The sequence below is a fragment of the Idiomarina baltica OS145 genome (assembly GCF_000152885.1).
GTDB classification, from domain to species: Bacteria; Pseudomonadota; Gammaproteobacteria; order Enterobacterales; family Alteromonadaceae; genus Idiomarina; species Idiomarina baltica.
In genome coordinates this window covers 220,329-276,980 of record NZ_CH672405.1, presented here as the reverse complement: position 1 = coordinate 276,980, position 56,652 = coordinate 220,329, and the positions used below count along the sequence as shown (strand labels likewise).

The following is a 56,652-nucleotide window of genomic DNA, read 5'->3' as shown; positions in this document are numbered from 1 at the left end:
GGCTGATGTGAATTCGGGCCCATGGCAAGTGATCGCCGGTGCACGCTACGAGCATGAGCAGCGTGATGCGCGCGGAACCCGTTACAATGATGAGTTGAGTGAGTTCTCGCCAGAGTATGCCGAATTCAGCGATGCCCAGTGGCTACCGAGCTTAATTGGCCGCTATGAGCTGAGCGACTCGACAATTGTGCGCATGGCTTATAGCACCGGGTTGGTGCGGCCGAGCTTTGAACAAATCCGTCCGAGCTATTTTGTTGAAAATGACGACGGTGATATTAAAGCTGAATTTGGTAATCCCGCATTAGAACCCTTGACGTCGCGCAACCTCGATCTGGGGATCGAACACTACGATGAAACCTTAGGGGTTATCTCTGCCACAGCCTTTTATAAATCGATTAACAATTTTGTTTATGAGGCGGATATTGCGGGTCGTCCAGGCTATGAATCATTTGACGAGGCGGTGACTTACATTAATGGTGATGACGCTTACGTCGCTGGCTTAGAGTTTAACGTAGTGCATCAGTTTAGCGGCTTTAATAACTGGTTAGATAACTTCCTGATTAATACCAACCTGACTTTTACTGATTCTGAAGCAACGGTTGATTGGCTGGATGATGGCGAACTTATGGAGCGTGATATTCCGTTGCCGAGTCAGTCGGATACTACGGCCAATATTGCTATCGGTTATGAAACACAACAGCTGAGTCTGCGGTTGGCGGCGAACTATAAATCTAAGTACCTCGCAGAACTGGGCGATGTTGAAGACAGCCGCTATGACATTTACGAAGACGACAATCTCACTTTGGATTTCTCAAGCAAATGGCTGATCAGTGATCAGTTCAGTATTAATTTTGCCGTCAACAATATCACTGACGAAGCGTACTTTGTTTATACCGGTGACAAGCGCTACAACGCGCAGTATGAATCTTATGGTCGCAGTTACACTTTGGGTGTGCAGTGGGTCAATTGGTAAGCAACGAGATTAGAGAGATTGAAAATGAATTTATTTAAAGTAGCAGTACTCAGTGCATCCATGTTATTGGCTTTTCACACTGCCAGCGCAAAAGCTGATGAACGACACCGTGAGATTTTGCCCGACAATTCAGTTTTGAAAGTGACCAGTGAGGGCATTACTCGCGGCGAGCAACAACTGATTGCAGGCGATTTTTATCATCTGAAACATTATGCGCTAGGTGAGCGTGAGTCGATATTGGCAGCGATGGAAGGCAATACCCAAGAGCTGTTTGTATGGCGTTATCATCAGGGGCGCCTATTGCCTTTGTATAAAGGTGAGATTGAAACACGTGTGGTCGAAGATTTGTGCTTTTATGACAGCGCTGAGAACAGTCAGTTATCGCTGTTCTTGATTGGTGGCCGCGGTGGCGCTGAACAACGCTTGCTAAGACAAGACGAAACCTACTTGAAAGAGCCGGTTACGATTCGTGATTTAAATGTGCCTTACGATTCAACTGCCTGTGCGGTCGACTCGCAGCGTGAAACGCTTTACGTGGCAGAGTCTGATCAGGCAGTTTGGGCTTATAACGCTGAACCCGAAGCAGAGGAAAAACGTCATCTAAAGGCGGTGCGCGCTCCTTATGGCCAGATTCAAGATGAGATAAAAGCACTTAAAGTCTTAAAAGATGGCCGCTTACTGGCGTTAGAAGAGGCTCCTGCGCGGTTACTTAAGATTTCGACTCAAGACGATACGCTGGGCGAAACCGAGACACAGCTCGTTTCTACCACGCACGAGTACCACGATATTTCGCTGTTGCCCGGTGACCGAGTGTTGTTAACACGGGAATCAGGCACAGATGCGATCGAGGTTGAGGTAGCGCAAGGTGATGCCAAACGGCATGCCCCGATGAAACCCATTGCGCAAGTGGCAGCAACACTTGAAACCGAACCTTCACCGCGTCGCGGCGACGCCATTGATGACCCAGCCATTTGGGTATCACCCTCTGCTGCTGAGGAGAGTCTCATCTTAGCAACCGATAAACGGACTGGACTCTACGTTTATTCAATGAACGGTGAAATAGTGCAGCACTTAGCCGTCGGTCGTTTGAATAACGTGGATGTCAGAGGCAACGTGGCAGTCGCTTCGCTGCGCGACAACAACAGTCTTCAGTTCTTCGATATTAGTCAAGCTGGCGAAGTCAGCATGGCGCAACAGGTGAGTACTGATCTGGATGAGATATACGGTCTGTGTATGGGCTATGAAGAGCACACCGATAGACTATCAGTTTATGTAAACGGCAAGTCAGGTCGCATTCAACAGTTTTGGATCAAGGGCGCTGATGACGTTAAAAAGGTCCGCGAAATGTCTGTTCCTTCTCAGCCGGAAGGGTGTGTGGTTGACGATAAAACACAACGGTTGTTCGTTGGGGAAGAGGATGTTGGCATCTGGCTATTTGATGCGGCCGTTAATAGTGCTGAACAGGGCGAGTTAATCATCAAGGCCACTGATGTCGCCGAAATTGTGCCTGACATCGAAGGTTTAGCGTTTGCGCAATACAATAACGAGACGCTGCTGTTTGTGTCGAGCCAGGGCAGTGATAGCTATGTGATTTTTGATGCTGAAGCGCCTTACACGTTGCGTCATCACTTCCGAATTCGAACGAATGTTGAGTTAGGGATTGACGGCGCGTCTGAAACGGATGGGCTTGAGGTCACCACACAGTCTCTTGGGAAAGGGTTTGAGCAGGGCGCGTTAGTTGTTCAAGATGGGCGCAATCGGATGCCCGAAGCGGGACAAAACTTAAAGTTAGTCCCACTGCAGACGGTACTCGACTAGTTGTGATGTTGTGATACTTGTGCGATAGCCTGCTCTGCCGGCATTGGACGAGCAAGTAAAAAGCCTTGAATCGCCATATCACCGATATTGTTGAGGAAGTTGAGCTCTTCGACTTCCTCAACGCCTTCAGCGACGACGGACAGTTTTAGCTGTGTGGCTAACTCATAGACTGTCTTTATGATTGCGGCTTTTTGTTCATTTTCATGCAACTTAGCGACAAAACTCCGATCAATTTTGAGCGTGTCGATGGATAAACTACGTAAATAGCTTAATGATGAGTAACCGGTACCAAAATCATCCAAGGCAATTCTTACACCATTTTGGCGGAGTTTATCGAGTTGCAAGGCAGCACTTTTAAAACTCTCGACCAGCGTTGATTCGGTTACCTCGAGTTTTAATCGCTGCGGGTCGACACCTGCACCTTCAAGTTTAGCTAATACATTATCGGCGAAGTAGAGATCTTCAAGCTGTATCGCTGAGACGTTGACGGCGATATAAAACGGATGATTGCGCAGTGCGTTACTCTGCCATGTTTGAATGGTCTCGATGGTGCGGTCTAAGATTGCATAGCCCAATTCTCGCATCAGTCCCGAGTCTTCAGCGATGGGAATAAACTCCCCCGGTGATACAATGCCGAGCTCGGGGTGCCGAAATCGCGCAAGCGCCTCGAACCCAATAAGTTGTTTGGTTTTTCCTGCGTAAATTGCTTGATAATCCGGTGCCAGTGCATTTTGCATCAGGCTACGTCGCAACTCCTGCTCTACGCGAATACGGCGACTATCCTGAGTAATATGGGTCTCAGTAAAAATACACGTTTGCCCTAACTGGCGTGCGCGTCGCAGTGCTGACCAAGCATAGTTGATGAGCTGCTGCGACTGGTCAACTTTTAGCATGGAGGAAGCGACTGCACCGACCGCCACTTCAAAGCGAGCATCCTCTTTAAACGTATTGTGAGTATTGGCACAGTTATCACGTATCTGCTGACATACGTCCTCAATGGTTAAACCGCTCTGGGTCAACTCCGATTCAAAGCCCATGACAGCAAAGGTGATGGCGCTGAGTTTACTTGCTACGAGATGTACACCATTGACTTGGTTCAGTCGTTCTTGAATTACTGGATACAAGCGAGCATTACTGGCGTGCTCACTTGCATTGAGTATCGCATCGATATTTTCAACCGTTACATAAATCAAAAACAGTGGTTGTTGCTCATCAAGCGCATCTTCGACACGTTCACGTAAGTAGCGCTCATTGGGCATGCCAGACTCTTGGTCAAAGATACGCATAGCGGATATATCTGTCTGTGTTCCTGCAACGATTGAACATTGCTGCTGATTATCTTTTTGACAAACGCCCCGACACAGCATCCATCGGTATCCGTGGCGCGTTGTTTTGACGCGATATTCGACATTGAGATGTTCAGATTCGCCTTTGCGTAAGCGTCGAATAGCATTGCTGAAGCGTTCGCGATCAGCAGGATGAATTTGTTGATACCAAAACTCAGGCGATTGGGTATTAGCGTCGTGGGGGAGTTCGAGCATTGAGTACCAACGACCTGACAATGTCAGTTCATCTTTCGCGATGTCCCAAATCCACACACCATCATTTGAGCCCGCTAAAATGAGGTCAAGTAAAGAGGTACGTTCTTTCACTTTGTCTTCGAGTTGCTCATTAAGTGACTGCATATCAGTCAGCGAGCGGCGTACGTTCTCCAATAAAAAGTTGACGAGTAGCGCAAGTTTTTGACCTTCAGTATCTTGCGTATCAACGCTTACGTGAATATCGAAGTTGTTATCGATGGTGTCGCATAACTGGTCCGCTATTTGAGTAATAACTTGGCGTAACGATGGATGATGAGTATCAGCCATGAACCACCTCCTGACGTTTATTCGGCCAAGTTATTATGAACTCACAATGCACTGCGCCCTTATGCATGCAACAGGGCTCGTCGAATTCAATCTCATCGCCATACAGCGAGGCGACTTCAAACGCGAGGGCTTGATATAGACGACAGAGACCATTAGGCGATCGGTAAATCACTCTGACTTTACCGGGCTCGATGGGGGAGGCAGAAAACTTGTCATTAACATGTTGTCGTTCCTCTTGCTGCTTTAACCCCGAGGCCATGACAGCATGAATGCGTGCTTGTCTGAGCAGGAAGCCTTCCGAATCGTCTGCGATTTCGAAAAACCGTGGAAATAAAGCCTGCGCTTTTTTTAGAAAAGCAGATGCGTAAAGGGCATAGACTTCGCTTTCGGTAAAACCTGTCTCTTCGACAGACGCTGCAATTAATCGAAGACATTCGTCATCACTGTAGTTTTTGTCAATACGATAATTTACCGATGGGTCAACGTGGGCTCTTTTTAAAACACGTTGTTTAAGTTCTTCGCCACCTTTCTCTTCGAGTAGCTCGAGCAGCACTTGCTGAATGATTCCAATCATATTTATCCCTAAACGCTGGTGGCCATTACGGCATAGCGCGCCACTTTTCCCACAGACACTAACAGCAAAAATAAACCAAAATTAACCCTAGATAAACCAGCAAACAGTGTTAATGGATCACCAATAATCGGTAGCCAGGCAAAAAGTAAGGTCCAACGGCCGAATTTCCGAAAGATCGCTTCAGCCCTTATCAGATTTGCTTTATAGACTTTTAAGCGAGTCTGCATAAAGCCTTGGTGGAGTAGGTAGCCTGCGAGCATTCGAGCGCACTTAGGATAAGAAGATTTATGGCGCTTATTTTACTTGTAAACTGGCTCAATTGATATTATATATAAAAACATATTGTATATTTATGGGGTGTTACCATGAGTGTTGAAAAAGCGGTTACAGCATTTGCTGGCATCATGATTTTATTATCTGTGGCACTAACGGTATGGGTCCATTCAGGATTCGTGTGGTTGACGGTGTTTGTCGGGGCTAATTTATTACAGCAATCGTTTACCGGGTTCTGTCCTGCCGCGATCTTTTTTAACCGCGTGCTAGGACTAAAAACCGAACGAGAACTGGCAAAATTGAATCGAGAGGGTGTTTAATAACCACCCTCGACAAGCCATTTCTCAGAGGTGCGCAGTTCTATCGAGATCTGCGTTAGTAGCTTGCGCGAAGGCGGACGTGTTCCTGATTCGATTTGGGTATATTCAGGTTCGCTTACGCCCAACTTCTTAGCGAGTTGAGTCATTGGAAGCATCAGTGTCTTGCGGCGTTGTTTAACGCGACGCGCAAAATCTTTAGCGATGAAATTTGACTTAATTGATGACATCTTTACCTCTACTGCAATACAACTGAGCTATGGTTACGCGCCTGAGTCCTAAAGGATCAACAGGCGCATTACGATGGCAAAACTATTTGTCAGAGATAAGACGCTTTTTTGAAGGTTTAGTTGCGTGCGTTACGTGTCTTTTGAACGTAAAAAGAAAGCAACGATCGCACTGGTGATTAACCCTAAGCCGATTGCGCCAACAATAGACTGGAAGATATAGGCGGTGAGGGTAAAATATTCTTCTGCTCTCATATCACTCATCATGCCTGAGGCGACCGCGTGATGACGCATATTGTCAAAAAACTCGGGCGATATCGTGGTATGAAAGATTAACTGCACTAAGGGCGCTAAGATAGCCACCACGAGGGTAAGCTTAACGCCGCTGATAAAGCCGGTCAGCCAAGTCATTTTCTGCTCGGGTAAACTCTGCTTTTTATCGCGTAGGGCGAGAACGTAAATGGCGATGGCGATAATTGCGAAGATATTGGTGAGAAAGAAATGGTACTCGATATTTTGATGGTGCAAGCCAGCGAGTCGCTCAACCGTCAACCAGAGCAGCATTGCGATACTAAAAATAATACCCCATTTGAGCTCTTTCATAACTCAGTCCTTTGTTGATTTTTTGTAATTTACATCAACACTATAAGCCATTATTTGGCTTCGTGATAAGTACAAATTATGCCAAAATAGAACGATTTCTTATCGTCGGGCGTGTAGGTTTGAATAAAACACGAGTTAAACTCACTGCCATAGCCGTCAGCGCGCTGGTGCTGGTCATCGCGTTGAGTAGTTATTTGCTGTATCAGCCGTTAATGTGGTTCGATCAATCTGGGCAGTTGCAGGCACAAGTCGCGCAGGGACAAGTCGGCGAACGCCTCGGTCAGTGGCTTCGTCAGAAGGGATATAAAACAGACTCACGCGTCTTTCATGTGATGGATACCCACTGTATGTGTAATTGGCGAACAGAAGCCCACAAGCAAGTCGTTAAGCGTAAAGTGAATGACAGTAATGGCACCAATGTCGAACTGTCGCTTAACGAGTTGCCGATGCTTAGGCACTTTTTGCCCGCAACGCCTGCCGTGATCATTTTCGATGCCAACAGTGAGTTAGTTTACTTAGGACCCTACGCAGACGGCGCGTTTTGTAATACCGAAAGCAGCTTTATTGAACCGCTCATACAACGCGTTGGAGCGGCTGCTAAACCGCTCGACTCTGGTTGGGTGAATACCGTGGCTCGCGGATGTTATTGCCCATCATCCTGAAGAAACTGACGCAAGTTATTGGCACTAATGTTGATAATTGCTTGGCGTGCCTCTGGCGCTAACCACGCGGAGTGAGGCGTGACGATTAAATTAAGTGGTTCGTTAATCGCATCGAGCAGGGGATTGCCGTTGCGGGGTGGCTCCTCTGACAGTACGTCGACTGCCAAACCAGCAATGATACCGTTTCTTAAAGCCTCAACCGCATCGTGTTCATTAACGATCCCACCCCGAGCGGCGTTCACGATGAGTAGTTCCGGTTTGCAGTGCGCTAAATTGTTGCTGTTTAATAGGTCTTTCGTATCATCGGTTAATGGGCAATGAAGTGAAATGACGTCCGCTTCGGGTAGTAAACTATCGAGGCTGGGGCGTGGGTCGTTTTTTTTGCCGGGTCGAGCCGCTATCGATACTTTCATGCCAAAGGCTTTTGCTAAGGATTCCACGGCTTGCCCCAACTCACCATGACCGACTATAACCAAGTGTTTGCCGGCTAACTGAACCACCGGAAAGTCATTTAAACAGAAACGAGATGCAGTTTGCCACGCACCTGAGGCAACGAGCTGATGATATCGTTGTGCTTGTGTCGCAAGGTTAAGCATTAGAGTGAGCGTGTGTTGAGCCACACTCGCGGTTCCGTAAGCTTCAACATTAGCGACCTTAATGCCGCGTGCTTTAGCTGTGTCGTGATCGACATTGTTGGTGCCCGTGGCGAGAATGCCTATCCACTTGAGTTGAGTCGCAGAGCGTAGCGTTTCGTTATCAAGCACAACTTTATTGCTAAATACGATATCGGCCTTTTGGATACGTTCCACCACTTGCTCAGCAGTAGTTTCATTGAATACTTGCCAGTCATCCAATTGTGCTGCGATGGGTTGCCAATCGACATCATTGCCTAAGCTGGCAGCGTCGAGTACGACTCCTCTCATTTTATACTCCAGTTAGTTAGCTTGCTAAGTTGTACGTTTGGCTTTACGACTCGCCTAATAAGCCCTGCCAGACTGCGTTTTACCACATTAGATAGGAACTTGCTTTGGATCAAGCAATCTATTGAAGATAATCTTAATATTTATGATAATAGTTCTCATTCGGGAGGGCGTATGAAAACACTTTGGGAATTAAAGGCTAAGCAAGCTGCTGTCGTTGAAACAATTAACTCGCAGCTGACGGGACCGGTTATCAGCCGGTTGCAAGAAATGGGGTTCAGTGAGGGGCAGCAAGTCGTGTGCGTCCGCCGCTCGCCCTTTAAAGGTCCGTTGGTGGTACAAGTCGGTGATTGTGTTTACTCACTCGAACAAGCGGTTGCTGAAAAAATTAATCTTGCCTTGGCCAGTTAAGCCTATCATTTAAAACAACTTGGGTCGTATATGGAACGCATTGTCTTAGTGGGGAAACCCAACTGTGGTAAGAGCTTGTTGTTCAACCAATTAACCGGCTTACGACAAAAAGTCGCTAATTTCCCCGGTGTCACCGTCGAACTTAAGACGGGTCAGTTTGATCAGTTTGAAGTGGTTGACTTTCCCGGTACCTACTCATTGCATAGCCTATCAAAAGACGAAGAAATCGCTGTCGAAAAGTTAAACCTCGCTGTAGACGATGATGATACTCGACTCGTCGTATGTGTGTTAGACGCGGCGCGACTTGAGCGTAGTTTAGTCTTTGCACTTCAAGTTCAAGCTTTGGCACGTAAAAATAACAAAGCCGTTGTTTTTGTGCTGAATATGATCGATGAAGTTGAGCGTTATGGTTTGGATATTGATATCAAAGCGTTGCACAAGGAACTCGGCGCACCGGTCTATGCGCTTTCGGCAAAAACGCTAAAGGGCGTTGCCGCGTTTAAGGAGGCGTTACCGGGTTTGGCTAAACAAGCACAAGCACCGACTGAGCTAAACATTCAGCTTGGCGAGCAAAGAAAATTTATCGAACGCGCGCGTGCGATTAACGCGGAGTATGGTATTCGCTCCGATGTGGTGCTAAAAAATCAGAACCGTATTGACACCTTTCTACTGAATAATGTGCTGGGTGGTATTGCCTTCCTAGCGATTATGTTTTTCTTGTTTCAGAGTATTTTTACTTGGGCGCAGCCTCTTATGGATGGTACCGAGGCCGCAATAGGTTGGATCGCCAATACATTAACCGGAATGATAGGGCCAGGTATTGTTTCTGACTTTTTAAATGATGCTATATTCGGTGGCGTCGGCGCGTTTTTAGTGTTTGTTCCGCAAATCATGGTTTTGACGCTTATTATTGGTGTATTAGAGGATAGCGGCTATTTGGCGCGAGCCGCGCTCATATGCCATAAGCCATTGAGTTTATTTGGTTTGTCTGGGCGTAGCTTTATCCCCTATTTATCGGGGCATGCGTGTGCTATCCCTGCAATTATGGCGGCGCGTACCATTGAGTCGCCGCGCAAACGCCTGATCACGATGCTCACCATTCCTCTGATGTCGTGCTCAGCGCGATTGCCAGTGTATGCCTTACTGATAGCCGTGCTTATTCCAAAAGATGCAACGTTTTTAGGCGTGTTTGACCTGCAGGGTGCTGCCTTTTTTGGGCTGTATTTCTTCGGGATTCTGATGGCACTCGTCGTGAGTACCTTGATGAACGTGTTTACGCGCAAAAGCAAAGAACTCAAAGACATGCCGTTTATATTGGAACTGCCTTCGTATCGCTTACCGCATTGGAAACCGCTATTTCAACGCGTTATTAACAGCGGCTTGCAATTTATCAAACGCGCGGCGCCGGTTATTTTTGTTATTTCCTTATGCTTATGGACGTTGGGCTATTTCCCCCAAGGCGCGGGTCTAGAAAACTCATTATTGGGTAAAATTGGTCATTTTATTGAACCTATCTTTGAGCCTCTGGGTTTAGACTGGCGCTATGGCGTTGCCATGATCATGTCGTTTTTAGCGCGTGAGGTATTTGTTGGTGCGTTAGGCACGATGTTTGGTATGTCGGGTGCCGAGGAAAACATTGCCGGCTTAGCGGCGCAGATACAGGCTGATGGATTAACGTTAGGTGCCGGCATTGGCTTGCTGTTATTTTATGTTGTTGCATTGCAATGTGTTGCAACGGTCGCGATGTTACGTGCTGAAACAGGTAAAAGTCGAATCGCATGGGGGTTATATGCAGGCTACGGCATTTTAGCTTATCTCATTGCTGTAATCGCAGCCCACATTTTTTAATGAAATTAAAAATCAACGTAACGTGAGGGTGGGTTCGGCGGTCTGAATGCGTTCCCATCACCGTTGAAATGATAGCGAAAATACAGTTGGTAATCCTGAATTCAGATAATAACCGCAACACTCATGTAATGGGATAGGTCGGAAGGAGGTCAGCTACCCACATGTGGTAGTCTTACTTTTCGACCAAAAAAAGTGAGCTCTAACATGAGTTATCGGCAGCTGACCGAGGGACAACGATACCAGATTTCTGCGTTGCTCTCAGAAGAATTTTCACAACGAGAGATTGCAAGAAAGCTGAACATTGCGCCCTCGACCGTCCATCGAGAGTTGCGGCGTAACAACAATTTGTGTGGGTCTTATGACCCTCAAAAAGCTCAAGAGCGCATGTTAAAACGGCGCTCCAAGCCAAAGCCCAAAAGGGTTTGCGAGAATACGCGAAACGCTGTAGAGCTGATGCTCGTGATGGACTGGAGCCCGGAGCAGATATCGGCTATCTGCACGCGAATAGGCTATCCAGTCAGTCACGAGTGGATTTACAATTATGTATTGGCTGACTTTTATGGCGGAGGTGGTTTATTTACTCACCTTCGCCACCGGTTGAGACGCTATAGAAAACGCCTGCACAAGCAGCGTGGTCGCATTTTAGGCCGCCGCTCGATACACGATCGGCCTGCAATTATTGATGACCGAGAACGCTACGGCGACTGGGAAATTGATACTGTTATCGGCAAGCGCGGAACCGGAGCTATCGTTACGCTTTTAGAGCGTAAAAGCCGATTTTATCTCGTGAAAAAAGTCACAAGTAAACACGCTGATACCGTTGCTGACGCGACTATAGAAATGCTGCAGCCCTTTAAAGCTCTGGTTCACAGCATTACGGCCGACAACGGTTTAGAATTCGCGGGTCATGAACGAATTGCAAAAGAGCTCGAGACCGACGTTTATTTTGCTGACCCGTATGCTTCTTATCAGCGCGGCGCGAACGAAAATGCGAACGGCTTATTGCGTCAATACGTGCCAAAAGGTACTGATTTGAGCACTGTAACCAACGAGCTGATGGCTAAATACCAGCAGCGCTTGAATTTACGTCCCAGGAAAACACTGGGCTTTATTCAGCCAGACATAATTTTTAAAGAGCAATTGCAACACGCTAAGAGCGAGTGTTGCAGTTATTAGTTGAATCTAGGAATTGGATTGTAGGTTGCATGGATCCAAATTCGTGAACCATCTTTTGTTACCCGTTGGTAATCCGCTGTTTGATATTTGCCGTCTTTTAAACGCTGCCAAAAACTTTCGTACTCTGAACTTCGGCTATGTTCGGGAGGAACAAATATACGATGATGCTCACCAATAATTTCATCGGCGTTATAACCCATGAGGGTGAGGAAATTACTATTGGCTGATAAAATAGTGCCATCGAGTGAGAACTCTATGACCGCTTGAGCACGGTTTATGGCCTTAATCTGAGCTTGGTATTCAGCCCGTTGGGCTACTTTCTCAGTTATATCGGACGCAAACTTTATTATTTTTTTTACTCTTCCATGTTTAAAAATCGGCGTATAAGAGGCATGTATCCAAATCTCTTCTCCTGCGCGAGTGATACGGCAAAACTCACCCATTTGGACTTCGCCTTCGCGAAGTTTTTGCCAGAACAATTTATAGCGCTGGCTTGCTGCTTCACTATCCTCCACAAATAAGCGGTGGTGGCGTCCTTTTATTTCGCTTAGCGAATAGCCCATTAGCGAGAGAAAATTATCGTTAGCGGTTTCGATTTTACCGTCTAAATCAAATTGTATAACTGCTTGAGATTGGTGAATGGCTGCAATGACATCATTTGCGTCATCGTTGAACAACTTAAACATAACTCCTCCATGAGGCGAACATGCCTATGAGGTATTATCGAATAAATTGTTAAAAAGTTAAGAGATTAAACACTCAATATTTCGAATGTTTAATCTCTAAAAAAGTTTACTGTCCTTGCAAACGTTTGCCATAAGAAATCGCATAGGCGGGCGAGCGTATTTGAAGCACCGGATCTTGACTGGTAGAGATACCGTCAGTGACTTGATTCGGGTCAAAATTGATCGGTGTGCATGATTCTCCACCGGACTCGGTTATCTTTAGAGTACCGACATTGATGGTTTCTCTATCCTTTGGCCATACTTGTGACGGGTCATTGATTGGATCACCTTCTTTAGCAAGCTGCCAGTGCCATTCGTATTCGACGGGTCCGTCCTTGAGGCGCTCACTGAGTCGCTTGGCAAGGAAAGACTTGGGTAAATTTTTCTGCTCTTGCTCTGTAAGTAGCGTTTCGCCTGCCTTAGGCACTAATGTCCATCGAAATGCCTGCAATTCGCCGTTAGTCAACGTGGTATAGAATGTGTGAATACCAAAATAGTTAGCCGATGTGTATTCTGCTGCCGGTTGATGCGACTGTAACCATTCTCCCTGACGTGCGGCTTCTGGATTAGCTTCAAGATAAGCTTTGCGGTCAGCGCTAGTTGCTTCACCCTGAGCAATGGCGTAATTGATACGCAAAAGGCCGAGAAACTGTTCTGGGTTTTTACCAGCAAACATCGGTGTGGTTAATCCTGCAATCTTATGCTGCCTGTTATTGTCTAAATCAAACATCACTGCCATCCCGCGCGGTGCGTTTGCCGCCTCATCTGCATTTGGATTACCTCCGCCCATGGAAAAGCGCAAAGTAATCGGCGCTTGATCGCTGAATAAGGGGGTATCAAAGCGCGCTTGCGCAGTTGCAGACGGTTCAAATGACCCCAGCGCACAAACACCTTTGGCGTGACCTTTACGTACGCCAGGATGTTCGCCACTCAGTTGTTTGAATACTTCTATAAAATCATTTGCAGTAGCCGATTGAGGCGCTTGAATAGAAACTTGTTGTGCTGCAGCACTGAACGATAAAGCTGAAAGTAGGGCAATGTAAGTGGTTGTGGTTTGCATAGTTTACTCCCAATAAATACCGAGTTTTATTACGCGTATGGACGCAATACGGATTGCGCCATGTTTAGAAGAGTTGCCAATGAGTTAAGACTTATTAAACTCATTTAGTTTAGAAAAATAGTAAGCTAACTTATAATAACCTTAGTTACTAATTGGGGAGGCGTTATGGAACACCCTGACAGAGAGTTGATGTTCTTGCTTGCGGACGTGGCACGCATGGCTAAATGGGACTTCGATGCGCGCGCTAAATCACTCGGTTTAACGCGCGCTCAGTGGTCAATTCTGGCACGTCTTGTCCGCTGCCAAGGTATTCAACAGTCGCGGTTAGCTGAGCTACTTGAGCTCAAAGCGATTACGATTGCACGTCATATCGATCGACTGGAGCAGGGCGGTTGGGTTGAGCGTAAACCAGATCCGGATGATAGACGGGTTTGGCGGCTGTTTTTAACCGAGCAAGCAGAACCGGTGTTGAATCAGTTGCGGGAGCTCGGAGCGCAAACGCGCGCTAAAACCCTCGCTGGGATCTCTGAGGCGACCCGCCATGAAATTCTCAATGCACTGAAATCCATGAAACACAATTTAACCGAAAGCTGAAGGACGCTCTTTACTATGAACACGCGGTATAACAATCCGATTCGAATGTCGGGCGCTGTTAAGTTACGGATGATTTTATTGGTGCTAGTACCTTTAATTGTCGTATTGGTAACGGGTGGGATCTACCTCACCGGTGGTCGGTTTGTAGAAACTGAAAATGCCTACGTGCAAAATGATAAGGTGTCTATTGTACCTGAGATATCGGGTAACGTTGCGCAACTTTTTGTGTCGGAAAACGAGCCCGTAAAACAGGGTGACCTATTGTTTGATATCGTCGATGCGCCTTATGCGATTAAGGTGGCACAGGCGAAATCTCAGTTGGCACAAGTCGTTACTGAAATCGAAACGTTGAAGGCGCAATACGCAGAGCAGCAGGAGCAGCTCGTTCTCGCGCAGTCAAATGCAGCATTTGCCGAGCGTGAATTTGCGCGTCAGAAACGATTAGTAAAGTCGGACTCGGTGTCAGAATCAACCTTGGATAAGTATCGACACCAGTGGCGCGTTGCGAAGGAAAATGTGAAGTCGGTTGAGCAAGGACTGAAACGTATCGCGGCAAGTTTAGCGGGGCAACCGAATATCGATGTTAAGCAACACCCGCGTTATCTGCAAGCCAAAGCTGCGCTGGATGAAGCTGAACGAAACCTCGAACAGACGCATGTGGTTGCACCGATGTCAGGTTTTGCGAGTAAAACCCCCTCTGCAGGTCAGTACATCGATCCACGTAACCCAGCGATGGTGGTGGTCGCGACTGAGGCGCCATGGATCGAGGCTAACCTGAAGGAAACTCAGCTAACGCACGTCAAAGTGGGACAAAAAGTGGTCATTCATGTCGATGCTTATCCTGACATCGTATGGCACGGTAATGTGAAAAGTATTGCTGCGGCTTCCGGTTCTGAGTTTGCTCTTTTGCCCGCTCAAAACTCGACAGGGAACTGGGTCAAAGTGGTTCAGCGAGTTCCGGTTCGCATTGCTGTCGTGGATACAGGCGATAAGCCACCACTGAGAGCTGGTATGAGTACGGAAATCTCTATTGATACAGGCTGGCACGAGCGGGGACCTCAGTTTTTGCAGCCGCTAGCCCACTGGATGCAAGCATTAAGTAGCGATAAGCCAGCTTAAGGGTCACGTTGTTATGAATGCAAAGCAGCTCGCTAAGAACCGTGGTTTAATCACTATTTCTATCATGCTTGCAACCATTATGCAGGCGGTAGATACCACGATAGCTAACGTGGCGTTGCCTCATATGCAAGGCAGCATGTCGGCCACGTCAGAGCAAATTGCCTGGGTGTTAACGTCGTATATTGTGGCAGCAGCAGTGATGACACCGATGACCGGCTTTCTTGCTGCGAAAATCGGCCGTAAGCGATTGTTCCTGTTGTCGGTATTTGGCTTCACAGCCGCCTCGGTCTTATGTGGTGTTGCTGTTTCACTAGAACAACTGGTGTTTTTCCGGTTACTACAAGGCGTGTTTGGCGCGGGATTGGTGCCGTTGTCGCAGGCTGTTTTGCTCGATACGTATCCGAAAGAAAAGCACGGTTCTGCCATGGCTATTTGGGGCGTTGGCGTTATGGTGGGGCCCATTCTGGGTCCTACACTCGGTGGATATCTGACCGAGTATTATAACTGGCGATGGGTATTTTTTATCAACATCCCAGTGGGGTTATTGGCGTTTGCGGGAATTGTCGCCTTTGTTAAAGAAACAGAAACAGAAAAACGCCGCTTTGATCTGTTCGGATTTGCGTTACTCTCGTTATCGATAGGTGCCTTACAGTTGATGCTTGACCGTGGTCAAGGCGAGGACTGGTTTGCTTCCAGTGAAATTATTGTCGAGTGCATTGTTGCGGTTCTGTTTTTATATTTGTTTATCGCACATATGCTGACTAGCCGTAATCCGTTTATAGAACCCGCACTATTTAAAGATCGTAATCTTGTCACAGGACTTATCTTTATTTTCATTGTAGGGATTATTCTACTCGCGACGCTGGCGTTACTACCGCCGTTTCTACAAAACCTGATGGGCTTTCCCGTGATTACCACGGGCGAGATATTAGCGCCGCGAGGTATTGGAAGTATGTGTGCCATGCTGATGGTTGGCAGGCTGATTAATCGTGTCGACGTGCGCTGGCTAGTAGGACTCGGGCTATCATTGACTGCCTATTCGCTATTCGAAATGGCCGCATTTAATCTGTTTATTAGCCCGATGGATGTTGTCAGAACGGGCATTATTCAGGGGTTGGGTCTTGGCTTTGTATTTGTACCGCTCAGTACGGTGACATTTTCGACACTGGCGCCTCAGTTGCGAACCGAAGCCACGGCGATGTTCAGTTTAATGCGTAATATCGGGAGCAGTATTGGTATTTCGGTCATGGTTACGCTGGCAGCGCGCGCGACACAGACTAATCACGCTGTACTCGGCGAATCGTTGACAATGTTCCGAGCTCCGGTGAAAGAAGAGTTTATACGAATCGCGGTAGAAAACGGACCGGGTATGGCGGTTGCTCAAATGAATCAGCAATTAACTCAGCAAGCCGCCGCCATCGGTTATCTGAATGACTTTAAAGCCATGGCTTGGATGGCTTTATGTTCGTTACCGTTGTTACTATTATTTCGCACCGAATCACCGACTAAGGCGCCAGTTGCTCCGCCAAGTCAAGTTGAGGTTGATAAAGCGAAGTCTTAACATTGAAAAAGCCGAGCAATGAATGTGCTAAATAGTCATGATTAACAGGGTACTTTGCGGCCGCATCAGGACGGTCTGCCCAAGCGTTGGCAGGCCATAGAATCCAAGGTACGTGGCGTTGTTCATCGGGAGCCATCCAGTTAGGAAGCCCATGCAGATAGACACCGTTATCTCCGAGTGACTCGCCATGATCGGAAATGTACATGAGGCTTGTATCCAATTGCGGTGCCTCTTTAAGTGTATTAATCGCGCCAGTGACGAGTTTATCGGTCACAATCAAGCTATTGTCATAAGCATTCTTAATGGTGTCGACTGAGCACTGATTGAGCTCGATGGTAGTGCACTCGGGGAGAAATTTTTTAAGAGCTTGAGGCGATCGTTTGTAATAAGCAGGACCGTGGCTTCCCATTGAGTGTAAGACAATAATGCTGTCTTGCTTTGCATTGGCTAACTTGGTTTTCAGAACTTCTAGCATCCGTGTATCGAAGCATTCCTGATCGCTATCACAGTAATCTTCGGCAGTAATTTCTTCCACTCGGTCGCAGACGTTTTTACAGCCCGAGTTATTTTCAATCCACGATACATTGATACCCGCGTGATCAAGGACATCTAATACATTACTGGTTGAGCGTGCACGGTTATCGTAGTTTTCAGCCTGATAAAAACTAAACATACATGGGACTGAAATGGCTGTCGCGGTGCCACAAGATGTTGCATTTGTGAAGCTAATAAGTTCACCTTGCTGGGCGAGTTGCTCGATACCCGAAGTGGTTGGGCGCGGGTATCCATTGGAACTGAAGTGATCAGCTCGCGCCGTTTCTCCGACGATGACAACCATGACTTTAGGCGTTTTGTCATTATCTGGTTGCTGGGTGGCATCTTGACCCAGCGCGATAAAGGTTTCTGGCGTCGATAATTTGGCTTTAGCAACCGAAACACTGGCAGATATGACATTGAAGGGGATGACTCGGTATTTAACGTCACGGTGATTGCGAAATAGTGATGAATACTCACTGTATTGGGTCATCAGTACGCCCATAGCAACGGCAATAAGGATGCACCCGGCCCCTAAACTCAGCAATGTCGTACGTACCCAAGGTTGCGGTTTCACCGGCATCCAAATCAAAACTATTGCTGGTACAACGCCCCAGAGAAAGACAGACAAAATGAGTTTAACTGAAATCAGGTCGCTGGCTTCAGAAGTATCTGTTTCGAGTGCATTGATCAGCATATCAGGATCAATCACGACACCGTACTGATTCATCCAATAGGTGACCACCGCGGCGGTGGTAAATAGCACGAATATAGCGCCTTTCAGACAATGAAATGCGCGTGCAATTAAAAACAGTACAGCGTATACACAGGCGATAACAAAAAGAAAGCCCATTTGTGCGATAAGCGAAGTTTGATAATCGTTTAGCGAGGATAAAAGGGGACCGCAGTAGGCTAAGGTCAACCACAGCGTAGCGATCAGTATCAGAAGTCGACTGGATAACTTAACGGTTTTCATTAGGCTTATCTCCAATAAATATCAATGCACTGATAACCCAGCAGATAAAAGCCGTGGTGATATCGTCTGAAATGAAATGTGCGCCGCGCAACTGCTGCGCAAAACCAAGTAGTAAACCAATGAGTAGTGAACCGACTAGGGCTTTGCGGGCGATAACAGGGAAGTCTTTGCGTAGGTAAAAAAATAGCGAAAACCAAGCGTATCCGATACTTGCGTGTCCTGCTGGAAAGCAGCGACCGGGCTCGGGTTGGCTGGCGGCTAACCAAAGAGGTTGGTAGTCAAAGCGACCGCCAAACATGTTGAGATCCCAAGGACAATGCATCCCTGTGACGCCTTTCATCAGGTTCACGACAATAAAAGACAGCAATAGCGCACCGATAAATTGTGATAAGCGGACAAGCGAGGTTACACGTAGAGGTTTGAACCATTGCGATAGGTAAAAAATTAAGATACCGGCGACAATTACGATGTTAAGTGCACGAAACCCATCATGGAGCACAGACTCGGTAATTAGGTTATGTTTTAACGCCCAGGCATGACCGGAAATTGAGAAAAACCATTGGGACACATCAAATTTTATCCCGAGCCCTTCAAAAAAAATAAATAAAGCCAAGTACAAAGGTACTGAAACCAACAATAACGAACGGCTAGAACGGTCGGTTAAATTGATAAAAAAATTCCGCATAGTTGTCTTAAAAAATTAGTCACTATGCGGAATTTATAAAAACTATATTAATTAAATCTTAAATTTAAACAGATTGTTTATTCATTAATATCACTGGCTGGGCTTCGGTAGCGAATCACTTTGGCAGGTGCCGGGCATGATTTGGCTGCATCCTTGGCGCTAAAAAGCAGCCAATGCTCTCGATGTGCGATACCTAATGACTTTCCATCTGCTGGGTCAAAACACTCAAAATGCATATTATCCGGCGCCATGATATAACGATTGGGTGCTTCGTTTATCCATAGCCATGCGTTACGAAACTGTTCAGCATTGCCTGTAAAATAGCTAAAGTGAGTTAACGGAATAGGCGAAAAAAGCAAGTGTTGCTCTTTGAGATCGAGAATAGCCAATTCGCCGCCATCTACTTTGGCAGCCGCGGTAAGCATGACGTTTTGGGGAGTGCGTAAGGGCTCCGCGAGAGGATACACGAGCCAACTCACAGTAACGCATATAATAGCCACGGCTGAGCCATATTTGACCCATAAACTCTTACGCCATAGCACTACACACGCGAGACAAATGGCACCCACGATAATCGCAAAAATAATGGCGAGGCTATCTAGCAGTTGAAAACTCTGCGTGTAGTTGTCGAGTTTGTCGACAAGCTTGTCATGGTGTATCGCAGCAAAGTAAGTCAGTGCTGTGAAAACGGTGATGATTAATGTGAGCAAGGCGCGTAAAAACCATCGACTGGCACGATTAAGCGAAAGATCGGGCCAGGCGGCGGCTAACGCGATACAGAACATGGGTAATGCAGGCAGTATATAAACGCCCCGTTTGGCAGGACTTAAGCTAAAGAAGAAGATGACTAAAATAACCCAACCAAATAACACCGCAATACGGGGGTCCTGCTTAATCTGCTGTAAGACGGTTTTTAACTGCGTCAGTAATAATACACTCAGCGGTAACCAGAATGCAGGTACCACGCTACTGATAAAGTAATGCCAAGGCTTAAAGTGATGCCATGGATCCACATAGCGTTCGCCGGTTTGTTTAAACAGGATATTATCGCGGTATGCGAGATATTCTGGACTACCGTTTTGACTGACAATCAAGTACATGGGTACGAGCCAACATGCCACTACAGCGAGCATAACGATAGGGCCTAGCAATGCGCGCCAACGCCAACTGCCTGTTAAGCGTTGCTGGGTAAAGTGATAAATTGCAATCGGTAGCAGCATCAGCAGGGGCAAAAAGCCAACGCCTTTAGTTATAATACCTAATCCCATGAAGCCCCAGCCGAGGAAATACCAACGCCAATGGGGACCGCAGAAGAAGTGACGCAATAGACCATAGCAACCCAGTGTAATCCAACAGGCGACCATAGCATCGATTTGGGCAAATTTTGCCTGAATTAAAAATTGTGGCGTAATGAGTAGAAGCAGCGTTGCGTGTCTCGCAATACGCATGTCCCATATCCGTCTACTGATATCAAATACGGCCACTAAACTGACTAAGCTGCACAGCGCGTTAGGCACTAACGCGGCTATTTTTATATTGCCAATCAAATAATAGCATAGCGCGATAGCCCACATGAAAATGGGCGGCTTATCGGGATAAAATTCCTCACCACGGGCAGGAAAGAACCATTGCCCAGTGACGACCATCTCACGCGCTACATCAGCAAAACGGGGCTCGTCGGGTGGCCAAGGCGAGCGAAGCCCAAGTCCCGAAAAGATGAGTAAAGCCGCTACAACCAATAGCCAGAATAGGAACTCACCGGTGCGTTCGGATGAGAGTCGTTGCTCAAATGCGTCCAACCACTTCATGAGGGCACTCCTTCTGACAGGCTTTTTTGTGAGCGGTAGAGGTGGATACCAATAGCTGATGCGATGACAAACAATAAACCACTGATAAGTAATTTCTCAGATTGGGCGAGGCCAATACCACTGCCGACTAAAACGAATACCAGAGTTTGTGGGATATAACCGAGTATGCTTCCGACGAAAAAGCGTTTAAAGTCGACATTGGCTGCGCCCGCAAATAAGTTCGTCAAAAGATTACTGCCAACGGGCATCAGTCGAATCATCATGGTTTTTCTTGTTGTTGCTACATTAATCCACTTTACCAGTCGCTCGCTCTGGGTTTTGAAACGTTTTCTTATTAACGGCTGTAAAAACATGTGTGCAGTAAAGTAGGTGACCGCGAGTGAAAGACCGCTCACCAATAATGCGGCGACGAAGCCCCAACCGGTTCCGAGTATAAACCCCAATACGAGCGCGATGAGCTGGCGCGGACCGCCAATTGCCATAAACAAAGTGGCGGCGGTCAATACAATGGCATAGCCTTTGACGCCAGCTTGTTTGATCGTCTGCATGGCTCGTTCTGACGTCGAAATAGCATCTAACCAGCCTTGTTGAATGGCCAACGCAAGCGCAAAGAAAACACCGACAATCGCTAATAGTTTGATCGCGCGTTGCATCGGATTAGGACTCCTGACTGCGCTTTATAGCTTTAATTTGCGGCTTTCTGGAGCGGTAAATCAGCCAAAGAACACCCAAAATATCAAGTAGGCCAGCCCAAGCACGATTCCAAGCATTATATTTTGAGATGCCTTGCAACCGAGCGCGATGGTTCACAGGAACACTTTTTATTTCTCCTCCCATGCGTTTGACCAACGCGGGTACGAAACGATGCATATGGTGGAAGTAGGGGAGTTGTAAATAGGTATGACGAGGGAGGATTTTCAACCCACAGCCAGTATCCGGTGTATCGTCTTTCAATACGGCCTGTCTAAAGCGGTTGGCAACACGCGATTGAAATCGCTTCCAAGTCGTATCTTTTCGTTGTTGACGGTGCCCAATTACGCAAAAGTGGTGCGATTGCAACTCGTTTGCTACCTGCTTTAATGAAGGAATATCCGCGGGATCATTTTGACCATCGGCGTCAAGTACTACGATAAACTCACCGCAGGCGTGTTGTGCTGCTGTATAAAGCGCAGTGCTTTGACCACAACTCGACTGATGTTGAATAACCGATACTTGTCCTTGCATGATTTTAGCGGTCGCCAATGCCTGCTCTGCTGTTGCATCTGTACTACCATCATCTACCAGCACCACTTCGTATGAGCTGTCTTTTAAGGCGTCGTCAATCTCTTTTAGTAAAACACTAATATTATCGGCTTCATCTTTTGCCGGGAGTATCACTGAAAACTCAATCATGCTAATTGTCCATGTGCATTGTATTTTTTGTACCACTCTGCGAATTTTTGAATGCCAGACTCGATATCGACCTGTGGTGAATAACCCGTTATTTTACTTAACTCTGTCACGTCCGCCCAAGTTGTGCTTACATCACCATCTTGCATTGGAAGATAACGTTTTTTAACCGGTTTTTCGAACGCGCTCTCGAGTATTTCAATAAACTTAAGCAAGTTAACAGGTTCGCCGCGACCTATATTTAAGACGCGATGGCGCGCACCCTCTGACTGAGTTTGAATAGGTTTATCTAATAGGCGGTATATGCCCTCTACAATATCATCGATAAACGTAAAATCACGCGATAGGTCACCATGGTTATAGACATCGATTTGACCACCTTGCATGATTTGTTTGGCAAACTTCATCGGTGCCATATCGGGACGACCATAAGGACCATAGACGGTAAAGAAACGCAATCCAGTCGCAGGGATATTATATAAATGGCTATAGCTTTCAGCCATCAGTTCGTTAGCACGCTTCGTCGCTGCATACAAAGATACCGGTTTGTCGGCGGTCGCGTTCGTCGAAAAAGGGACACGCTCAGTATTACCGTACACCGAGCTTGATGAGGCATAAATAAAGTGGTCTACGGGGTGACTGCGAACCCACTCGAGTATGTTGAGAAATCCGATCAAGTTGCTTCGCCCATACGCTTGCGGATTATCGATTGAATAACGCACACCTGCTTGAGCGGCAAGATGAATGACATCATCAATCGTATAATCGGCTAGGCAGTCTGACAATGCGATAGGGTTATCAATATCGATCGAATGAAAGGAAAATGAGTCAAATTTCTTAAGTTGTTTTAATCGATCATACTTAAGCTGAACTGAGTAATAGTCGTTGAGGTTGTCAATTCCAACGACGTGAAACCCTTCTGAAAGTAGGCGCTTGGCCGTGTGAAACCCAATAAAACCAGCGGCTCCAGTGATTAAAATCTTACGAGACATAAAGTCGGCTTAATTAAATTAAAATTAAACCGACTTTATAACAAAGAAACCTTAAAAATACCTTAAGAATAGCTTGGGTCACCTGATTAATATTAGTTTAGTAGTATTTCTGCGCCGATTTTAAACGAGTTTAGGCGATCTGATATATCGTAGGCGTTGCAGGTCAAAATCAGCTCGTCGACCTGAGTTTGTTCAATAAACTGTGTGAGGTGACGCGCGACGGTGTCTTTTGTGCCCACCGCGGTAAAGTTCAGCGCGTGATTAACAGCCGCTAGCTCATAGGGGTCCGCTATGGCTTTAATATCCTCAACAGGGGGCTGCATGCGCCCGGGCATCCCGCGACGTAAATTAATGAACTGTTGCTGCATCGATGTCATCATGCGGCGAGCGTGACGGTCCGTGTCGGCTGCGAATAGATTCAGTGCAGCAGCAGCGTATGGTTTATCAAGATAACGCGAAGGCTTGAATTGCTTGCGATATAGTGTAAGTGCGTGACTCAGGTGATCGGGCGCAAAGTGAGATGCAAACGCGTAGGGCAGCCCGAGTCGGGCAGCTAATTGTGCGCCAAAGGTGCTCGAACCTAAGATCCAAACGGGGATGTTTTGCTGAAAGCCAGGAATGGCTTTGATGGTGTCAGTATCTTCAGCTTCGGCGAGATAGCCCAACAGCTCTTGCACATCGTTAGGAAATTGTTCAGCGTCGTTCGGTGAACGCCTTAAAGCACGCAGGGTTTGTCCATCTGTACCAGGTGCACGGCCAAGTCCCAAGTCAACCCTGTTGGGATACAGAGCATCGAGCGTGCCGAATTGTTCTGCAACAATATACGGTGGATGGTTCGGCAGCATAATACCGGCTGACCCCACACGAATGTGTTGGGTTCGACTCGCAATATGACCTAGAACAATAGCGGTTGCCGCGCTGGCGATACCCGTCATATTATGATGCTCGGCCATCCAGTAACGATGATATCCCCAACGTTCGGCTGCTTGAGCAATACTTACAGCGTTTTTTAGCGACTCAGCAACTGTGCCGCTTTCAGGCACAGGTGCTAAATCCAAAATACTGACTTGCGGCAAACTACAACTCCTGCTTGGTAGGACGAATGATCATCTCATTGACGTCAACATCACCTGGCTGTTCAATCGCAAATGTAATGGCTCGTGCGATTGAGTCAGAGCCAATTGCATCTTGATAAAGATCATCTGCCATTTCCTTCGAATCCTTATGACTGATGTGGTCAGTCAACTCAGTACTCACAGCGCCCGGTGAAATATTGGTCGCTCTGATTTCGCCATTTGATTCTTGACGAATCCCTTCACTGATTGCTTTTACAGCAAACTTTGTCGCGCAGTAAACGGTTGCACCTGGAAATACCACGTGACCTGCAACTGACGATAAGTTAATAATATGACCTGATTTTTGCTTACGCATGCTCGGCAGCACCGCTGCGACACCGTACATAACGCCCTTAATATTGACATCTATCATTTGGTCCCACTCATCGATTTTCAACTCGTCCAGTGGTGCTAATGGCATTAAGCCGGCGTTGTTGACCAACACATCAATGCGTCCGAACTGCTCAAGCGCAGCATCGGCAAGGGCTTGTACTTGCGACTTATCGGTTACATCCACCGTTTTGAAAATGGCTTCACCACCGTCATTTTTAATGCTATCGGCCAGCGCTTTTAGTCGCTCTTCACGACGCGCCCCCAAGACTAATTTGGCGCCTTTGCTGGCGAGCATTTTAGCAGTTTCTTCTCCTAAACCGCTACTCGCACCTGTGATAATAACGACTTTGTTCGCAACTTCAGACATGTTTTACTCCAATTTACTAAATGACTGTGACCTTGTGATACGTGGCACAGCTGTTTTGGATTGATCGATTCACTTTATGTGTTGCGTAAAGATCATGAAAAGCGTTAATGATTTTTTGTAAAGACATGCTAATTTTAACCAATAGGCGTGATGGGTAGAGGATTAGGTATGAATAGTCGATTGTTAATTCTAGGAATTGCAGGAGCGCTTGCTTTAACGGGGTGCTCGAATACCATGAATAACACTCAAAAAGGCGCCGCCATTGGCGCTGTTGCGGGTGCGGTAATAGGTAAAGGAACTGGCGACCATGACAAGAGTCGCTATCTTTGGGGTGCCGCCGTGGGCGCTTTGGCCGGTAGCGCGATTGGGAACTACATGGATAAGCAGGAGGAGGCGTTTCGCGACGAGCTGTCAGGCTCGGGTGTGCAAGTTATCCGTGATGGCGATAATATTCGCTTGCAACTTCCGGGAAATATTACCTTCGCTTCTGAGAGTGCCAATATTTCGCAAAACTTTTATCCGGTACTTGAGGACGTTGCCGCTGTACTCAATAAGTATAACAAGACAACGATGATGATAGAGGGACACACGGATAGCACCGGCTCAGCCGATTATAACCAGCAACTATCGTTAAACCGTGCGAATGCCGTGCGTAATTATCTAGTCGGATACGGGGTCGACTCGCGCCGCGTTACGACGCAAGGTTTTGGGGAAAGTCAGCCGATTGCCACGAATGATACCGCGCAAGGCCGACAGCAAAACCGTCGCGTCGAACTACGTATTATCCCAAATCAGCAGTAAACGAACGCCGAGGCTAGTCTTTTGCACTAGCCTCGTTACCACGAATAATGGCCTGATTGAATTGTTCGAACTGAGTCGTTGGCATGGGTACCATGATCACTTTACTGTTTGCGGTATCCAAGGCGGCTAAGGTATCAACGTAATTGGTGAACTTCAGTAGATCGATGACGTCATGAGCACTGATGTCGCTATCCTCTTTACGTACTAAGGCGATACTTTCACTTAAGCCCTCTGCAATCGCTTTGCGCTGTCCTGCGACCCCTTCACCTTGAAGGATTTTTGATTCTTTATCTGCTTCAGCTTTCTTAACAGCGAGAATTTTTTCTGCTTCCGCTTGGTGTTCTGCTGCGCGACGCTCTCTTTCCGCGGCATTGATTTTATTCATCGAATGTTTGACTTCTTCATCGGGATCGATATCGGTAACGAGCGATGCAATTATGTTGAAGCCGTAGCCTTCGATGACACTCTCTAATTCAGCTTGTACTGCATCACTGATTGCGTCTTTGTTATCAAACACTTCATCAAGTGGTTGTTTTGGAATCTGAGCCCGCACTGAGTTGAAAATATAGCTCTCCATTTGGCGCTCAGGGTCTTCGAGTTGGTAGAAAGCATTGTAAACGGCGTCTTTATTCTCGACTCGATACTGCACACTGACGCGGACGGTTACAAAGACATTATCTTGTGTTTTCGTCTCAACACTGACTTGTAACTCTCGCGTTCGCATTGACTGCTTGTGAGCTACGCGTTCGATAATCGGAATAATAAAGTTTAAGCCAGGAGTTAGCATACGGCGATATTTGCCAAATAACTCAATAACATAAACTTGCTGTTGGGGAACGATTCGAACAGATAGCACTAATAAAATGATGATCGCTAAAATGATCAACAGCGTGGGTAAGGGCGATTGAAATGCTGACATTTGATTTCCTCAAATTGATTTTACCTGAGCATATAGTGACACCTGGCTAAAAACAAATACACACGTTGCTTATGCCTTTTAGTGATGTCAATATGTGTAAATGTAATGTAAAATTGACGTCATATTTATTTACATAAAATATACATGTGTTAATGATTAATGGCTGGCTTTTTTGCCAGTATTCTTCAAATAACAAAAAAGGTTAACCATGTATAAACATATAAGTTTTAAGAAAAATCAAAGACTTGCCGTGTGGGTGAGTGCTGCACTTTCGACTGTAGCGGTCCCCTCAGCTGTCGCGGTTAACCAATCATTTCAGCCACCCAAGGCTTCAGTCGGTCTTCCGACACAGACCGTTACTCCTAATCAATCCTTAACCACAGGCTTCATAGTTACCTTTAAAGAACGTTCACAAGTAATGAACGAGGTGGCGAATCAAGCAGCACAACGAGGTCTGAGTCGTGCAGCCGCAGTAGCCAATGCAGCGAGTCGTGTCGCACGCGATTTCTCTGCCCAGACCGGGGGTTCAATTAAGTTTGAGCGTGAAATGGGTCTGGCTAACCATTTTGTGTTTGATCTTGATAAGAAAATTCCGCCCGGACAGGCGAAAAAGATGATGGCGCAAATTGCCAAGCACCCTGAGGTGGCGAGTGTTGAAGAAAACAAATTATTACGTCACTTTGCGACTCCCAACGATCCGGATTACAACGATCAGTGGCACTATTACGAGTCCACTGGCGGACTCAATGTAGAAAATGCGTGGAATAGCGTGACGGGGGCGGGAACCGTGGTCGCGGTTTTAGATACGGGGTATCGTCCTCACGCGGATCTCGTCAGCAATATTTTGCCCGGGTACGACATGATTTCTAATAGTTTCATTGGTAATGATGGGAATGGTCGTGACTCTGATCCGCGTGACCCGGGTGACTGGGTGAGTGCGGGAGCCTGCGGTAACGGCTATCCTGCTCAAGATCAGGACTCAAGCTGGCACGGTACGCATGTGGCAGGCACCATCGCAGCCGTGACCAATAATGGTCAAGGCGTAGCTGGGGTTGCTTACGGTGCAAAAGTAGTACCTGTGCGGGTACTCGGTCGTTGCGGCGGTACCACGGCAGATATCGCTGATGGTATTATTTGGGCCTCAGGGGGCTCGGTATCGGGCGTACCAAGCAATGCGAATCCAGCCGATGTTATCAATATGAGCTTAGGTGGACAGGGCGCTTGTTCGAGCGCAACGCAGCAGGCAATTAATATTGCCCGAGGTAACGGCACCACGGTGGTTGTGGCATCAGGCAATAGTAATGACAACTCGACCAATTATAATCCGGGTAACTGCAGTGGCGTCGTCAACGTCGCGGCGACTAACCGTAATGGAAGCCGAGCTTACTACTCTAACTACGGCTCTAACGTGGATGTTGCTGCACCGGGTGGCGCAATGTCGTACGCCAATGATCCAAATGGTGTGCTCTCGACTTATAACTCGGGTACCAGTACACCTGGAAGTGATACGTACGGCTACAGCCAAGGAACATCAATGGCCACGCCCCACGTAGCGGGTGTGGCTGCGTTGATTAAAGAGGCTAACCCGAGCGCTAGCCCAGATGATGTTGAAAACATCTTGAAGCAGACAGCACGAAGCTTTCCTGGAAGCTGTAGTGGTTGTGGCGTCGGTATCGTTGATGCCAGCGGTGCAGTAACCGGCGCTTCAGGAGGCGGCTCGGGAGACCCCGGTGACGGCGGTGCGACTGGCGGTGGCGGCAGTGTAAGCGATCTTTCTGCATCAACAGGTAGTTGGGTGCGTTATACCATCGAAGTGCCTGCCGGTATGAGCACCCTGGATATTGATATTTCAGGTGGTTCTGGCGACGCCGATTTGTACGTTCAATATGGTAGTCAGCCTGGAAGTAATAGTTATGACTGTCGTCCGTATTTAAGTGGCAATAATGAAAGCTGTAGCTTTTCGAATCCACAGTCAGGTACCTGGCATATTGGAATTCGCGCTTATCAAAGCTTTAGTGGTGTAACGTTGAACGTTGTCTATAACCCCTAAGCTCTACAGGCTGAAATCCGCAACAAAACGCAGGTGCCACAAACACCTGCGTTTATTTTGGCAGTCGTAATAAACGACGAAATTGGTCAAGCGTTTCCGCAATGTTTCCGTCAATCTTAATCGTGGCTAAATCATCCGCTCGCGTTATACCTTTTGTGATAATAATCACTGGCTTATCTTGTTGATAGGCATAGCGAGCAAAACGAAATCCCGAAAACACTTTTAATGAGGAACCAACGATAAGTAAACCTTGACTGTCATCAATAGCTTGATAACAGGCTTCAACTCGTTTTTTGGGTACATTATCGCCGAAGTAGACCACATCGGGCTTTAAGATCCCGCCACAATGATCGCAATGGATGAGTTTAAATTCGTCCGTTGGTGCTGATAGTTTTGCATCGCCATCTGGCTTAATGACCGAAACTGATTGATTAAATCGTGGATTGAGCTCGGCATATCGTTGATGTAAATCGAAACGAGGTGATCTATCGCCGCACGTCATACAGACGATGTCGTTGGCGTATCCGTGAAGGTTAATCACCGTTGAACTCCCTGCTTTTTGATGCAGTCCATCAACATTTTGCGTAATAACGGTATCGATAAACCCGTGTTGTTGAAACTGTGCGATAACCTGATGTGCACGGTTTGGTTGCGCATGATATAAATTTAACCAGCCGCCTAAGCTACGCGCCCAATAGCGTTTTCGCGCCGCATCATTATTCATAAAGTCATGGTGTTGCATCGGGGGCGAGTGAACCCATTGACCCTGAGCATTACGGTAGGCAGGAATCCCCGAATCGGTGCTTAGCCCCGCGCCAGACAACAAAGTAAACGGGGTGTTGCCACGAAGCAATTCAGCAGCCTTAACTATTTCAGACGCGTGATCATACATAAAAATTGAACTTTTTCTGAAAAAGAGGGTCGATGTGATTGCGCGATCAAGCGTAGCACGAAGTGCAAAGCATTGACACACGATAAATCTTTTTCTATAACAATACGTTAACAAAAATAACAACAAATTGGGGGCGCTATGAAGAAGCATTCGTCAGCATTATTCGTACCAATTATAACGTTAACCTTATTACTCATGGGGAGTCTTTGGTTAACGATTCCTAGTTAATTATCTATAACCATCCTTTTAGCTGGGCAATACGAGCTGCCTCGACGCGATTTTTAGCACCGACTTTTGCAATCGCTTCGGATAGATAGTTACGTGCGGTGCCCTCAGCGATAAATAGTTGCTTGGCAATTGCTGATGTTGCCAGTCCATCGGCGGCTAGCCGGAGGGCTTTGCGTTCCTTTTCTGTTAACGGGTCAATTTGATTAAAGCTATTGAGTAGTAGCTCAGAGTCAATCACGCGTTTGCCTGCCAAAATGGCAGTCAATGATTGCATGAGTTGCTCAACCGGCGCATCTTTTAGTAGAAAACCATCAACGCCCGCCTGCACAGCACGATTCACATAACCACTGCGATTAAATGTCGTTATGATCACTGTTTTAGTGGAAGGCGCGTTAGCTTTGACCCAATGCACGAGGTCAATCCCCGTCCTATGTGGCATTTCTATATCGGTCAGTAGTAAGTCATAGGTATTCTCTTCAAGACTATTTATAGCTTCGTTTCCATCAGCGGCTTCATCGACATCATATTCGCCATCTAAGCGCAGTAGACTCGCTAAGGCGGTTCGCACCATCGCTTGGTCTTCAGCCAATAATATTTTCATAGTCAGGATTCCACTACGGCTGCGGGTAAGAACAACTTTACTTGGCAACCTTGTGTTGTGTTGATATCAATATGCCCACCGAGGCGTTCAATACGCTCATTAACTCCCAACAAGCCATTACCAAACTCGAACTCAGTAACGCGTCCATTATCGAATATTTCAATGTAGGTATTATCAGCCTTCTCTATAAGTTTTATGAGAACGTGATCCCCCTCACTGTGACGAATGATATTTGTCACGAGTTCGGTGAGCGCCAAAACAAGCGGCGTTTCATAAGCCCTATTTAACTGAGTAAGCGCTCCCTCTACATGAACTTTGAATCCCGCTTCCTGTAAGCGTACGGAGAGTTGTTGTAGCACAAAGTCAAAACCGCCATGTTTATAACCGGTTACGCTCTCTCTGACTTGCTTTAAACAGGTCCGCGCAATCTCGGTCAGCTCTTTCAAGTGATGACTGGCTGCGTCGCCCTGACCAGAATGAATGTGGCGTTGCGCCAATTCAGCCTTGAGTAGCACACTGGTAAGCGTGTGCCCTAAAGTGTCGTGCAGATCACGAGCAATGCGCTCGCGTTCTAACGTAGTAGCGAGTTGTTCAATTTCTAAATCAGTGCGCTGCTGGCTCAGTAAGTGCTCTTGACGCACGCGCTCGACACGCCCAATGATAAAAATCGCAGCGCTTAATATTGCACCGTAATAAACAAACCAAGACCACGTGTCGACGACATAATAATGCAACAACGCAAGTGTCAATATAATAGCAAGCAGCCCCAATAGAGCGGGTCGGAGACGATAGGCGAACCCCAAGAAAAAGCCAATAAAGGCGAACATGGTGATTGATGCGGGGTTAATCGGGGTAATCGCGCATGCGATCCCATACATAACGATAATCGGCTTCAACATGTGAGCTGATGAAACGCTGAATGCCCAATAGTAGCTTGCCACAAAGCCAATCAGCGCAGCTGTCATCGCGAGATATTCCAATACTGTGAACGGGTATAGAAACATTGGCACGACGAAAAAGCCCAGGTTCATCAGGTAAACCCAAGCGTATTTACGTTCAAGAGAAAGCTGCGGCTGTTTTAATTTCATAGTTGCATTATGAAACGAACCTTCATTTCATGCTAGTGACAATTGTCATCACAATAAAATGACAAAGATGACTGCCTCCGTTCGGGGTAACTCACTAAGCTAGCAGAAAATGGAGGTGAGTAATGACGGTTCTATCAATTACAAATTTATCGAAGACCTACGCTAACACGCCTGTACTAAGCGAATTTTCTTTGAATGTTAACGGTGGTGAGGTCGTTGCGGTACTGGGTGAGAATGGCGTCGGTAAGACGACGCTTATTCGCTGTATTCTTGGACTGACTGCTCCGGACGCGGGCCAAATTAGCCTGTTTGGTGAACAACAGCCTAAAAAAAGCAGAAGTCCGTCACTTAAACAGCGCTGGGGCGTGGTCATGCAAGTTGGCGCTGTGAATGGGCAATTGACTGTGCAAGAGCAAATTACGCTTTACCAAAGTTACTACACTAAGCCCGTCGGTATCGAGGAGTTGAAGCAACTCCTACCTATCGAGTCGTTACTACATAAGCGTTTCGCTGTGCTGTCGGGAGGAGAGCAGCAACGTGTCATGTTTACGCTCGCGCTTATTGGGCGACCGCAACTACTGTTTTTGGATGAACCTAGCGTTGGAATGGACCTAAGTACGCGGCAACAGATGTGGCGTTGTATCGAATCGCTGAAAAGTCAGGGTGTCGCAATTATTCTAACCACGCATTACATAGAGGAAGCCTACCAATTGGCAGACTCTGTCGTACTTTTGCGTAAACAGGCGCCCGCCGAAAAATTACCGATAAAAAGTATGTCTTTAGAACAACTGATGTCCACATTGATTGGAGGAGCTACGTCATGAGTCAATGGATCGTTGAAGCTCAAATGGATATGCGAGCCTTGCTTCGCTCGCCCAGCTTTTACATACCGGCGTTTGCGTTCCCGGTCGTGTTCTACTTCTTTTTTGGCATCATGGTGGATTTTTCCAACGGCCACAGTGATTACCTTCTTATCTCCTATGCTTGTTTTGGCATTATGGGACCACCGTTTTTTCACCTTGCGGTAAGTATTGCGAGTGAACGCACTCATGGCTGGCTCACCTTAAAGCTATTGTCGCCAATGCAGTTCAATAGCTTTATTTTTGCCAAGTTAGTCAACAGCGCCGCTTTTTCTGCAGTGATCCTGCTCTTACTTTACATCGAGTCGGCTTGGCTTGCCGGTGTCCGATTATGGTTTTGGCAGTGGGGTCTCTTAACACTTATTTTTACCTTAGGTACTTTGCCTTTTGCCGCTTTAGGGATGCTCATTGGCGCTTTAGTAGCCGACCGCGCTGCCGCAGGCGTTGTTAACCTGATCTATCTACCCATGGCGTTGCTGTCTGGCTTGTGGTTTCCCCTGTTTTTGATGCCGGACTGGGTGCAATGGATCGCTTATGGGTTGCCCAGTTATCACTTGGTGCAATTAGGCTATGCGGTTATCGGGAAGGGCGATGAGGTGAGCTGGTACTGGCATATTATCTACTTGTGCCTTTTCAGTATCAGTATGATGGCAGTGTTAAGAAGCCTATCTGGTCGCTTCAGTGGAGCCAGTCATGAATAAACTTACTTGGATTATCGGCGCTGGGGCTGTCGCTGCGCTATTGTGGTTATTACCTGAGCCAGCCCCGGTCGAGGACAATAGCTTTACCATTGGGCCTATCAATGTATTCGATGGTGAGAAGGTGCTACGAGCGCATTATGTTTCGGTCGAAGAGGGCGTTATTGTGCGAGTTGAATCGCAGCCTCCGAAAGCGGTTCAACGTGTTTATCCCACCAAGCCAGACCAGTGGATTATTCCTGGGCTGATTGATAGCCATGTCCATACTTGGGGTGATGCGCGAGAACGCGCACTTGATTTTGGTGTGACAACGGTGATTGATCTATTTGGGCATCCAAGCGAATTACGCCGAGCTCGGCAGCAACGCAACTCGGTGCAATTGCAACAGGAGGCGGATATGTGGGGGGCTGGCCGGTTGGTTACAGCGCCTGATGGACATGGAACGCAGTTTGGGTTTAGCCCCCACCCACTCGCTGACGATGATAGCGCGGAGAGTGCTGTCTCGGAACGCCTTGCTGAAGGCTCGGACTTTATTAAGATTGTGTATACCGCAGAAGACGTTGACTATCCCCATCGACCATCAATAAGTTACCAACAACTGCAGCGCGTTATTCAAGCCGCACATGACCAACAGGTGCTAGCCGTTGTTCATGTCGCCGACCATCTTTCTGCCGAGCACGCCGTTACAGCCGGCGCTGATGGTTTGGTGCATGGTTTTTTCGACCAACCTATAAGCGAACAACTGATTGATAAAATGGAACAATTACAGGTGTTCATCGTACCAACCAATATAATTTATGAGCACTTAGTGCACGGTGAATTTAATAAGCAGGTACTCTTGCCCGCCTGTGGAGACTGTTTTAATCAGCAAAAACTAAATAACTTGAGCCGTGGTGGCGCGAACATGGCCTCAACCTCATTTTATAATAACTTAAAAACTAACACTCGGTTACTTGATGAGAGCGAGCTTGATGTGCTGGTCGGGAGTGATGCTCCCAACCCAGGTACCGAACACGGCATCAGCCTAATAGCAGAGCTCATGTGGCTCGAAGCTCAAGCTGTTAATTGGCAAGTTGCCATTCATTCAGCAACTGCACTGGCAGCTGAGCGTTGGCGAATTAAAGGCCGAGGGCGTATCGCTGTGGGGCAACGCGCCGACATGGTGTTGATCGGTCCATCACCCGCGCAGGGAATGCATTTACTATTAGACCCTCAGGCTGTCTGGAAGAATGGCTATCAAGTAAGATAAACTACTTATCGGTTATTAATTAGGTCAACGCTGTGAACTTAAAAGAACTGCTCGAGCAATACAGTCAGGCGCTTTCAGATAGCAGGGCATTTTGGGACATTGTTGCATTCGAACACACGGAGTTACCCTGGGAAAGCGAATCGACGCTCGCTAGGGTACTCGACGACCTGCGATTACTAGTCGATCCCGTGTGGGCGTATGAATCGAGTAAAGCTTCAGAGCATCCCCTGCCATTTTGGCTTATCCAAGGCATCAAAGGCCGTAAATTATCGCAAGTGCAGGCGTTTATCGACCACGTACCTAAACACTCGACGATAGTCACAGAGTGGTGTGCTGGTAAGGGGCATTTAGGGCGATTGTTGAGTTTTACCCAACAACGTCCAGTGGTCAGTATTGAGTGGCAATCTGCGCTGTGTGCAGAGGGCACTGAGCTTGCACAACATCACCGACTGCCGCAGACGTTTATTCAGCAGGATGTCTTAGCGAAGGACGGTGATGATAAAATTCAGCAAACACTTCGCAGATGTCAAACGGCTGTGGCATTACACGCATGCGGTGACTTACATATTAGGCTGTTGGAGCACGCTACTGAAGCACAGATACGAGATATTTTGGTGGCGCCGTGTTGCTATCATTTAATTCGGCAGGGGCACTATGAACCGTTGTCCAAGGCCGCACAACAGTGTGACTTAAGACTGAGTAAAAACGCACTTAGGCTCGCAGCGCAAGGGCTTGTTACCGCGGGAAAACGGGAGCGAGAGTTGCGTCAAACAGAGCTCGTGTGGCGCTTGGGTTATGAGTCTTGGCGCCAAGATCATTTGAATGATCCGCACTACCAACCGCTTAATTCAGTATCCAAGGCGATTTTTTCCGGTTCATTCAAAGACTTTTGTCATTGGGCTGCGGCACAACATGAGATTAATTTAAGCTCATGTTTTGATGCTGACTATTGGTTAGAACGTGGTGAGCAACGGTTTTTAGTGACTGAGGCGATAGAACAGGTGAGACTGAAATTTCAGCCATATCTTGAACGTTGGTTATTACTTGATAGGGCTGTATTTTTACAAGAGCAGGGCTATGAGGTCTCTCTCAAGGCATTTTGTGAACGCGAGCTCACTCCGCGCAATACGTTAATAAATGCACGAGCCCGTATTTAAACGGGCTCGTGGTTCAAGCAACAAAAACTTAGTTGCCTACTACAATATCATTTTCGACGTCTTCAACACCTTCGACACCTTCAGCTAACTGGCCAGCTGTTTCCGCGTCATTTTCAGTCGCTACAGTACCGCTTAAATAAACAGTTTTGTTGCGCGTTTCGACACTGATTTTTGAGCTATCTAAGCCGCCGTTATCGAACAGAGCTGTTTTAACTTTTGCAGTGATAGCAGAATCCGAGAGATACTCGCCTGCCTCTTCCATCTTTTCTTCTGCAGCATCGCCCATTTTATCCGCGGTTTCTTTAGCAGACTCCATTGCTTGCTCGGTTTTGTCTTCCGCTGAATCTTGTGAACACGCAGCAAGACTTAAGCTTGCCAATGCCATCAAACTAACTAACGATAAAGTTTTTACTGATGCCATAAAACACCTCCTGTTTAAGTAGAACGATTTCTAATATAGTAGAAAATAAATGTCGTCACAGACTATTTACACGAGTTTTGCAATAAACGATCATAATATTTGAACGTTATTTTCGAAATCATTGGGAGTTTTTATGTCAGATGTGTTGCAGTCAGCGTTTAATGCATTTTTGGAAGAACTCAAAAACTCCGAATCGCTGATTCGTTTGACAGTGAGTACGCTCTTATTGATTTTGGTTGTAGCGGTAAGTCGTTTTTTATTGCGTCGCTTTATTCGGCGCAATATTCAGTCGAGCGAGATGCGCAGACGGTGGCTGATTCAATTACGCAACATTTTGTTAATCGTATTGGTCTTGGGCTTAGTCGTCATTTGGGGCCATGAATTACGCACGTTCGCGTTATCAATGGTTGCCATTGCCGTGGCGTTGGTGATTGCGACTAAAGAACTTATTCTGTGTGTCTCGGGCGCGCTCATAAAAGGCGGAGCGAGATCGTTTAATATCGGTGATAGAATTCAAGTTAAAGAATTTCGCGGTGATGTCATTGACCAGAATTTACTGACCACCACAATTTTAGAAGTAGGTCCAGGTCGCTCGATGCAGCAGCGTAGCGGTCGAATGGTGGTACTGCCTAACTCTCTCTTTGCGAGTGAAGCGGTGATCAATGAGAGTTATTCGCAGGACTTTGTACTACATACCTTCAGCGTACCCTTTTTACGTCAGCATGAATGGCGGCCTGCTAAACAGAAGTTGCTTGAGTTGGCTCAAAAACATAGCGAGCCGTACCTTGAGCAAGCGAAGCGACACTTTGCCCGACTGAGTTATCGCACTGGACTCGAGCAACCTGTGGTTGAGCCGCGCGTGACCATTCAGTTGCAGTGTGCGGAAGAATTGCATTTAATTGTGCGGCTGCCCACCAAGGAGCACGATAGAAATCAAACCGAGCAAGCCATTCTTGCCGAGTTATTCGCTGACGACGATTATTTGGGTGACTATTTACCGCGAGTTTAGTCTGATTGATCGTTATCCGCTTCAGGTTTCTTTTTAGTTGCAAAGCCGTAGGCGGCGCCGAAAGCGACGCCTAACGCGACCCCCATAGCCACTTGACCCATAGCAACGCCAATGGCCGTTCCCAGCGCAACGCCGATGCCCATGCTGACACCGAGGTTGCTGTTGCCTTTCGTTTTATTGTGTTCTGCCATACAGTGAACGCTTCTGTTCGATTTGTCGGTTATGTATACCCGAGAGTAACAACAAAGCGGTAACGGCGCCAATTAAAGCAAATGCCATATCTGACTGTGTATCCCAAGCGTAACCTTGTGTGCCTAAGAAGGCCTCGGCACCTTCGCCGGTGGCCACAGCAACCCACCACTCAATCAATTCATAAAAGGCGCTAAACGCGAGGCAAAAAGAAGTAACAAATATAAACTGCCAAAGCCTTCCAAAAATAAGATGATTGCGAACCACTATTTCGCGCACAACCATCGCGGGCACAAAACCTTGTGCAAAGTGACCTAACTTATCGTAATTATTGCGTTGCCAATCAAAGTAACTTCCCAGGGTGTCGAAGAAAGGCACTTCGGCATAGGTGTAATGTCCGCCGACCATAAGAATGATGCAATGAATCAAAGCTAAACCATACACCAAACGTGTAAATGTAAAGCGTCGATATGTGATAGCCATCAGAAGAGCGCCGACTAGTGCAGGTAATACTTCTAGCCACCAGGTCAATGGATCTTTGGGATGGTATGCCGACCAAACTAAGCAGCTAGTAAATATGAGTACCCACACGAGTTTGTGCATTTTAACTGTCTCCGCTTTAAATCTATCGCGCCATAGTCAACTCATTTTCCTCGTCTTTCAAGTTAAAGTTTTTATGATTTAAGTCAAAGGGTTAGAAGAGGGGACTGATTAAACTGATAAATAGATAATTTGAGTGGAGATAGCTATGAGTATTTGGCAGCAATTTTTTAAAGACCCAGTGATTTTTTTCTCATTTACAGGGCTCGCGATTGTTATTGGTTTATGCGTTTTTTATGCGATCTATTTTTACATAAAGGCTAAGAATGCATGAGCCTCGGTCGGGTTACTGAAGTAGCCCGACATGCTCTGCTGCAATGCCTACGCCGACACCAATCAGTACTACGCCACCCACAACCTCGGCGTAGCGACCTATAACATGACCGGCATAGCGACCGATGATGACGCCTACAGTAACGGCGGCAAAAGTTGAACAACCAATAATAACGGCGACTAGGAGTATGTTGACATCAAGAAACGCCATACCTACGCCGACGGCCATCGCATCAATAGACGTGGCGATGCTGGTCAAAAATAGTTTTATGAATGGCTGCTGAGTTGGATCAACTTCGCTGTCTTGGTCATCGTCTGATGATAAACCCTCTTTTATCATATGAAGACCTAGCAGGCTGAGTAATACTAATGCGACCCAATGATCGTACTCTGATATTATTTGAGCTGCCGCTTTACCTAATAGCCAACCTAACATCGGTGTAATGGCTTCCACGACACCAAATAAAATACCAATTTTCAATGCTTGCTTGACTGTCGGTTTGCGCATCGCAATGCCTTTACCGATCGCCGCAGCAAAGGCGTCGGTCGACATCGCTAACCCAATTAAAAACATTGATAATATACTCATAGTGCCTACAAACTTATATGAATAGCGCTTTTTCGGCTATGATGCTTAGTGATGATAAATACAAAAAGTCCAGAGATTGCCAGCAAACAGCCGACCCAACCTGTTGCTTGCCAAGTTAACGCAGAGTTTAACGACAAACCTCCTAGAAAAGCCCCCAAGCCGTTGGCGATATTAAATGCGGCATGATTGAGAGATGCCGCAAGTGTTTGTGACTCACCGGCCACGTCCATTAATCTGACTTGCAGTGCTGGCACCAACATAGCTGTCGTACCTAAGCAAAATGCCATGGGCAGAATGGTGTATAGGGAATAGATACTGAATGGGAAAATGGCAAGCACGATAATTGCCCAACCGAGTGAACCTGCGATAGCCCACTTCATATTCATGTCGGTGAGTTTTCCACCGATAATACTGCCGGTAAATGATCCAAGACCATATATGAGTAGTGCAATGGGAATCCAATACTTATGAACTTGGGTTGCCTCTAATAAAGTCGGCGACAAATAGCTAAGCACGGCAAACATGCCGCCAAATCCAACGCTTCCAATAGCAAGGGTGAGTAAAACTTGGCTGTTTTTCAATGCTTGAAGTTCTGTTCTAACCCGCGTTGATGTTGCTTGTTTTGGGGTAGGGACACAAGCGACGATAAGCAGCGCTGCTGTTAACGCGACGAGGCCGACCCCCATGTAAACGGTGCGCCAATCAAGTAATTGACCAAACCACGTTGCAAGCGGGTTCCCAACTAAGATAGCAACGGTCAGTCCCATCATGACCATGGTCACAGCCATGCCGCGTTGCGACTTTTTCACGAGTCCGGCGGCGAGCAGACATACGATCCCGCCATAAGCACCGTGGGGCAGTCCGCTAATAAAGCGAAACAGTTGCAGTTCCGCGAAGCTTTCTGCACGAGCACTCAGCAAATTACTCGCTGAGTAAATGAGCATTAGGGTAATGATCAGTGGCTTTCGAGGCGCTCTAGCACCTAACAATGTGATGAGCGGTGCTCCAATAACCACGCCGAACGCGTACAAACTGATCAGGTGTCCGGTTTGTTGTGCCGATGTACTGAAGTCAGCGCCGACATCTGGCAACAAACCCATCATGACAAATTCGCCAATGCCGATAGAAAATGTGCCTATTGCCATGGCAAAAATGGCGATAGCGACTTGCGATCGTGAATAACTCATGGAATTTTTACAGCAAGAAAAAATGGACGCCTATGTTAAAGCTTTTCCTCGTTGGTTGCTATTGTTCGTGTTGATTAATCGAATTTGATCATCTCGCTGTGATAGCATAGTCGTCTTAATCAATAACTGTTGGGAGTCAGTATTTTGCAACAACAGCAATATCCAATTGGTGTTCCCGGGCAGCCCTGGGGAGCGTCAGAGAAAAAGCAGTGGTTCGAGCAACAACGCGTGCAACGGTCATATCAAACTGATGTATTGAGTCAAATAGAGCGTTTTAAGGCGCGTTTTGACGTGCGTGAATATGGTCAGTTGAACTACGCGAATCAACACTACCCGCTCTATGCGGTTCTGACTGCGGAATGGGACGATGACAAACCCACGGTGCTAATTACTGGCGGAGTGCATGGTTATGAAACGAGTGGTGTACATGGCGCGCTAAAGTTCATTGATGAGCAGATGCAGTCTTATGAAGCGATTTTTAATTTTATTGTAACGCCATGTATTAGCCCTTGGGGCTATGAAACTATCAATCGTTGGAATCCGGATGCGATTGATCCGAATCGTTCGTTTTATTCGGAGAGTCCAGCCCAAGAGTCGGCTCTGGTGTTGCAATTGATAGAAACGCTCGGAGTCGACTTGCTCGCACACGTTGATTTACATGAAACGACTGATACTGATAATTCCGAGTTCAGGCCGGCTAAAGCTGCGCGTGACGGCGAAATCAACACTAATTGGAATATTCCTGATGGCTTTTATTTAGTGACTAATTCGGAGAATAAACAGCTTGAATTTCAACAAGCCGTGCTTGCAGAGGTGGCTAAGATCACTCATATTGCGCCGGCCGATGAAGATAATCGTCTGATTGGTACAGACATTGATATACCGGGCGTTATCAGCTATCCCGCCTATGATCTAGGGTTGTGTATGGGACTCAGTCAGGCAATGTATGCGACAACAACAGAAGTGTATCCTGATAGTGAGAATGCAACGCCAGCCCAGTGTATTGATGCACAGGTTGCCGCGGTTATTGGTGCACTGAATTATCTTCGTTAACCTGAGTTGAGCGTCTGTTTACTGCACTCAAGCACCAACTGTTTTAGACAGGCTTGGCTTGTTTCGTCACATGCTTTTAAGTCGCAAGCCACCAATGCTTGCGACTGCATGAGCTTGAGAAGTTGGTCACGGTCAATTGAGACGCTAACGCGTCGCGCTCGTGTTGCGATAGGTTGCATGTGGTGAGTTCCTTAAGCATTTAATTACCTAGATTATTAAAAATGATAACCATTCGCAACAAGTTGTATTTAACTTTTCACTGAACTTCTTCAGTGTAAAGAAATCATTCCCACAAAAATTATCTTAAGAAATATTTAAGAAAACATCTCTAAAGTTATCTTCAGTTTAGGCAGTCGTGCTTATTGCAGTGGAGATAGCTTCATGCCATCAAATCTAGGTTATATCCTTAAACAAGATAACCACACTCAATTAACCGCGTTTTGGATACATTCATCCGATCCACGGCGTTTAGAGGTCGAGCATTTTATATGCGAGCGTTACTGGTTCAGTTTTAATGCGTGCCTGACTCAGTTGCCGGAAAATATTTTAGCCGTCTATCAAAATGATCTGTTAGTTGCAGCCTGTGGAGTTCAGTTTGCCGATCAAAAAACTTTATTTTCCGAACAGTATATGGACCAAGCATTGTGCAACTATTCGGTTCTGGGCAAACCTGTGCCTGCTCGACATGCAATTGCAGAAATCGGTTCGATGGCAACACTTGGACGTCGCTATTTACCTTATCTAGTCGAAGCCATTGTGTTCGCGCTGCGCGATGTTCAAAGAACATTAATTTTATTTACAGCGACACGCGGTTTGGCGCACTTTTTAGAGCGTCGCGGTATTGAGCTGCAAAAGCTTGCGTTGGCTGAACGTAGTAAATTGGACTCGGATGCTAACGCTGAATGGGGTTCCTATTATGCGCACCAACCCAGTGTTTTTGCCGGCTGGACAGCAAGCTATAAATTAGCCGATACAATACCACCACAAAGCTTGGTTCAAAGCTTTCAGGAGACAGCGCATGCTTGATTTACTGACGCTTTTAAAACGCCACGCACATAGCCCATCAATTGCCTTGCGAAGTGCAACCGATACGTTGACTCATCGAGCGCTATGGGCGCGTGTTTCCGGTGTCGCCAGTTGGCTAGAAGGGCGTTCAGAACAGCGTATTGGCTTAGCGCTTGAGAATTCATTTGATTGGGTCATTTGGGACCTCGCCTGTTTACAGGTTAATAAGGTTCTCATTCCAATTCCCTCATTTTTTAGCGCTCAGCAACAGCAAAACGTACTACTCGATAGCGGAGCAGAGCTGTTAGTGGGCACGCATCTTGACGCAACGCTGTACGAGCACTTGGTCAACCACGGTCAACCCATAGCGAACGACTGTTGCTCAGTTCTAAAGCTGGCAAAAGCGCCTACTTCAACAGCTCTGCCAAAGGGTACGCAAAAAATAACGTATACGTCAGGTAGTACGGGGCAACCTAAGGGCGTTTGTCTCTCAGCTGACGGTATTGCAATTGTAGTTGACAGCTTATTGCAAAGATTACCGAGTCAATTGAACTCGACACACCTCGTGGTAATGCCGCTTGCGGTACTGCTAGAAAATATTGCGGGTGTTTATGTCACACTCGCGCTAGGTGCTGAGGTGATTTTGTTGGCAAATCATGAGCTTGGACTGATGGGCGCCAGTGGGCTGGATGCTGAACGCTTTGTGAAGAGCATCGTGCATAATCAAATCTCAACATTGGTTGTTCCGCCCGCGCTACTCGAAGTTATTTGTGCAGCGGTGGAGCATTGGGGGGTGCCAGCGCGGCAGTTTGAATTTATTGCGGTCGGCGGTGCGCGATTAGCATCGTCGCTCGAACAGCGTGCGATGGATCTACGGCTCCCGGTAGTGGTTGGCTATGGCTTATCTGAATGTGCGTCTGTCGTATCGTTGAATAATATTCAAGCGGAACGACCACTGGGCTCAGTTGGCACGCTATTGCCTCATGTTTCGACGCTTATTCACGAGGGTGAGTTATTTATTAAAAACCCGCTTATGTTGGGTTATTTAGGGGAGTCAGGGCGGACTGACGACTGGTTTGCAACTGGCGACTTAGCTCATTTTGACGAGTCAGGTCATTTATATATCGATGGCCGCAAAAAGAATATTATTGTCACTCCATACGGGCGCAATGTCGATCCAGAGTGGCTTGAAACCGAGCTAGCAACTCACCCCGCGATTGAACAAGTTTGTGTCAGTGGTGATGAGTCGTCTCCGCTGCGTGCACTTATTGTGAGTCAAGCTGCAGATGAAACCATTGAAGCTTTCATCCAGACAATAAATGCAACGCTTCCCGATTATGCACGCATCAAAACCATGAGGGTGCTAACCCAACCCTTTACCGTCGCCAATCAACAGCTGACAGGAACAGGCCGGCTAAGGCGCCAAGCAATTTTAAAGCAGTATCCACTCAGTGAGTCTTCAACGGAGTACTAACCATGACATTTTTCGATACGTTGTGCGAGCAAACACAAACTGAACGAGCATTATTACTCGATGCGCCTGTGATCAAAGATACGTTTGCAGGTGATATTACGCGCGAGCGGTATCAGTCCTTTTTAGGGCAAGCCTATCATCATGTGAAACATACGGTACCGTTACTCATGCGCGCGGGGAGTCTGCTACCGCCCTCGTTAGAGTGGTTACGTAAAGCGGTTGTTGAGTACGTAGACGAGGAATATGGTCACGAGCGTTGGATCTTGAACGATTTAAAGGCAACAGGCGCGGATCCCGAGCGGGTGAAAAATGCCGAGCCACACTGGACGACCGATGCCATGGTGTCCGTTGTTTATGACCATATGCAACGCTATCATCCCGCTGCCTTTTTCGGTATGGCACATGTGTTAGAGGGAACTAGCGTACAACTCGCGACACAAGCGGCACATAAAGTGAAAGAACGTCTTGAATTACCTAATAGTGCCTTTAGTTATTTGCTCTCACATGGCGACTTGGATCAAGACCATGTCAAGTTTTTTGAGGACTTGATGAACCAGCTCACCGATGTGGATGCGCAGCAAGCCGTTATTCGAACAGCGCGTAGTGTGTATCACCTGTATGGCGAAATGTTCCGAGCAATACCTTCTTTGGCTGGAGAATGAGCCATGCGTATTGACTGGAACGCACAACACATTGTGCTCACCGGAGCAACCGGTGGGCTCGGTCAAGCGTTAGCTGAGCAACTTTCAGCGCTCGGCGCGCGGCTAACGCTTATCGGACGCAATGAGCAAGCACTAAAAGCGTTTGCCAAACGTCTGGAGCAAGACTATCTGGTCGCTGATATTACGCAACCAGAGCAACGTCAGAGAGTGGTAGCCCATGTGCGCGCGCAAGCAACGACTTTACCTGTAACAGGGTTAATCAATAATGCTGGTATGGCTGCTGAGGGGGTGCTATCGCAACAAGCCGAGCATGCCGAGGCGATGTTAGCGACGAATCTACTCGCTCCAATTTTGCTAATCAATGAGTTGTTACCAGAATTGAAACACCGCGCAAGCTTCATTCTTAACGTTGGTTCAGTTTTTGGCAGTATTGGCTTTCCCGGGCAAACACTGTATTGCGCAAGTAAGTTTGGTCTTAAAGGCTTTACCGAAGCACTGAGGCGCGAATTATCAGATACGCTTGTGCGCGTAATGTATGTCGGTCCTCGAGCTATAAAAACGGGCTTCAACGGACCCTTAATGCAGGCGTTAAATGCACAAACTAAAACCCATGAAGATGAACCGCCGAACGTAGCGCAACAAATTATTCAACAAATTGAAAAGGGCCAAGTGAGTCGGCTTATTGGATTTCCTGAGAAATTGTTTGCGGTGCTTAATGGCATCAAACCGAGCTGGCTCGATGGTGAAATGTTCAAGATTAATCGTAAGTTAAAATCACTAATTAAGGAGTGATTGTCATGAAAAAGGTCGTTTATTCTGCGCTAACCGGGGCGCTGCTACTTGCAAGCTCACAGGTGTTAGCACAAACTAAGTTGTTGGACATACAACATCGCTGGGCGGAAGTAAATTATACGCTTACCGATGATGCACAAGAAGATGCATTTGAATCGCTCGCTAAAGAGGCGCAGGCGTGGGTTGATGCTGAACCTAATAACGCGGAGGCCCACATCTGGTTGGGGATTATTAAGAGTACAGAGGCTGGCGCTGTGGGCGGGCTAGGTGCTCTTGGATTGGCGAAAGAGGCAAAAGCCAGCTTAGAAAAAGCACTTGATATTGATCCCAATGCGCTATCGGGGTCTGCCTACGCAAGCCTCGGAACCCTTTACTATAAAGTGCCAGGTTGGCCGTTTGGTTTTGGTGATGATGACGAGGCTGAAAAGTTACTTAAAAAAGCACTGGAAATTAATCCGAAAGGTATCGATAGTAACTATTTCTACGCCGACTATCTTTACGAGCAAGATAAATACAAGCAGGCACTGACCTATGCGCAACAAGCGCTTGCTGCTGAGCCGCGTCCAGAGCGACCGCTTGCAGACGAAAGACGGCGCGCTGAGGTGCGCGCATTAATCGATAAAATTAATAAGAAACTATAATAACGTTAGGGATAACACATGCAATTATTACTGGTCGAGGACAACCAGACATTGGGGCAAGCCGTTGAGATAGGGTTGTCTCAACGGCAGTTTATGGTCACTTGGGTGCGCACGGGCGCTGCAGCGATATCCAGCATCAACCATCACGATTTTGATGTGGCAATTCTTGATTTAGGCTTACCCGATATTGAGGGCGAGCGCGTGCTACAGAGTATTAGAAAGAAAGGATTCGATATACCTATTCTAGTGCTTACTGCGCGAGATCAAACCAGTGATGTCATAAATTTACTAGATGCGGGTGCCGATGACTTCATGACTAAACCCTTTGATGTGAACGAGTTAGCCGCTAGGTTGCGAGCCCTATTGCGTCGGCGAAGTGGTTATTCGTCTTCACGCATCGTGTGTGGTCCTATTACCATCGATACATCAAGCCGGGAGGCTTTAATCAATGAAAAGGAACTGACTTTATCGCGCAAAGAGTTCGAATTGCTTCAACTATTTGTCATGCAGCCTATGAAAGTTCATCCTCGTGATAAACTGGAGGCATTGTTGAGCTCAGATACGCATGTCGTGGAGAGCAATGCACTGGAAGTTCATGTCCACAACTTGCGGAAAAAGCTCGGTCAAAGAGAATTGATCGAGACCATTAGGGGAGTCGGTTACCGATTAAAATGCAAAGGCTAGCGCGTTTTTTTAGTAAGTTAAAGTCGATACGACGCCGTATACTTTTAACGGTGTCTGTCGTCTATTTATTTGGTAGTAGCGTATCGGCTTTGTGGATCTATTTTGAGGTGAGCCATGAAGTTGACGAACTGTTTGATGCTGAATTGATTCAGCAAGCTCACACAATGAACGCTTTAATCAGCCAATTTGAACTCGGTGATATCAGCGATCGCGTTGATGCTGTGGAATCTGATGCTGAGCTAATTTACCACACGCCTGATTGGCTTCAGGATTACGAGCAAAAATTGGCCATTCGTTTAGAGACGATGGATGGCGATATCATTTACTCAAGCCGCGACTGGCTTGATTCAGATCGCATTCAGTATACCGAGGGTATTTCGGAACTTCAGCAGGGCGAGTCGCACTGGTATGTGTTTGGTGCGACCAACCTGAAAAATGGTCTGCGAATGCTCGTTTTGCAAGAAGATGATTTTCGCGCTGAACTGCGCGGGGATCTGACTATCGATACTCTGGTCCCTATTTTACTCATGCTGCCAGTCATCATCTGGTTAGGGTGGTGGAGTGTAAACTTTAACTTTGCCAGTTTTCAGCGTCTAGCGAGAACGATTCGTTCTAAACCGAGTGACAACTATGAACAATTGAGTGGTTTTGATGATACGGAAGAGGTCGCGGTTATAAGTCGTTCACTTAATCACTATCTAACTCGAGTAGAGCAGTCCTTCACGCGCGAAAAGCGGTTTTCTTCAGATGCAGCGCACGAGCTTAGAACACCTGTTGCTAATTTAAAAATACGCATTCAGAACCTGATTGATACATCAACGTCGACGCAAAAGGAATCACTTGAGTCACTGATGCTATCGGTCAATCAACTTGCCCGGCTTATTGATAACTTGCTGTTACTCTCCCGTACTGAAAGAGACCTTAAAAAGGAAGTGCCAATAAAACTGGCAACGCGAGTACGAGAGATCGTTGCTCAGTGGTACGACAAAGCCGAGCAGCGTGGACAGAATTTCGAGTTAAGCTTGGATGACACCCAACAGATTTATAGTGATGCGGCACTTTTAGATATTCTTTTAAGCAATTTAATCGACAACGCGATTAAATACGGTGCAGAGAATAGCATCATCACGTTACAGCAACGAGCACAAACATTAACCATATCTAACACCATCGCCCCTAATACAGCTTTGGATATTGAGCGCGTTGACGAGCGTTTTTACCGTGGCGGGCACCTCGATATTGAGGGCACAGGACTCGGGTTATCTATTGTGGGTAACATTGCACAGCAGTTAGGCGTGATGGTGAGCTTTGATTTATCGGAAACCAGTTTCACTTGTCAGTTATCGTTCTAAACTAATTGGCGTATCGTAGAAGATAAAGTAATCTAACTGTTAAAATAAAAAGAATAACGGTCTTATATGAATTCAACAGTGCGTAATATTGTACTGGTTATTGTGTGGCTTGGCTTGTGGCGTGCATCTGTTTTACTCGAGTTTGCACCTCATGCCAGTATTTGGTTTCCGCCGGCAGGTTTGTCATTCGCTGCTTTACTCGTGCTTGGCTGGCGTGCTGTTTTTCCTATTGCGGTGGCAGGCTTCGTCAGTACCGCGTGGATCGCTCAAATCTATAATGAGCCGCTAACGGTCACGGGTTGGTTCAACTCGAGTTTGCTTTTCGTACTCGCTCACACGATTCCGCTTGGGTTAGGCGCTTATATTGTGCGTAATGAATACCGGCGGAATGGTATCAATGGTTTCGCACGCACAGTTTTGATCTTTCTTGTGGTTGCCGCGCTCAGTGCGATGTTAACTTCATTTTTTGGCATTTTGGCGATCTGGGAAGGCGGGTTAATGACTCAGGCGCAGCCGTGGCTTTCATGGTTACCTTGGTGGATAGGTGATATGGCGGGGATTATTGTATTGGCCCCGGTGTTTATTGCTATCGTTTCTTGGCGGTATCATCAAGTGCAGTTAGAGTTAGGTGAACTCAATTTTAGTTTGACGGCGATTAATTGGAAAAAATTTGTTTCCCGATTAGCTCTCGTGTTGGGGCTTTTATTGATTTCACTTACGTTGGTGCATCATTCTCAGCGCATAGAAGCCTCGTTTACTGTGTTTTTTATCATTTTACCTTTCTTATGGATAGCAACGACCACCAGTCAGCTCACTACCGTGTTTATTTTAGCTATCTTTAGCACGGTATTGGCGTTTTTGGTCTCGCAGTTACACGTGATTGATTTCGCTCTTGTGTATCAGTTTGCGATGATTACGACTGCGGGCTGTGTCTGGTTTGCATTGACGATTCCTACCTTGATGACACAAAACGCACAACTGGCACAACGCGTCGCTCGCGATGGTCTAACAAAGGCGGCTTCGCGTGGACATTTTATTCAGCGCTTGGAAGCAGAGTTGCAACGCAGTACCCCAAACTCAACCTGTTGTTTAGTTATTTTTGATTTTGATTTTTTCAAGCAAATCAATGACCGGCACGGACACATTCTGGGCGATCGCGTGCTCGTATCAGTCACGAATTATGTCAGTCAGTTGTTGAGAGAAAATGATATTATGGGGCGCTTTGGCGGCGATGAGTTCATGTTAATGTTTCCAGCGACGGAGTTTTCTGAGGCTCAAGTTATAGCCAAACGCTTGTGTACTGGTATCAGTCAGCTTACTATTGATGGGCTGGATGAGCCTGTAACTTGTAGTTTTGGGGTCGTTGAGTGTCACCCCAGTGAGCATGCGGTTTCCGCGATTGATAGAGCCGATAGAGCGCTCTTGCTCGCCAAACAGCGCGGTCGAAGACAAGTTGTTGGGAGTGCAGCCTGACCTATAGATTAAAATCAGCGATGAACTCTGAAGAATTGCAGATTAACAGCTTGTTGGAACAATGCTATGGTCGTTAAATAATAATAAAAAGAAGCCGTACAAGGAAAAGCCAGTGTGAGAGATTGTAAGATACTTGAACAATTGATGAATGCTATGGAAAGCGCATCGCTGTGTGTTCGAGTAAATAGTGCGGGACAAGTTATTTGGTTCAGCGACGCCCTCAAACAACTCGATAGCCAACAAACAATTACTCTGGGTATGCCGCTCAGTAAACTGTTGCATGCTGATTTGCGCAGCCAGTTACTCGATCAATTCGATTACACGGTCACCCAACATAGCCATTGGCAGGGGACTGTGAAGTTAAACCTCGGTAGTCGCCGAGCTGACTGGTTTAAGGCTATCTTCGTACCGCTGTACGATGATAATCAGTGCTTGCAGGAGCAAGTATTGGTGCTTCAAGACATCTCAAGGGAGGTGTTTTTAGACGAACTCTTGAACGAGTCACGTTTTGATCAAACAACTGGACTACCCACACGAGTCGATCTACTCGCTGATATTAAGCGTGTGAACACACAGACGGTCGCGATTATTGATATTCGTAAATTCCGTAGTTACGCCGACTTTTACGGTTTGGAATTTGGTGATCGTTTACTCATGAATTTTAGCGAGATCTGTAAGTCATTTTTTAACGAACGACATATCAACATTTATCGGTTGTATGGCGATAAGTTTGCTTTAGCTCCTTCATTTAGGATGGTCCCCGCATTATTCGAACAACAACTCCAGCGATTTTACGCACATATTATCGCTCATCACATTGAAGTTAATGGCGCTAATGTAGCGCTCGATATCGCAATTGGGATGGGCGTGGGCAAAGGGAAACTTCTCCAGCTCGCTGAAAGTGCTCTAGCGAGAGCAAAAACAGTCTTCTCCGGACAGCGAATACACGTTGTACATGAGCGTGAATTTTGTGCTAAAAACTCGATTAACTGGTTACCTAAAATACAATCGGCGATTAGAAACAATCGTTTTATTAATTACTATCAACCGATAAGAAGCAGCAACGGGCAGCGTCCTGACTATTATGAAGCCTTAGTTAGGATGCGCGATGGCGAACAAGATATTCCGCCCGGGTTTTTTCTCGATAAAGCGAAAACGACACGCTATTATCCAGAAATTACTCGTCGAGTGGTTGAGCAAGCCGTTGTTCAGTCCGCACAACACGATGTTCAAATATCGGTCAATGTATCGATTGAGGATATTTTGAACCCCGAAACGGTCGCATTTATTACTGACCAACTCGAAGCTTATCCTGAGTCTAAGTTAATTTTCGAAATCACTGAAACGGAGTCCACTGAGGACTTCTCGATGGTTGATGAGTTTACTCGTCGCGTGCGTTCACTAGGGGCTGAAATCGCGATTGATGACTTCGGGGTTGGTTACTCAAATTTTTCGCGCTTAATTCAACTGAGGCCCGATTACCTGAAGATCGACGGCAGTATTATTAAGAACATTCTAGAGGATGCAAGTAGCGCGAGTATATTAAATGGTATGATTAGTATATGTCGTGAGCTGAAAATACCGATGGTCGCTGAGTTTGTTGAAACTGAGCAGGTCAATGGCTACTTGACTGAACAACAAATCGAGTTTTTGCAAGGCTACTATATTGGCCGGCCGTCGCCAGACATCATTAAACTAAACTAACGCGATACGACGTGTCGTTTTAAAATGCGCTGTGCTTCTTTTGTTCCCGCGACACTTTTTTTGATGCGATACAGTGTATCGCGTGCGATCGGGCGATAGTCGTCAACGTCGACGATCGGCGAAGGATAATCCTCACCTAATTTAAACCCGTACATCTGTGCTTCCATCGGCGTTATACGATACGGCGCATGTTTGATCTCAAGTGGTAGTTCGGCAAGCTCTGGCACCCATTGATCAATGTATGCCCCGGTCGGATCCTTTTCTATCGCCTGTTTTTCGGGGTTGTACATTCGTATGGTGTTGGTGCCGATGATACCGGCTTGCATCTGAATCTGTGGATAATGTATACCAGGCTCGAAATCCAGAAACAGCGCGGCAAGGTGAGTTGTTGCATACTGCCAGTGAATATGAAGATAGTGACATAAAAAGCTCACTAACAGCGCGCGCATGCGAAAATTAATATAGCCGGTTTGGAGCAGGCAGCGCATTGCCGCATCGACCATGGGGTAGCCCGTTTTTCCTTGTTGCCAAGCCTTAAGGTGTTGCTCGACCTGGGTATCCGAGCGGTAAGGATAGTTTTCGTAGGCGCGGTTAAGCGGTGCATGTTGCATCGCCGTTTCGGATTCGAATTTTTGAATGAAATGACAGTGCCAGTGGAGGCGCGATAAGAACGCATTGAGTGGCCGTTTCCATCCTGTTTCACGGCGCTTATCGACAGTCGCTTGATAACATTCGCGTAAGCTGAGATTACCCCATGCTAAATAGGGGGATAAACGGCTACAGTGGTGCTGGGCGCGAATGGGTTGAGAAATACTGTAATGATAAGCTCGGCCGCGTTGCTCAAGAAAGCTGTTTAAAGTAGCCCACGCTGCGGCGGGGCCTCCGTATTGAAACGACGGACGACGTTCGAACCAAGATTTAGGTAGCGTGCGATAGTCAACACTCACTGCTTTAACTGGCTGAATGCGCGCAAGGTCAGGTGTTGCCAGTGGCGCTTTCATGGTCTCATACCAATGTTTTTGCCATTGTTGGCGGCTATTAAGACCTCGCTGCACAGCCCCAGTAGGAGATTCGAACCAATTTACGTGGTGCTGGCGACACCAGCTGGCGACCTGTTTGTCGCGGTCGAATGTATTTAGTAGACCAACTTCCTGATGACTATAAAGGCTTTCGATAGAAAACTGTTGATGCCAAATTTGAAGTTGTTCAACCGTATCGCCATAGGTGACGTAAATTTGAGTATTGTATGCTTTTAGCTTGCGATTAATGTCACGAATTGATTCGACGATAAAGCGCCAATGGCGCTCATCGTAGTGCGGGTCATTCACTAACCAAGGTTCAAAATTAAACCAGAGTAGCGTGGGGCGCCCGGTTGAAATAGCGGCTTTGAGCGGTTCATGATCGCTTAGCCTGAGGTCCCTTTTAAACCAAACAACGTTTATTGCCATCAGCTTAGAGGCCAGTCCGCCGCATCGGTGAAGTCGATTTTTGAGACAGCTTGCTCGCCATGCCAGCGCTTAATAAACTCACCGTTGGGATCGTAGGTTTGCGTTTGCTTATCGAGGTTAAAGCGCCTTGAGCCTCGGGGATCAGCGCCTACGCCTGCTAGGTATTGCCAGTTGCCCCAGTTTGAAGCCACATCGTAATCGATTAGCTGTTGTTCAAAATAAGCCGCGCCGTAACGCCAATCTAGCTGTAGCTCATGAATAAGACAGCTTGCGACCAATTGGCGTCCTCTGTTCGACATGTAACCTGTTTGGTTAAGCTGGTGCATGCAGGCATTTACGATTGGGTACGGGGTTTTGCCTTGACACCAAGCAGCAAACCGTTGTGAGTAAAAGCTAGTGGTGGGTTTTTTGTCTTGAATACCACCGAATTTAAAGACTTTTTCCTGGAAACGACGCAAATACCAATGGAAATACTCACGCCACATAAGCTCGAAGACAATCCAATAGGTGGATTCATTGGCACCTTGGGTCGCTTCGTAGTTTCTTAAGGCATCAATGACCTGACGAGGTGATATATTGCCAAGGGCTAATGCCGCGGAGAGTTTGGTTGAGTCCGCGAAATTATCAAGCGCGTTGCGCGTTTCCTTATAATGACTCGGCGCTGAAGACTTGAAGTATTGGGTTAGGTGTTCGTGCGCGGCGAGTTCCCCACCTTGTAAGTAGCCGCTGGGTTCGACAAATGGTGTGTGCTCTGAAGCGATGGTACGTCGGGGCATTGGCGGTAAAGCTTTTAATTGTGATAGTGCTTGGCCGCTGGGAAAGGTCTCGGCGAGCGGCTCAAAGCGCTTGCGAAACGCGGAATAGGTTGCCGGTAATTCCTCTAATGGGAAATCGAGCTCGCGCTCGGTTAACAGTGTGTGGTTACTTACGCGCTCAAAAGTAATGTAGGGGAAACGCTTTACTAAAGTATCCCAGCGGCGCCGCTCGTATACGCCTGGGTCATCGCTACAATAAACCGCATCGACTTCTAAGGTGCTGATGAGCGTTGATATTTCGGTTGTCGGCTGGCCTTTACGAATAATCAGTTGTTGACCGTGTTGCTGTAACGAGGCGGCTAAGTCAGCGATCGCCTGTTGTATATACCGCCAACGCGGTTGACTGATGCCGTTGAGGCCATATCGGTTTCCTTTAAACCAGCTCTCATCAATGACGAAACAACATACCAACTGTTGGCACTGTTCTGCAGCACGGATCAGGGTTAAGTTATCAATGAGTCGCAGATCGAGGTTAAACCAGACTAATCCTGTTTGATGTTTTGCTTCCATGAATTGAACTTTACATATGATATGACGTACTTTGGGTATACGAAAAAAACAATAAATTGGACGTGATCATGACATCAGTAAAAACAAAATGGATCTATCTACTCGGCTTCGGCGGTTTGCTTCCGTTTCTCGGGTTATCATTATCAAGTTTGATGGCGATCGAATTGCCTTTGATTGGTAACCCATTACCTGCGTTGGTTTCTTATGGGGCGGTTATATTGAGTTTTTTATCCGGCATATTATGGGGGCGGGCGCTTCATCGAGCGGACACTGAATCAACCCAAGGGTTAATAATTACAAGCAATGTTTTTGCTTTACTCGCTTGGCTAACCTTATTGCTCAACACAATATTTTGGTCGCTGTTACTGCAAATCGTGGGCTTCGCTTTAGTACTATTTTTTGAGCGCAAGCTGGCGCGTGGAACAACCATGACCAGCCAGTCAAGGTATTATCCTATGCGTTTAATGCTGACTGTGGGAGTCATTGTTTGTCAGATTCTCGTATTAGGAAATCATATTATTTAGTACGGATATAAAAAAGGGCTGCATTCGCAGCCCTTTTTAAGGTTAACGCAGTCGTTATTTTGTTTCTTTCAAAATGGTGACTTCGCCTAAGTTCATTTCACGAACCTTATCTTCGATAACATCGAGATCGCCTACGATAACCCATGTTAATGCGTCAGGGCGCAGTAAATCCTTCGCTTCGCTCTGAACTTGGTCAAGCGTGATGGCCGAAACTCGGCTTGGGTAAGCTTCTAAATACTCAATCGTTTTACCTTTGTTCAAGGTTTCGGTGAGCGCACTCATTAACGCACTTTTTGTTTCATACGCGCCAGGAAGCTTAGCCGTTTTATTAGCAATCACTTTCTTGAGTTCATCTTCAGTGGCCGGTTTATCACCTTCGTACTGATTGTACTCTTTGAGGATCTCCTCAATCGATTCGGTTGTTTTATCTATTTGCACAGGTGCTAATGCGATTAACAAACCAGGGCCCTCAGAGTCTAACCAGATTGAACGAGCACCATAAGACCAACCTTTGTCTTCACGCAGGTTCATATTAAGACGGCTGGTGAATGAACCACCTAAAATAGTATTGGTCACATCAATTAAATCAGCCTTCGCAGTTGTGCCAGAAGGCGCTAACTGACCGGCAATAATCAACGACTGTGGTGTACCTGGCTGATCAATCAAGAATACACGCGATTCTGAGCGAGGCGCTGGCGTATCAAGTTGCTTAGTCGGTACCGCGGTTGTCGGTGCTTGCCACTCGCTGAATGCCTTCTCAAGCAAAGGCTTGATTTCAGCCTCAGTGGTATCGCCAACGATAACCAATTTTGCATTGTCTGGACGTAACCAAGCATCTACGTATGACACTAAATCGTCGCGCGTTAACGCTTTAATTGAGTCAATCGTGCCTGACCCCGTTAGCGGCTGACTATATGCATGGTTTTCGTCGAACATTAAGCCTGGTAAAACGCGTAGCGCTTGCGATTGTGGACGCGCCTGTTCCTTGCGAATATTTTCGATCCAGTTAGCACGTTTACGCTCGATCTCATCCTCAGCAAAGGTTGGGCGTTGTAATACCTCATCCATGAGGTTCAGGCTCTCGCCCAAATTAACGGTGAGTGTATCTAGCGAAATGGTTGACGTATCTAACCCCGCACGTGTTGATAATTGCGTACCTAAACTCTCTAGACGCGCGGCAAGCTCCATCGATGAGTAGTTTTCAGTGCCTTCGTTGAGCATATCCATCGCAAAGCTCGCGGTACCCGACTTTTTACCTGCATCCGCGGCATAACCGGCATCAAAGCTCAAAGAAAGCTCTACGGTTGGTGTGTCGTGGCGCTCGGTTAAGTAGACTTCAAGCCCATTTGATAAAGTGAATTGCTGAAGCTCAGGTAGTTCAAGTTGTGGTAGGTCACCCACATCCGGTAACTGACTGCGATCACTCATGCTCTCGCCAGCAGTATAGTCAGGTTGTGGCTCCACAAATAGGGTAAAGTCACCGCTGCTTAACCATTTATTAGCTGTGGTTTTGAGATCCGCCGTCGAGGCACTCTCAACCCAGTCCATTTCTTGGGCGTAAAAGCCAGGATTGCCGTGATACACTGCGCCTGACGCAAGGATATCGGACTTACCGCCAAAACCACCCACTTTCTCAGCTTGGCGAACGAAAGATGCCATGGTTGAAAAGCGTGTGCGATTAAGTTCCTCTTGAGTCGGTCCATCGGCGAGTAGCTTGTTCAACTCTTCGTTAATGATGCTTTCGATGCGTTCAAGCTCAACACCTTGCTTGGCGTCTGCAATCACCATAAATTGGCCTGCAACGTCACGCGCATATTGGAAGCTAGATACACTGGTCGCGATCTGCTCATCATAAACGAGGCGTTGATACAAACGTGAGTTTTTACCGCCGGCAAGGATATCTGAAAGTAGTGATAGGTATTCAGAGTCTTCTGTTCCCATCGGTGGGGTGTTCCACACCTTGTAAATACGTGATGACGGGACGTTATCCTCCATCACAGCGCGTTTGCTTTCATCACGTTTAGCTATCCATTGCTCCGTCTTCTTAATCGCTTTACCCGGTGCAATGTCACCAAAGTATTTTTGCATTTTTGCTTTAGCGGTCTCGACATCGATATCACCCGCTAATACAACAACCGCATTGGCTGCGCCGTAGTAATCTTTAAACCACTGGTGGACGTCATCCAAGCTTGCTGCATTCAAATCTTCCATAGAGCCAATGACAGACCATGAATAAGGGTGGCCTTCTGGAAAGGTTTGTTCAGCCAAATAGCCCCAAACCCGACCATAAGGTTGTGCTTCACCTTGGCGTTTTTCGTTCTGCACCACACCGCGCTGCTCATCTAGCTTATCCTGTGTAATAGCGCCGAGTAGGTGACCCATGCGATCGGATTCCATCCACAGTGCCATATCTAAGGCTGGGGTCGGTACATTCTCAAAATAGTTAGTGCGATCGTTATTGGTGGTGCCGTTCATCTCGGTCGCGCCAGCACGTTCAAACGGACCGAAATACTCGTCATCATAGTTTTCAGAACCGTTGAACATTAAGTGCTCAAACAGATGAGCAAAACCCGTCTTGCCTACTTTTTCGTCTTTCGAGCCGACGGAATACCATACGTTGACAGCAACGATCGGGGCTTTTCGGTCTTCATGAACGACAACGGTTAAACCATTATCGAGCGTAAATGTCTCGTAATTGATATCAACTTGAGGTAGGTTTTGCTGTTGTACAGCAACTGTTTGTGTGTTTTCACGTTCAGCAGAGGTCGCTTGACAG

The 56,652-nt window shown here is 46.8% G+C and carries 58 protein-coding genes (2 of these 58 running past the window's edge); 29 read left to right on the top strand and 29 right to left on the bottom strand.

All coding sequences use genetic code 11. The features are described 5' to 3' along the window. Both OS145_RS07185 and OS145_RS07180 read left to right on the top strand, forming a co-directional pair. On the top strand, positions 1–973 hold the final stretch of the coding sequence (locus OS145_RS07185) for a TonB-dependent receptor (protein ID WP_040487889.1). The gene continues 1,571 nt to the left of window position 1, outside the view; 973 of the gene's 2,544 nt are visible here — the last part of the coding sequence; its start codon lies beyond the left edge, outside the window; it ends in the stop codon at positions 971–973. 24 nt (positions 974–997) lie between these two features. Continuing rightward, complete coding sequence (locus tag OS145_RS07180) at positions 998–2,791, top strand: phytase (RefSeq protein ID WP_006955613.1); 1,794 nt, start codon at positions 998–1,000, stop codon at positions 2,789–2,791. Here OS145_RS07180 and OS145_RS07175 read toward each other — a convergent pair. From OS145_RS07175 to OS145_RS07165, 3 genes are read right to left on the bottom strand one after another with little or no spacing between them, the layout of a single operon-like run. Then, on the bottom strand, positions 2,788–4,659 hold the full coding sequence (locus OS145_RS07175) for an EAL domain-containing protein (RefSeq protein ID WP_006955612.1): 1,872 nt from the start codon (positions 4,657–4,659) through the stop codon (positions 2,788–2,790). The two genes, OS145_RS07180 and OS145_RS07175, sit on opposite strands and share 4 nt — an antisense overlap. Further along, on the bottom strand, positions 4,652–5,233 hold the full coding sequence (locus OS145_RS07170; protein ID WP_006955611.1) for a heme NO-binding domain-containing protein: 582 nt from the start codon (positions 5,231–5,233) through the stop codon (positions 4,652–4,654). The genes OS145_RS07175 and OS145_RS07170 overlap by 8 nt, the downstream gene beginning before the upstream one ends. 8 nt (positions 5,234–5,241) lie before the next feature. After that, positions 5,242–5,493: a YqaA family protein gene (locus tag OS145_RS07165; protein ID WP_006955610.1), complete on the bottom strand. Its 252-nt coding sequence runs from the start codon at positions 5,491–5,493 to the stop codon at positions 5,242–5,244. A gap of 105 nt (positions 5,494–5,598) precedes the next feature. Between OS145_RS07165 and OS145_RS07160 the strand changes: the two genes are divergently transcribed. Further along, positions 5,599–5,826 (top strand): YgaP family membrane protein, encoded by a 228-nt coding sequence (locus OS145_RS07160; RefSeq protein ID WP_006955609.1) that lies wholly within the window; start codon positions 5,599–5,601, stop codon positions 5,824–5,826. Here the strand turns inward: OS145_RS07160 and OS145_RS07155 are convergent. Both OS145_RS07155 and OS145_RS07150 read right to left on the bottom strand, forming a co-directional pair. Then, complete coding sequence (locus tag OS145_RS07155; protein ID WP_006955608.1) at positions 5,823–6,053, bottom strand: helix-turn-helix domain-containing protein; 231 nt, start codon at positions 6,051–6,053, stop codon at positions 5,823–5,825. The two genes, OS145_RS07160 and OS145_RS07155, sit on opposite strands and share 4 nt — an antisense overlap. A 129-nt stretch (positions 6,054–6,182) precedes the next feature. Further along, a complete protein-coding gene (locus tag OS145_RS07150; RefSeq protein ID WP_006955607.1) occupies positions 6,183–6,653 on the bottom strand; it encodes a DUF4199 domain-containing protein in 471 nt (156 codons plus the stop codon). Between the two features lie 119 nt (positions 6,654–6,772). Between OS145_RS07150 and OS145_RS07145 the strand changes: the two genes are divergently transcribed. Continuing rightward, positions 6,773–7,315, top strand: coding sequence for a DUF6436 domain-containing protein (locus tag OS145_RS07145; protein WP_040487936.1), 543 nt, complete (start codon positions 6,773–6,775; stop codon positions 7,313–7,315). Here OS145_RS07145 and OS145_RS07140 read toward each other — a convergent pair. Further along, on the bottom strand, positions 7,297–8,238 hold the full coding sequence (locus OS145_RS07140) for a D-2-hydroxyacid dehydrogenase (protein WP_006955605.1): 942 nt from the start codon (positions 8,236–8,238) through the stop codon (positions 7,297–7,299). The two genes, OS145_RS07145 and OS145_RS07140, sit on opposite strands and share 19 nt — an antisense overlap. A gap of 171 nt (positions 8,239–8,409) precedes the next feature. On the opposite strand from OS145_RS07140, the gene OS145_RS07135 reads away from it, so the two are divergent. The 3 genes from OS145_RS07135 to OS145_RS07125 all read left to right on the top strand — a co-directional run bounded on the left by OS145_RS07135 (position 8,410) and on the right by OS145_RS07125 (position 11,670). Then, positions 8,410–8,646 (top strand): FeoA family protein, encoded by a 237-nt coding sequence (locus OS145_RS07135; protein WP_006955604.1) that lies wholly within the window; start codon positions 8,410–8,412, stop codon positions 8,644–8,646. Between the two features lie 30 nt (positions 8,647–8,676). Continuing rightward, positions 8,677–10,494 (top strand): ferrous iron transporter B, encoded by a 1,818-nt coding sequence (feoB, locus tag OS145_RS07130; protein ID WP_006955603.1) that lies wholly within the window; start codon positions 8,677–8,679, stop codon positions 10,492–10,494. Between the two features lie 204 nt (positions 10,495–10,698). Then, on the top strand, positions 10,699–11,670 hold the full coding sequence (locus tag OS145_RS07125; RefSeq protein WP_006955602.1) for an IS30 family transposase: 972 nt from the start codon (positions 10,699–10,701) through the stop codon (positions 11,668–11,670). Here OS145_RS07125 and OS145_RS07120 read toward each other — a convergent pair. Next, positions 11,667–12,356, bottom strand: a complete 690-nt coding sequence (locus OS145_RS07120) for a PAS domain-containing protein (RefSeq protein WP_006955601.1) — start codon at positions 12,354–12,356, stop codon at positions 11,667–11,669. The genes OS145_RS07125 and OS145_RS07120 overlap by 4 nt on opposite strands. A 106-nt stretch (positions 12,357–12,462) precedes the next feature. Then, positions 12,463–13,455, bottom strand: coding sequence for a catalase family peroxidase (locus tag OS145_RS07115; RefSeq protein WP_006955600.1), 993 nt, complete (start codon positions 13,453–13,455; stop codon positions 12,463–12,465). A gap of 165 nt (positions 13,456–13,620) precedes the next feature. Between OS145_RS07115 and OS145_RS07110 the strand changes: the two genes are divergently transcribed. From OS145_RS07110 to OS145_RS07100, 3 genes are read left to right on the top strand one after another with little or no spacing between them, the layout of a single operon-like run. Beyond that, entirely contained in the window at positions 13,621–14,049 is a 429-nt protein-coding gene (locus OS145_RS07110; protein ID WP_006955599.1) for a MarR family winged helix-turn-helix transcriptional regulator, read from the top strand. Between the two features lie 15 nt (positions 14,050–14,064). Next, complete coding sequence (locus tag OS145_RS07105) at positions 14,065–15,168, top strand: HlyD family secretion protein (RefSeq protein ID WP_006955598.1); 1,104 nt, start codon at positions 14,065–14,067, stop codon at positions 15,166–15,168. 13 nt (positions 15,169–15,181) lie between these two features. Continuing rightward, a complete protein-coding gene (locus OS145_RS07100; protein WP_006955597.1) occupies positions 15,182–16,729 on the top strand; it encodes a DHA2 family efflux MFS transporter permease subunit in 1,548 nt (515 codons plus the stop codon). Here the strand turns inward: OS145_RS07100 and OS145_RS07095 are convergent. The 8 genes from OS145_RS07095 to OS145_RS07060 form a co-directional block, all read right to left on the bottom strand. Beyond that, the gene (locus tag OS145_RS07095) at positions 16,674–18,239 is read right to left on the bottom strand and encodes a phosphoethanolamine transferase (RefSeq protein ID WP_006955596.1); all 1,566 of its coding nucleotides are present in this window, start codon (positions 18,237–18,239) and stop codon (positions 16,674–16,676) included. The genes OS145_RS07100 and OS145_RS07095 overlap by 56 nt on opposite strands. Continuing rightward, complete coding sequence (locus OS145_RS07090; protein WP_006955595.1) at positions 18,226–18,924, bottom strand: phosphatase PAP2 family protein; 699 nt, start codon at positions 18,922–18,924, stop codon at positions 18,226–18,228. Before OS145_RS07090 ends, OS145_RS07095 begins: the two co-directional genes overlap by 14 nt. Positions 18,925–19,001: 77 nt before the next feature. After that, a complete protein-coding gene (locus OS145_RS07085; RefSeq protein ID WP_006955594.1) occupies positions 19,002–20,732 on the bottom strand; it encodes an ArnT family glycosyltransferase in 1,731 nt (576 codons plus the stop codon). Then, a complete protein-coding gene (locus tag OS145_RS07080; RefSeq protein WP_006955593.1) occupies positions 20,729–21,385 on the bottom strand; it encodes a TVP38/TMEM64 family protein in 657 nt (218 codons plus the stop codon). The genes OS145_RS07085 and OS145_RS07080 overlap by 4 nt, the downstream gene beginning before the upstream one ends. 4 nt (positions 21,386–21,389) lie before the next feature. Then, a complete protein-coding gene (locus OS145_RS07075; RefSeq protein ID WP_006955592.1) occupies positions 21,390–22,124 on the bottom strand; it encodes a glycosyltransferase family 2 protein in 735 nt (244 codons plus the stop codon). After that, positions 22,121–23,113 carry a GDP-mannose 4,6-dehydratase gene (locus tag OS145_RS07070; protein WP_006955591.1) on the bottom strand — a complete coding sequence of 331 codons (993 nt, stop codon included), beginning with the start codon at positions 23,111–23,113 and terminating at the stop codon, positions 22,121–22,123. The genes OS145_RS07075 and OS145_RS07070 overlap by 4 nt, the downstream gene beginning before the upstream one ends. Before the next feature lie 92 nt (positions 23,114–23,205). Continuing rightward, positions 23,206–24,189 carry an LLM class flavin-dependent oxidoreductase gene (locus OS145_RS07065; protein WP_006955590.1) on the bottom strand — a complete coding sequence of 328 codons (984 nt, stop codon included), beginning with the start codon at positions 24,187–24,189 and terminating at the stop codon, positions 23,206–23,208. Between the two features lies 1 nt (position 24,190). After that, positions 24,191–24,928, bottom strand: coding sequence for an SDR family oxidoreductase (locus OS145_RS07060; protein ID WP_006955589.1), 738 nt, complete (start codon positions 24,926–24,928; stop codon positions 24,191–24,193). Positions 24,929–25,096: 168 nt separating this feature from the next. Between OS145_RS07060 and OS145_RS07055 the strand changes: the two genes are divergently transcribed. After that, on the top strand, positions 25,097–25,729 hold the full coding sequence (locus OS145_RS07055; RefSeq protein ID WP_040487887.1) for a YiaD family glycine zipper/OmpA-like lipoprotein: 633 nt from the start codon (positions 25,097–25,099) through the stop codon (positions 25,727–25,729). A 13-nt stretch (positions 25,730–25,742) separates the two neighbouring features. Here OS145_RS07055 and OS145_RS07050 read toward each other — a convergent pair whose 3' ends face one another. Then, on the bottom strand, positions 25,743–26,648 hold the full coding sequence (locus tag OS145_RS07050; RefSeq protein ID WP_006955587.1) for an SPFH domain-containing protein: 906 nt from the start codon (positions 26,646–26,648) through the stop codon (positions 25,743–25,745). A 208-nt stretch (positions 26,649–26,856) separates the two neighbouring features. On the opposite strand from OS145_RS07050, the gene OS145_RS07045 reads away from it, so the two are divergent. Beyond that, positions 26,857–28,698: a S8 family serine peptidase gene (locus OS145_RS07045; protein WP_006955586.1), complete on the top strand. Its 1,842-nt coding sequence runs from the start codon at positions 26,857–26,859 to the stop codon at positions 28,696–28,698. A gap of 52 nt (positions 28,699–28,750) precedes the next feature. On the opposite strand, the gene OS145_RS07040 is transcribed toward OS145_RS07045, so the two are convergent. The 3 genes from OS145_RS07040 to OS145_RS07030 form a co-directional block, all read right to left on the bottom strand. Next, complete coding sequence (locus OS145_RS07040; RefSeq protein ID WP_006955585.1) at positions 28,751–29,590, bottom strand: NAD-dependent protein deacetylase; 840 nt, start codon at positions 29,588–29,590, stop codon at positions 28,751–28,753. A gap of 232 nt (positions 29,591–29,822) precedes the next feature. Continuing rightward, on the bottom strand, positions 29,823–30,419 hold the full coding sequence (locus tag OS145_RS07035) for a response regulator transcription factor (RefSeq protein ID WP_006955584.1): 597 nt from the start codon (positions 30,417–30,419) through the stop codon (positions 29,823–29,825). Positions 30,420–30,421: 2 nt separating this feature from the next. Then, positions 30,422–31,507 carry a sensor histidine kinase gene (locus tag OS145_RS07030; protein ID WP_006955583.1) on the bottom strand — a complete coding sequence of 362 codons (1,086 nt, stop codon included), beginning with the start codon at positions 31,505–31,507 and terminating at the stop codon, positions 30,422–30,424. Positions 31,508–31,629: 122 nt separating this feature from the next. On the opposite strand from OS145_RS07030, the gene OS145_RS07025 reads away from it, so the two are divergent. The 4 genes from OS145_RS07025 to OS145_RS07010 are packed head-to-tail and all read left to right on the top strand — an operon-like array spanning position 31,630 to position 35,471. Further along, a complete protein-coding gene (locus OS145_RS07025) occupies positions 31,630–32,331 on the top strand; it encodes an ABC transporter ATP-binding protein (RefSeq protein ID WP_006955582.1) in 702 nt (233 codons plus the stop codon). After that, positions 32,328–33,068 carry an ABC transporter permease gene (locus OS145_RS07020; protein ID WP_006955581.1) on the top strand — a complete coding sequence of 247 codons (741 nt, stop codon included), beginning with the start codon at positions 32,328–32,330 and terminating at the stop codon, positions 33,066–33,068. The genes OS145_RS07025 and OS145_RS07020 overlap by 4 nt, the downstream gene beginning before the upstream one ends. Next, on the top strand, positions 33,061–34,314 hold the full coding sequence (locus OS145_RS07015) for an amidohydrolase family protein (protein ID WP_006955580.1): 1,254 nt from the start codon (positions 33,061–33,063) through the stop codon (positions 34,312–34,314). Before OS145_RS07020 ends, OS145_RS07015 begins: the two co-directional genes overlap by 8 nt. A 32-nt stretch (positions 34,315–34,346) precedes the next feature. After that, positions 34,347–35,471 (top strand): methyltransferase, encoded by a 1,125-nt coding sequence (locus OS145_RS07010; protein ID WP_006955579.1) that lies wholly within the window; start codon positions 34,347–34,349, stop codon positions 35,469–35,471. Positions 35,472–35,499: 28 nt separating this feature from the next. Here the strand turns inward: OS145_RS07010 and OS145_RS07005 are convergent, their stop codons facing one another. After that, positions 35,500–35,892: a BON domain-containing protein gene (locus OS145_RS07005; RefSeq protein ID WP_006955578.1), complete on the bottom strand. Its 393-nt coding sequence runs from the start codon at positions 35,890–35,892 to the stop codon at positions 35,500–35,502. A 133-nt stretch (positions 35,893–36,025) separates the two neighbouring features. On the opposite strand from OS145_RS07005, the gene OS145_RS07000 reads away from it, so the two are divergent. Next, positions 36,026–36,901, top strand: a complete 876-nt coding sequence (locus OS145_RS07000; RefSeq protein WP_006955577.1) for a mechanosensitive ion channel domain-containing protein — start codon at positions 36,026–36,028, stop codon at positions 36,899–36,901. Here the strand turns inward: OS145_RS07000 and OS145_RS06995 are convergent. Together OS145_RS06995 and OS145_RS06990 are read right to left on the bottom strand one after the other, a co-directional pair. Further along, a complete protein-coding gene (locus OS145_RS06995; RefSeq protein WP_006955576.1) occupies positions 36,898–37,092 on the bottom strand; it encodes a glycine zipper domain-containing protein in 195 nt (64 codons plus the stop codon). The genes OS145_RS07000 and OS145_RS06995 overlap by 4 nt on opposite strands. Beyond that, positions 37,076–37,693 (bottom strand): DUF2238 domain-containing protein, encoded by a 618-nt coding sequence (locus OS145_RS06990; RefSeq protein ID WP_006955575.1) that lies wholly within the window; start codon positions 37,691–37,693, stop codon positions 37,076–37,078. The genes OS145_RS06995 and OS145_RS06990 overlap by 17 nt, the downstream gene beginning before the upstream one ends. Before the next feature lie 145 nt (positions 37,694–37,838). On the opposite strand from OS145_RS06990, the gene OS145_RS13170 reads away from it, so the two are divergent. Beyond that, on the top strand, positions 37,839–37,964 hold the full coding sequence (locus OS145_RS13170; protein WP_006955574.1) for a DUF3149 domain-containing protein: 126 nt from the start codon (positions 37,839–37,841) through the stop codon (positions 37,962–37,964). 12 nt (positions 37,965–37,976) lie between these two features. Here the strand turns inward: OS145_RS13170 and OS145_RS06985 are convergent, their stop codons facing one another. Then, positions 37,977–38,552, bottom strand: a complete 576-nt coding sequence (locus OS145_RS06985) for a manganese efflux pump MntP (RefSeq protein ID WP_040487884.1) — start codon at positions 38,550–38,552, stop codon at positions 37,977–37,979. A gap of 5 nt (positions 38,553–38,557) precedes the next feature. Next, positions 38,558–39,739 (bottom strand): MFS transporter, encoded by a 1,182-nt coding sequence (locus tag OS145_RS06980; RefSeq protein WP_006955572.1) that lies wholly within the window; start codon positions 39,737–39,739, stop codon positions 38,558–38,560. Positions 39,740–39,883: 144 nt separating this feature from the next. Here OS145_RS06980 and OS145_RS06975 point away from each other — a divergent pair, with 144 nt between their 5' ends. Next, positions 39,884–40,792, top strand: coding sequence for a M14 family metallopeptidase (locus OS145_RS06975; RefSeq protein WP_006955570.1), 909 nt, complete (start codon positions 39,884–39,886; stop codon positions 40,790–40,792). On the opposite strand, the gene OS145_RS06970 is transcribed toward OS145_RS06975, so the two are convergent. After that, positions 40,789–40,971 (bottom strand): hypothetical protein, encoded by a 183-nt coding sequence (locus tag OS145_RS06970; protein WP_006955569.1) that lies wholly within the window; start codon positions 40,969–40,971, stop codon positions 40,789–40,791. The two genes, OS145_RS06975 and OS145_RS06970, sit on opposite strands and share 4 nt — an antisense overlap. 202 nt (positions 40,972–41,173) lie before the next feature. Between OS145_RS06970 and OS145_RS06965 the strand changes: the two genes are divergently transcribed. From OS145_RS06965 to OS145_RS06925, 9 genes are all read left to right on the top strand, one after another. Next, on the top strand, positions 41,174–41,818 hold the full coding sequence (locus OS145_RS06965) for a thermostable hemolysin (protein ID WP_006955568.1): 645 nt from the start codon (positions 41,174–41,176) through the stop codon (positions 41,816–41,818). Next, positions 41,811–43,271, top strand: a complete 1,461-nt coding sequence (locus OS145_RS06960) for an AMP-binding protein (RefSeq protein WP_006955567.1) — start codon at positions 41,811–41,813, stop codon at positions 43,269–43,271. The genes OS145_RS06965 and OS145_RS06960 overlap by 8 nt, the downstream gene beginning before the upstream one ends. A 2-nt stretch (positions 43,272–43,273) precedes the next feature. Next, positions 43,274–43,933, top strand: coding sequence for an iron-containing redox enzyme family protein (locus OS145_RS06955; RefSeq protein WP_006955566.1), 660 nt, complete (start codon positions 43,274–43,276; stop codon positions 43,931–43,933). A gap of 3 nt (positions 43,934–43,936) precedes the next feature. Then, positions 43,937–44,725, top strand: coding sequence for an SDR family oxidoreductase (locus OS145_RS06950; RefSeq protein ID WP_006955564.1), 789 nt, complete (start codon positions 43,937–43,939; stop codon positions 44,723–44,725). A gap of 5 nt (positions 44,726–44,730) precedes the next feature. Next, the gene (locus OS145_RS06945; RefSeq protein ID WP_006955562.1) at positions 44,731–45,366 is read left to right on the top strand and encodes a tetratricopeptide repeat protein; all 636 of its coding nucleotides are present in this window, start codon (positions 44,731–44,733) and stop codon (positions 45,364–45,366) included. A gap of 18 nt (positions 45,367–45,384) precedes the next feature. Next, positions 45,385–46,050 carry a response regulator transcription factor gene (locus OS145_RS06940; protein ID WP_006955560.1) on the top strand — a complete coding sequence of 222 codons (666 nt, stop codon included), beginning with the start codon at positions 45,385–45,387 and terminating at the stop codon, positions 46,048–46,050. Beyond that, positions 46,038–47,402 (top strand): histidine kinase dimerization/phospho-acceptor domain-containing protein, encoded by a 1,365-nt coding sequence (locus OS145_RS06935; protein ID WP_006955559.1) that lies wholly within the window; start codon positions 46,038–46,040, stop codon positions 47,400–47,402. The genes OS145_RS06940 and OS145_RS06935 overlap by 13 nt, the downstream gene beginning before the upstream one ends. Positions 47,403–47,468: 66 nt before the next feature. Then, positions 47,469–48,875, top strand: a complete 1,407-nt coding sequence (locus OS145_RS06930; protein ID WP_006955558.1) for a GGDEF domain-containing protein — start codon at positions 47,469–47,471, stop codon at positions 48,873–48,875. A gap of 114 nt (positions 48,876–48,989) precedes the next feature. Next, positions 48,990–50,579 (top strand): EAL domain-containing protein, encoded by a 1,590-nt coding sequence (locus tag OS145_RS06925; protein WP_040487882.1) that lies wholly within the window; start codon positions 48,990–48,992, stop codon positions 50,577–50,579. Here the strand turns inward: OS145_RS06925 and OS145_RS06920 are convergent. Both OS145_RS06920 and OS145_RS06915 read right to left on the bottom strand, forming a co-directional pair. Beyond that, positions 50,576–52,027, bottom strand: coding sequence for an FAD-binding domain-containing protein (locus OS145_RS06920; protein WP_006955556.1), 1,452 nt, complete (start codon positions 52,025–52,027; stop codon positions 50,576–50,578). The two genes, OS145_RS06925 and OS145_RS06920, sit on opposite strands and share 4 nt — an antisense overlap. Further along, positions 52,027–53,352 (bottom strand): DASH family cryptochrome, encoded by a 1,326-nt coding sequence (locus OS145_RS06915; protein WP_006955555.1) that lies wholly within the window; start codon positions 53,350–53,352, stop codon positions 52,027–52,029. The genes OS145_RS06920 and OS145_RS06915 overlap by 1 nt, the downstream gene beginning before the upstream one ends. A 68-nt stretch (positions 53,353–53,420) precedes the next feature. Between OS145_RS06915 and OS145_RS06910 the strand changes: the two genes are divergently transcribed. Next, the gene (locus OS145_RS06910; protein ID WP_006955554.1) at positions 53,421–53,876 is read left to right on the top strand and encodes a DUF3429 domain-containing protein; all 456 of its coding nucleotides are present in this window, start codon (positions 53,421–53,423) and stop codon (positions 53,874–53,876) included. Positions 53,877–53,930: 54 nt separating this feature from the next. Here OS145_RS06910 and OS145_RS06905 read toward each other — a convergent pair whose 3' ends face one another. Then, positions 53,931–56,652: the 3' portion of a M16 family metallopeptidase gene (locus OS145_RS06905; RefSeq protein WP_006955553.1), read on the bottom strand. Its footprint extends 56 nt past the window's final position; the window shows 2,722 of its 2,778 coding nt (coding positions 57–2,778); its start codon lies beyond the right edge, outside the window; the stop codon is at positions 53,931–53,933.

What these genes read in the sequence shown, in the direction of transcription:
- OS145_RS07180 (WP_006955613.1), top strand. Translation starts at nt 998, where the DNA reads ATGAATTTATTTAAAGTAGCAGTACTCAGTGCATCCATGTTATTGGCT.
- OS145_RS07175 (WP_006955612.1), bottom strand. Translation starts at nt 4,659, where the DNA reads ATGGCTGATACTCATCATCCATCGTTACGCCAAGTTATTACTCAAATA.
- OS145_RS07170 (WP_006955611.1), bottom strand. Translation starts at nt 5,233, where the DNA reads ATGATTGGAATCATTCAGCAAGTGCTGCTCGAGCTACTCGAAGAGAAA.
- OS145_RS07165 (WP_006955610.1), bottom strand. Translation starts at nt 5,493, where the DNA reads ATGCTCGCAGGCTACCTACTCCACCAAGGCTTTATGCAGACTCGCTTA.
- OS145_RS07160 (WP_006955609.1), top strand. Translation starts at nt 5,599, where the DNA reads ATGAGTGTTGAAAAAGCGGTTACAGCATTTGCTGGCATCATGATTTTA.
- OS145_RS07155 (WP_006955608.1), bottom strand. Translation starts at nt 6,053, where the DNA reads ATGTCATCAATTAAGTCAAATTTCATCGCTAAAGATTTTGCGCGTCGC.
- OS145_RS07150 (WP_006955607.1), bottom strand. Translation starts at nt 6,653, where the DNA reads ATGAAAGAGCTCAAATGGGGTATTATTTTTAGTATCGCAATGCTGCTC.
- OS145_RS07140 (WP_006955605.1), bottom strand. Translation starts at nt 8,238, where the DNA reads ATGAGAGGAGTCGTACTCGACGCTGCCAGCTTAGGCAATGATGTCGAT.
- OS145_RS07135 (WP_006955604.1), top strand. Translation starts at nt 8,410, where the DNA reads ATGAAAACACTTTGGGAATTAAAGGCTAAGCAAGCTGCTGTCGTTGAA.
- feoB (WP_006955603.1), top strand. Translation starts at nt 8,677, where the DNA reads ATGGAACGCATTGTCTTAGTGGGGAAACCCAACTGTGGTAAGAGCTTG.
- OS145_RS07125 (WP_006955602.1), top strand. Translation starts at nt 10,699, where the DNA reads ATGAGTTATCGGCAGCTGACCGAGGGACAACGATACCAGATTTCTGCG.
- OS145_RS07120 (WP_006955601.1), bottom strand. Translation starts at nt 12,356, where the DNA reads ATGTTTAAGTTGTTCAACGATGACGCAAATGATGTCATTGCAGCCATT.
- OS145_RS07115 (WP_006955600.1), bottom strand. Translation starts at nt 13,455, where the DNA reads ATGCAAACCACAACCACTTACATTGCCCTACTTTCAGCTTTATCGTTC.
- OS145_RS07110 (WP_006955599.1), top strand. Translation starts at nt 13,621, where the DNA reads ATGGAACACCCTGACAGAGAGTTGATGTTCTTGCTTGCGGACGTGGCA.
- OS145_RS07105 (WP_006955598.1), top strand. Translation starts at nt 14,065, where the DNA reads ATGAACACGCGGTATAACAATCCGATTCGAATGTCGGGCGCTGTTAAG.
- OS145_RS07100 (WP_006955597.1), top strand. Translation starts at nt 15,182, where the DNA reads ATGAATGCAAAGCAGCTCGCTAAGAACCGTGGTTTAATCACTATTTCT.
- OS145_RS07095 (WP_006955596.1), bottom strand. Translation starts at nt 18,239, where the DNA reads ATGAAAACCGTTAAGTTATCCAGTCGACTTCTGATACTGATCGCTACG.
- OS145_RS07090 (WP_006955595.1), bottom strand. Translation starts at nt 18,924, where the DNA reads ATGCGGAATTTTTTTATCAATTTAACCGACCGTTCTAGCCGTTCGTTA.
- OS145_RS07085 (WP_006955594.1), bottom strand. Translation starts at nt 20,732, where the DNA reads ATGAAGTGGTTGGACGCATTTGAGCAACGACTCTCATCCGAACGCACC.
- OS145_RS07080 (WP_006955593.1), bottom strand. Translation starts at nt 21,385, where the DNA reads ATGCAACGCGCGATCAAACTATTAGCGATTGTCGGTGTTTTCTTTGCG.
- OS145_RS07075 (WP_006955592.1), bottom strand. Translation starts at nt 22,124, where the DNA reads ATGATTGAGTTTTCAGTGATACTCCCGGCAAAAGATGAAGCCGATAAT.
- OS145_RS07070 (WP_006955591.1), bottom strand. Translation starts at nt 23,113, where the DNA reads ATGTCTCGTAAGATTTTAATCACTGGAGCCGCTGGTTTTATTGGGTTT.
- OS145_RS07060 (WP_006955589.1), bottom strand. Translation starts at nt 24,928, where the DNA reads ATGTCTGAAGTTGCGAACAAAGTCGTTATTATCACAGGTGCGAGTAGC.
- OS145_RS07055 (WP_040487887.1), top strand. Translation starts at nt 25,097, where the DNA reads ATGAATAGTCGATTGTTAATTCTAGGAATTGCAGGAGCGCTTGCTTTA.
- OS145_RS07050 (WP_006955587.1), bottom strand. Translation starts at nt 26,648, where the DNA reads ATGTCAGCATTTCAATCGCCCTTACCCACGCTGTTGATCATTTTAGCG.
- OS145_RS07045 (WP_006955586.1), top strand. Translation starts at nt 26,857, where the DNA reads ATGTATAAACATATAAGTTTTAAGAAAAATCAAAGACTTGCCGTGTGG.
- OS145_RS07040 (WP_006955585.1), bottom strand. Translation starts at nt 29,590, where the DNA reads ATGTATGATCACGCGTCTGAAATAGTTAAGGCTGCTGAATTGCTTCGT.
- OS145_RS07035 (WP_006955584.1), bottom strand. Translation starts at nt 30,419, where the DNA reads ATGAAAATATTATTGGCTGAAGACCAAGCGATGGTGCGAACCGCCTTA.
- OS145_RS07030 (WP_006955583.1), bottom strand. Translation starts at nt 31,507, where the DNA reads ATGAAATTAAAACAGCCGCAGCTTTCTCTTGAACGTAAATACGCTTGG.
- OS145_RS07025 (WP_006955582.1), top strand. Translation starts at nt 31,630, where the DNA reads ATGACGGTTCTATCAATTACAAATTTATCGAAGACCTACGCTAACACG.
- OS145_RS07020 (WP_006955581.1), top strand. Translation starts at nt 32,328, where the DNA reads ATGAGTCAATGGATCGTTGAAGCTCAAATGGATATGCGAGCCTTGCTT.
- OS145_RS07015 (WP_006955580.1), top strand. Translation starts at nt 33,061, where the DNA reads ATGAATAAACTTACTTGGATTATCGGCGCTGGGGCTGTCGCTGCGCTA.
- OS145_RS07005 (WP_006955578.1), bottom strand. Translation starts at nt 35,892, where the DNA reads ATGGCATCAGTAAAAACTTTATCGTTAGTTAGTTTGATGGCATTGGCA.
- OS145_RS07000 (WP_006955577.1), top strand. Translation starts at nt 36,026, where the DNA reads ATGTCAGATGTGTTGCAGTCAGCGTTTAATGCATTTTTGGAAGAACTC.
- OS145_RS06995 (WP_006955576.1), bottom strand. Translation starts at nt 37,092, where the DNA reads ATGGCAGAACACAATAAAACGAAAGGCAACAGCAACCTCGGTGTCAGC.
- OS145_RS06990 (WP_006955575.1), bottom strand. Translation starts at nt 37,693, where the DNA reads ATGCACAAACTCGTGTGGGTACTCATATTTACTAGCTGCTTAGTTTGG.
- OS145_RS13170 (WP_006955574.1), top strand. Translation starts at nt 37,839, where the DNA reads ATGAGTATTTGGCAGCAATTTTTTAAAGACCCAGTGATTTTTTTCTCA.
- OS145_RS06985 (WP_040487884.1), bottom strand. Translation starts at nt 38,552, where the DNA reads ATGAGTATATTATCAATGTTTTTAATTGGGTTAGCGATGTCGACCGAC.
- OS145_RS06980 (WP_006955572.1), bottom strand. Translation starts at nt 39,739, where the DNA reads ATGAGTTATTCACGATCGCAAGTCGCTATCGCCATTTTTGCCATGGCA.
- OS145_RS06970 (WP_006955569.1), bottom strand. Translation starts at nt 40,971, where the DNA reads ATGCAACCTATCGCAACACGAGCGCGACGCGTTAGCGTCTCAATTGAC.
- OS145_RS06965 (WP_006955568.1), top strand. Translation starts at nt 41,174, where the DNA reads ATGCCATCAAATCTAGGTTATATCCTTAAACAAGATAACCACACTCAA.
- OS145_RS06960 (WP_006955567.1), top strand. Translation starts at nt 41,811, where the DNA reads ATGCTTGATTTACTGACGCTTTTAAAACGCCACGCACATAGCCCATCA.
- OS145_RS06955 (WP_006955566.1), top strand. Translation starts at nt 43,274, where the DNA reads ATGACATTTTTCGATACGTTGTGCGAGCAAACACAAACTGAACGAGCA.
- OS145_RS06950 (WP_006955564.1), top strand. Translation starts at nt 43,937, where the DNA reads ATGCGTATTGACTGGAACGCACAACACATTGTGCTCACCGGAGCAACC.
- OS145_RS06945 (WP_006955562.1), top strand. Translation starts at nt 44,731, where the DNA reads ATGAAAAAGGTCGTTTATTCTGCGCTAACCGGGGCGCTGCTACTTGCA.
- OS145_RS06940 (WP_006955560.1), top strand. Translation starts at nt 45,385, where the DNA reads ATGCAATTATTACTGGTCGAGGACAACCAGACATTGGGGCAAGCCGTT.
- OS145_RS06935 (WP_006955559.1), top strand. Translation starts at nt 46,038, where the DNA reads ATGCAAAGGCTAGCGCGTTTTTTTAGTAAGTTAAAGTCGATACGACGC.
- OS145_RS06930 (WP_006955558.1), top strand. Translation starts at nt 47,469, where the DNA reads ATGAATTCAACAGTGCGTAATATTGTACTGGTTATTGTGTGGCTTGGC.
- OS145_RS06920 (WP_006955556.1), bottom strand. Translation starts at nt 52,027, where the DNA reads ATGGCAATAAACGTTGTTTGGTTTAAAAGGGACCTCAGGCTAAGCGAT.
- OS145_RS06915 (WP_006955555.1), bottom strand. Translation starts at nt 53,352, where the DNA reads ATGGAAGCAAAACATCAAACAGGATTAGTCTGGTTTAACCTCGATCTG.
- OS145_RS06910 (WP_006955554.1), top strand. Translation starts at nt 53,421, where the DNA reads ATGACATCAGTAAAAACAAAATGGATCTATCTACTCGGCTTCGGCGGT.